Annotated in this window: 52 protein-coding genes (1 of these 52 cut by a window edge); 25 read left to right on the forward strand and 27 right to left on the reverse strand. The window is 35.1% G+C overall.

All coding sequences use genetic code 11. The features are described 5' to 3' along the window. Positions 1-79: 79 nt before the first annotated feature. On the reverse strand, positions 80-1093 hold the full coding sequence (glsA, locus tag SB679_RS10700; RefSeq protein WP_410702251.1) for a glutaminase A: 1014 nt from the start codon (positions 1091-1093) through the stop codon (positions 80-82). 173 nt (positions 1094-1266) lie between these two features. Between glsA and SB679_RS10705 the strand changes: the two genes are divergently transcribed. Both SB679_RS10705 and SB679_RS10710 read left to right on the forward strand, forming a co-directional pair. Next, entirely contained in the window at positions 1267-1428 is a 162-nt protein-coding gene (locus SB679_RS10705) for a hypothetical protein (protein WP_410702252.1), read from the forward strand. Between the two features lie 375 nt (positions 1429-1803). After that, positions 1804-2211 (forward strand): hypothetical protein, encoded by a 408-nt coding sequence (locus tag SB679_RS10710; protein ID WP_317741397.1) that lies wholly within the window; start codon positions 1804-1806, stop codon positions 2209-2211. A gap of 152 nt (positions 2212-2363) precedes the next feature. Here SB679_RS10710 and SB679_RS10715 read toward each other — a convergent pair whose 3' ends face one another. Next, entirely contained in the window at positions 2364-2723 is a 360-nt protein-coding gene (locus SB679_RS10715) for a winged helix-turn-helix transcriptional regulator (protein WP_410702254.1), read from the reverse strand. Positions 2724-2839: 116 nt separating this feature from the next. Here SB679_RS10715 and SB679_RS10720 point away from each other — a divergent pair, with 116 nt between their 5' ends. Then, entirely contained in the window at positions 2840-3991 is a 1152-nt protein-coding gene (locus tag SB679_RS10720; protein ID WP_410702255.1) for an MFS transporter, read from the forward strand. Positions 3992-4497: 506 nt separating this feature from the next. On the opposite strand, the gene SB679_RS10725 is transcribed toward SB679_RS10720, so the two are convergent. Next, on the reverse strand, positions 4498-5151 hold the full coding sequence (locus SB679_RS10725) for a response regulator (protein ID WP_410702256.1): 654 nt from the start codon (positions 5149-5151) through the stop codon (positions 4498-4500). After that, complete coding sequence (locus SB679_RS10730) at positions 5151-6866, reverse strand: ATP-binding protein (protein ID WP_410702257.1); 1716 nt, start codon at positions 6864-6866, stop codon at positions 5151-5153. Before SB679_RS10730 ends, SB679_RS10725 begins: the two co-directional genes overlap by 1 nt. A gap of 623 nt (positions 6867-7489) precedes the next feature. Here SB679_RS10730 and SB679_RS10735 point away from each other — a divergent pair. After that, positions 7490-8632: a vWA domain-containing protein gene (locus tag SB679_RS10735; RefSeq protein WP_410702258.1), complete on the forward strand. Its 1143-nt coding sequence runs from the start codon at positions 7490-7492 to the stop codon at positions 8630-8632. Positions 8633-8708: 76 nt separating this feature from the next. Continuing rightward, positions 8709-10163, forward strand: a complete 1455-nt coding sequence (locus SB679_RS10740) for a sigma 54-interacting transcriptional regulator (protein WP_410702259.1) — start codon at positions 8709-8711, stop codon at positions 10161-10163. Positions 10164-10272: 109 nt separating this feature from the next. On the opposite strand, the gene SB679_RS10745 is transcribed toward SB679_RS10740, so the two are convergent. From SB679_RS10745 to SB679_RS10755, 3 genes are all read right to left on the reverse strand, one after another. Further along, complete coding sequence (locus tag SB679_RS10745; RefSeq protein ID WP_410702261.1) at positions 10273-11331, reverse strand: serine hydrolase domain-containing protein; 1059 nt, start codon at positions 11329-11331, stop codon at positions 10273-10275. 153 nt (positions 11332-11484) lie between these two features. Beyond that, positions 11485-12456, reverse strand: a complete 972-nt coding sequence (locus SB679_RS10750) for a helix-turn-helix domain-containing protein (RefSeq protein WP_410702262.1) — start codon at positions 12454-12456, stop codon at positions 11485-11487. A gap of 402 nt (positions 12457-12858) precedes the next feature. Further along, the gene (locus tag SB679_RS10755) at positions 12859-13395 is read right to left on the reverse strand and encodes a hypothetical protein (protein ID WP_410702263.1); all 537 of its coding nucleotides are present in this window, start codon (positions 13393-13395) and stop codon (positions 12859-12861) included. Between the two features lie 270 nt (positions 13396-13665). Between SB679_RS10755 and SB679_RS10760 the strand changes: the two genes are divergently transcribed. Further along, a complete protein-coding gene (locus tag SB679_RS10760; protein ID WP_410702265.1) occupies positions 13666-14058 on the forward strand; it encodes a hypothetical protein in 393 nt (130 codons plus the stop codon). Between the two features lie 103 nt (positions 14059-14161). Here SB679_RS10760 and SB679_RS10765 read toward each other — a convergent pair whose 3' ends face one another. Continuing rightward, complete coding sequence (locus SB679_RS10765) at positions 14162-14602, reverse strand: hypothetical protein (RefSeq protein ID WP_410702266.1); 441 nt, start codon at positions 14600-14602, stop codon at positions 14162-14164. Positions 14603-14997: 395 nt separating this feature from the next. On the opposite strand from SB679_RS10765, the gene SB679_RS10770 reads away from it, so the two are divergent. Continuing rightward, positions 14998-15447: a MarR family winged helix-turn-helix transcriptional regulator gene (locus SB679_RS10770; protein WP_410702267.1), complete on the forward strand. Its 450-nt coding sequence runs from the start codon at positions 14998-15000 to the stop codon at positions 15445-15447. Between the two features lie 21 nt (positions 15448-15468). Then, positions 15469-16317 carry a universal stress protein gene (locus tag SB679_RS10775; RefSeq protein ID WP_410702269.1) on the forward strand — a complete coding sequence of 283 codons (849 nt, stop codon included), beginning with the start codon at positions 15469-15471 and terminating at the stop codon, positions 16315-16317. A gap of 48 nt (positions 16318-16365) precedes the next feature. Here the strand turns inward: SB679_RS10775 and SB679_RS10780 are convergent, their stop codons facing one another. Further along, on the reverse strand, positions 16366-16923 hold the full coding sequence (locus tag SB679_RS10780; protein WP_410702270.1) for an NADPH-dependent FMN reductase: 558 nt from the start codon (positions 16921-16923) through the stop codon (positions 16366-16368). 230 nt (positions 16924-17153) lie between these two features. Between SB679_RS10780 and SB679_RS10785 the strand changes: the two genes are divergently transcribed. Next, positions 17154-18410, forward strand: coding sequence for an NRAMP family divalent metal transporter (locus tag SB679_RS10785; protein WP_410702271.1), 1257 nt, complete (start codon positions 17154-17156; stop codon positions 18408-18410). A gap of 137 nt (positions 18411-18547) precedes the next feature. Here SB679_RS10785 and SB679_RS10790 read toward each other — a convergent pair whose 3' ends face one another. Beyond that, positions 18548-18766 carry a hypothetical protein gene (locus SB679_RS10790; protein WP_410702272.1) on the reverse strand — a complete coding sequence of 73 codons (219 nt, stop codon included), beginning with the start codon at positions 18764-18766 and terminating at the stop codon, positions 18548-18550. 125 nt (positions 18767-18891) lie between these two features. Between SB679_RS10790 and SB679_RS10795 the strand changes: the two genes are divergently transcribed. Beyond that, complete coding sequence (locus SB679_RS10795; RefSeq protein ID WP_410702273.1) at positions 18892-19248, forward strand: prevent-host-death protein; 357 nt, start codon at positions 18892-18894, stop codon at positions 19246-19248. Positions 19249-19586: 338 nt separating this feature from the next. Here SB679_RS10795 and SB679_RS10800 read toward each other — a convergent pair whose 3' ends face one another. From SB679_RS10800 to tssD, 5 genes are all read right to left on the reverse strand, one after another. After that, positions 19587-20414, reverse strand: a complete 828-nt coding sequence (locus SB679_RS10800) for a PoNe immunity protein domain-containing protein (protein WP_410702274.1) — start codon at positions 20412-20414, stop codon at positions 19587-19589. Positions 20415-20448: 34 nt separating this feature from the next. Then, positions 20449-21786 (reverse strand): PAAR-like protein, encoded by a 1338-nt coding sequence (locus SB679_RS10805; protein ID WP_410702275.1) that lies wholly within the window; start codon positions 21784-21786, stop codon positions 20449-20451. Positions 21787-21875: 89 nt separating this feature from the next. Next, positions 21876-22760 (reverse strand): hypothetical protein, encoded by an 885-nt coding sequence (locus tag SB679_RS10810; RefSeq protein WP_410702276.1) that lies wholly within the window; start codon positions 22758-22760, stop codon positions 21876-21878. A 5-nt stretch (positions 22761-22765) separates the two neighbouring features. Then, positions 22766-24940 (reverse strand): type VI secretion system Vgr family protein, encoded by a 2175-nt coding sequence (locus tag SB679_RS10815; RefSeq protein WP_410702277.1) that lies wholly within the window; start codon positions 24938-24940, stop codon positions 22766-22768. A gap of 211 nt (positions 24941-25151) precedes the next feature. Beyond that, entirely contained in the window at positions 25152-25556 is a 405-nt protein-coding gene (gene tssD, locus SB679_RS10820) for a type VI secretion system tube protein TssD (protein WP_410702278.1), read from the reverse strand. A 354-nt stretch (positions 25557-25910) separates the two neighbouring features. Here tssD and SB679_RS10825 point away from each other — a divergent pair, with 354 nt between their 5' ends. From SB679_RS10825 to SB679_RS10835, 3 genes are all read left to right on the forward strand, one after another. Further along, positions 25911-27632: a S41 family peptidase gene (locus tag SB679_RS10825; protein WP_410702279.1), complete on the forward strand. Its 1722-nt coding sequence runs from the start codon at positions 25911-25913 to the stop codon at positions 27630-27632. Between the two features lie 80 nt (positions 27633-27712). Further along, positions 27713-28807 (forward strand): hypothetical protein, encoded by a 1095-nt coding sequence (locus SB679_RS10830; RefSeq protein WP_410702280.1) that lies wholly within the window; start codon positions 27713-27715, stop codon positions 28805-28807. A 176-nt stretch (positions 28808-28983) separates the two neighbouring features. After that, positions 28984-29682 (forward strand): DUF1826 domain-containing protein, encoded by a 699-nt coding sequence (locus tag SB679_RS10835; RefSeq protein ID WP_410702281.1) that lies wholly within the window; start codon positions 28984-28986, stop codon positions 29680-29682. A gap of 63 nt (positions 29683-29745) precedes the next feature. On the opposite strand, the gene SB679_RS10840 is transcribed toward SB679_RS10835, so the two are convergent. Next, on the reverse strand, positions 29746-31554 hold the full coding sequence (locus SB679_RS10840; RefSeq protein WP_410702282.1) for an ATP-binding protein: 1809 nt from the start codon (positions 31552-31554) through the stop codon (positions 29746-29748). A gap of 242 nt (positions 31555-31796) precedes the next feature. Here SB679_RS10840 and SB679_RS10845 point away from each other — a divergent pair, with 242 nt between their 5' ends. The 4 genes from SB679_RS10845 (at position 31797) to SB679_RS10860 (ending at position 35437) form a co-directional block, all read left to right on the forward strand. Continuing rightward, entirely contained in the window at positions 31797-32420 is a 624-nt protein-coding gene (locus SB679_RS10845) for a response regulator (protein ID WP_410702283.1), read from the forward strand. Between the two features lie 194 nt (positions 32421-32614). After that, positions 32615-34495 carry a hypothetical protein gene (locus SB679_RS10850; RefSeq protein WP_410702284.1) on the forward strand — a complete coding sequence of 627 codons (1881 nt, stop codon included), beginning with the start codon at positions 32615-32617 and terminating at the stop codon, positions 34493-34495. Between the two features lie 85 nt (positions 34496-34580). Further along, entirely contained in the window at positions 34581-35009 is a 429-nt protein-coding gene (locus SB679_RS10855; protein ID WP_410702285.1) for a hypothetical protein, read from the forward strand. Next, a complete protein-coding gene (locus SB679_RS10860) occupies positions 35006-35437 on the forward strand; it encodes a transposase (protein WP_410702286.1) in 432 nt (143 codons plus the stop codon). The genes SB679_RS10855 and SB679_RS10860 overlap by 4 nt, the downstream gene beginning before the upstream one ends. Positions 35438-35837: 400 nt before the next feature. Here the strand turns inward: SB679_RS10860 and SB679_RS10865 are convergent, their stop codons facing one another. From SB679_RS10865 to SB679_RS10895, 7 genes are all read right to left on the reverse strand, one after another. Beyond that, on the reverse strand, positions 35838-36611 hold the full coding sequence (locus tag SB679_RS10865; RefSeq protein ID WP_410702287.1) for an SDR family oxidoreductase: 774 nt from the start codon (positions 36609-36611) through the stop codon (positions 35838-35840). Between the two features lie 67 nt (positions 36612-36678). After that, positions 36679-37560: a helix-turn-helix domain-containing protein gene (locus SB679_RS10870; protein ID WP_410702288.1), complete on the reverse strand. Its 882-nt coding sequence runs from the start codon at positions 37558-37560 to the stop codon at positions 36679-36681. A 115-nt stretch (positions 37561-37675) separates the two neighbouring features. Continuing rightward, positions 37676-37981, reverse strand: a complete 306-nt coding sequence (locus tag SB679_RS10875) for a hypothetical protein (protein WP_410702289.1) — start codon at positions 37979-37981, stop codon at positions 37676-37678. Positions 37982-38234: 253 nt separating this feature from the next. Further along, positions 38235-39650 (reverse strand): aldehyde dehydrogenase family protein, encoded by a 1416-nt coding sequence (locus SB679_RS10880; protein ID WP_410702291.1) that lies wholly within the window; start codon positions 39648-39650, stop codon positions 38235-38237. A gap of 99 nt (positions 39651-39749) precedes the next feature. Continuing rightward, positions 39750-40196, reverse strand: coding sequence for a nuclear transport factor 2 family protein (locus SB679_RS10885; protein WP_410702293.1), 447 nt, complete (start codon positions 40194-40196; stop codon positions 39750-39752). Positions 40197-40200: 4 nt separating this feature from the next. Next, positions 40201-41019, reverse strand: coding sequence for a helix-turn-helix domain-containing protein (locus SB679_RS10890; RefSeq protein WP_410702295.1), 819 nt, complete (start codon positions 41017-41019; stop codon positions 40201-40203). Further along, the gene (locus SB679_RS10895; protein ID WP_410702296.1) at positions 41016-41516 is read right to left on the reverse strand and encodes a hypothetical protein; all 501 of its coding nucleotides are present in this window, start codon (positions 41514-41516) and stop codon (positions 41016-41018) included. The genes SB679_RS10890 and SB679_RS10895 overlap by 4 nt, the downstream gene beginning before the upstream one ends. 407 nt (positions 41517-41923) lie before the next feature. Between SB679_RS10895 and SB679_RS10900 the strand changes: the two genes are divergently transcribed. Then, on the forward strand, positions 41924-42712 hold the full coding sequence (locus tag SB679_RS10900) for a T9SS type A sorting domain-containing protein (RefSeq protein WP_410702297.1): 789 nt from the start codon (positions 41924-41926) through the stop codon (positions 42710-42712). 274 nt (positions 42713-42986) lie between these two features. Here the strand turns inward: SB679_RS10900 and SB679_RS10905 are convergent, their stop codons facing one another. The 4 genes from SB679_RS10905 to SB679_RS10920 all read right to left on the reverse strand — a co-directional run bounded on the left by SB679_RS10905 (position 42987) and on the right by SB679_RS10920 (position 46863). Continuing rightward, on the reverse strand, positions 42987-43982 hold the full coding sequence (locus tag SB679_RS10905) for a phosphotransferase (RefSeq protein WP_410702298.1): 996 nt from the start codon (positions 43980-43982) through the stop codon (positions 42987-42989). Positions 43983-44200: 218 nt separating this feature from the next. After that, the gene (locus SB679_RS10910; RefSeq protein ID WP_410702299.1) at positions 44201-44749 is read right to left on the reverse strand and encodes a flavodoxin family protein; all 549 of its coding nucleotides are present in this window, start codon (positions 44747-44749) and stop codon (positions 44201-44203) included. 83 nt (positions 44750-44832) lie between these two features. Next, complete coding sequence (locus SB679_RS10915; RefSeq protein ID WP_410702300.1) at positions 44833-45993, reverse strand: aldo/keto reductase; 1161 nt, start codon at positions 45991-45993, stop codon at positions 44833-44835. Positions 45994-46011: 18 nt separating this feature from the next. Beyond that, entirely contained in the window at positions 46012-46863 is an 852-nt protein-coding gene (locus SB679_RS10920; protein ID WP_410702302.1) for an aldo/keto reductase, read from the reverse strand. Positions 46864-47036: 173 nt separating this feature from the next. On the opposite strand from SB679_RS10920, the gene SB679_RS10925 reads away from it, so the two are divergent. The 7 genes from SB679_RS10925 to SB679_RS10955 form a co-directional block, all read left to right on the forward strand. Then, complete coding sequence (locus SB679_RS10925) at positions 47037-47933, forward strand: helix-turn-helix domain-containing protein (protein WP_410702303.1); 897 nt, start codon at positions 47037-47039, stop codon at positions 47931-47933. Between the two features lie 359 nt (positions 47934-48292). Continuing rightward, a complete protein-coding gene (locus SB679_RS10930) occupies positions 48293-48484 on the forward strand; it encodes a cold-shock protein (RefSeq protein ID WP_410702304.1) in 192 nt (63 codons plus the stop codon). Positions 48485-48576: 92 nt separating this feature from the next. Continuing rightward, complete coding sequence (locus SB679_RS10935) at positions 48577-48768, forward strand: cold-shock protein (protein WP_410702305.1); 192 nt, start codon at positions 48577-48579, stop codon at positions 48766-48768. Between the two features lie 764 nt (positions 48769-49532). After that, positions 49533-52373 carry an SNF2-related protein gene (locus tag SB679_RS10940; RefSeq protein WP_410702306.1) on the forward strand — a complete coding sequence of 947 codons (2841 nt, stop codon included), beginning with the start codon at positions 49533-49535 and terminating at the stop codon, positions 52371-52373. 7 nt (positions 52374-52380) lie between these two features. Next, positions 52381-55167, forward strand: a complete 2787-nt coding sequence (locus SB679_RS10945; RefSeq protein ID WP_410702308.1) for a site-specific DNA-methyltransferase — start codon at positions 52381-52383, stop codon at positions 55165-55167. Position 55168: 1 nt separating this feature from the next. Beyond that, positions 55169-56533, forward strand: a complete 1365-nt coding sequence (locus SB679_RS10950) for a DUF262 domain-containing protein (protein ID WP_410702309.1) — start codon at positions 55169-55171, stop codon at positions 56531-56533. Further along, positions 56533-57671, forward strand: partial view of a DUF262 domain-containing protein gene (locus SB679_RS10955; protein ID WP_410702310.1) — the 5' portion only. The gene runs 823 nt beyond the window's last position; the window shows 1139 of its 1962 coding nt (coding positions 1-1139); its start codon is at positions 56533-56535; its stop codon lies beyond the right edge, outside the window. The genes SB679_RS10950 and SB679_RS10955 overlap by 1 nt, the downstream gene beginning before the upstream one ends.

Consider the following 57671-nt stretch of genomic DNA (forward strand, 5'->3'; position numbering starts at 1 on the left):
CACAATTGCAAGGCTTTTTATATTTAATAATTGTAAAGTTTCCGAAAAGGTTACTTAATAATCGTTTTTAAGAATATTTTTAAAACAGGCTTAGATTATATTGCTTCACAAGGTCTAAAATCATATGATATCCGGCTAAAGAGTTTCCATGTTGATCTAAAGAAGGACTGAAAACACCGATCCCCATTCTTCCGGGCACACTTACTGTAATTCCGCCCCCAACACCGGATTTACTTGGCAATCCAACCGTTCGGGCATACTCACCGCTGAATTCATACATCCCGCCAACTAACATTTGCGATTGCACTAATTTTGCCATTTCTGCATTTTTATAGGTCGCATCTCCATCATACCGAACACAATGATTGGCAAAGAAATATCCTATTTTAGCCAAATCTTCAGCGGTAAGCTCAATAGAACATTGTCTGAAATAATTATCCAACTGATCTTCATTCCCTGAAATGAGTCCATTATTTTTCATCAGATAAAACATTCCCCGGTTCCGGTGGCCTGTAGATTTTTCGGATTCATAAACGGATTTACTATAATCAATTGTCTTATTTTTTGTAATAAACCGAACCATCTCCAATATTTTCAGGAATGGTTTTTCTCCATCTCCCGAAATTAAAGAAGTGGTAAGAATTGCTCCCGCATTCATCATTGGATTAAGCGGTTTACCTGTTGTTTCAAGATTTGAAAAGTAATTGAAAGGTTTATCGGATCCGAAATATCCCATTTTATCAAAAACATTAGCCTCTCCTTTTTCGCTCACTGCAATCATCAATGCGATAATCTTCGAAATACTCTGCATGGTAAATTTTTGATGAACATCACCGGCATTAAGGATCTTTCCATCTTTCTCTACTACTGAAAAAGCGATTGCTTTGGCATCCATTTTCCCCAGTTCAGGAATATAATCAGCTACTTTACCCTGTGTATAATACGTTCTGTTCTTTTCCAGAATAGTGCTTAAGATTTTTTCTGAAAGAGTTGATATATCAGCGGTCTGCTGGGCATATACCACTGTATATAAAGAAAGGAAAGCTGCAATGCACATTGCTTTTGCAGAAAATGAGAAAATGTTTTTGTTCATAAAGTCTATTTTCGAATAAAATGTTTTGATAAACCCCGAAAAACAAAGATAAAGTATTTCATCTTCTGGCACCAATTCTATAAAAAATAGCACCTAGAAATATTTCAGCGTTTTTTCGCTTACATTCAATTGGCACGATCCTTTCTCGAACACCTCTAAAAAATACAATGAATATGTTAAAAATTATTGGAGTAACTTTTCTTATGGGACTATTTGTAGTTTCCTGTGCTCCCATAGCACAATCTAATGGCAATCATGGCCTTCCGCCAGGACAGGTAAAAAAAATGACAGGTGCAAAATCAGCAAGAGATTACACACCAGGACATAATAAATAACAACTTATAGCTTTCTGACCAGAAAGCTATTTTTTTACAATTAATTCTCTCCATTCGCCGGACCACTTCTTTAGATCTCGTATAGATTCACCATTACTTTTTCAGTTTAATATTTAAACTCACTCAAAAAGTGATTTCTTTTACCACTTCAGCTAAGCCAATACCATTGCATGAATTAGTTTAGTCACAAAATACCGGGTTTAAACCGACTTCAATACGATTAGGTATTTTTACTCAACCCGATAATTGGTTATTTGTACTCTAAAACAACCGCAATCTTCTTTGTTACTTTGACATACGAATTAAGCGTTACGGAGGGTTTATCCCAAAGTAACTTATTCGATTCAAAAAACTAACCAACCAAATACATTCAACATGGAAACAGCAAATGTAAATGCAAATTCAACCGGCCAGCTACAATTGGGCGGAGGAGCTCAATTCTGGGTTTATCTTTCACCTCAGAACAATACCGCCAAAATGATTTCAACATGGCGCGTAACATTTTCACAGGGGAACTGGAGTGATTCTATTTCCAGCGATGCTCCGACGAAACAAATTCAGACTCCTAATCTTTCGGGAATCTTTGATATTAAAGTAGAACTGTTAAGCGGTTCAACAGGTACGTGGCGACAAATTCCTCCTCAACAGGGAAGTCATAATGAAATAGGATGTAATTCCAACTGCGCTTCTATGGTAGGCATTGTTGCAGACAGCACCAATCCGGCCCCAGGTGCCGTTAATGCACACTTCTGGACAACTTGGGATGCTATGTGCAAAGCATAATTGATTGGAGAAGAAAATCTGATCAAAAAGTTTATCCTACATCAAAGACAAAACAAGACATACACCCAAACCATCTCATATCTTTCTATGAGATGGCTTTTATGTTGACAGACTACAAGTGAAGATTAATCATATAAGTTGATAGAAAAAAATTATTTATTTTCAGGTGGGTATTCAATTCCTTCTTCTTTAATCAGCTCAAAACCATATTTCATGATTGTTTCTATGATTGGAATCGCTTTTTCGCCTTTTTCAGTTAAGCTGTATTCTACTTTAGGGGGTACCACAGCATACACTACCCTTTTGATCATTCCTTTACTCTCCAATTCTCTCAGCTGGCTGGTCAGCATTTTATCCGTTATATGAGGAATATCTTTTTTGAGTTCGCTAAACCGCTGAACGTTACCCTGAAGACGCCAGAGAATCGGCATTTTCCAGGTTCCACCAATATGATTCAATGCAAATTCTATCGGTGTGTAATAGAGCTTTTTATCGTGAAAAAATTCAGGCATAGTATTATTTTAAATGATACATACTTTCCTAATTGATAGTATAGAACTTCAATGTAAGTATATACTTCCAGGATCGTTTATTCTGCAAATTTGCAAAATAAATTAAATAGAGCATCATGAAATTTAATACAATATTATTTGTACTGGCATTGGGTATTTTTGGAATTACGACAACAGAATTCGGAGTGATAGGGATTTTACCCGAAATAGCTTCTGTGTTCAAGATCTCCATTGACAAGGCCGGTTGGCTGCTGAGCTCCTTTGCCATCATTGTAGCTGTTTTCGGTCCCTTTGCCGTCATGGCATTATCTTCTTTCAACAGGAAAAAAGTACTGGCTTTTTCTCTGCTTGTTTTTGCGGCATGCAACGTACTGTCCGCCCTGGCAACTACTTTCAGTTTTTTATTAATTGTAAGAATGATCCCTGCCTTTTTTCATCCTGTTTATTGGTCGATTGCCCTGACCGTTGCCGTCGAAAATGTAGAACCTAATCAATCATCGAAAGCTGTAAGCACTCTATTTTCCGGATTAACGTTAGCAACAGTTTTTGGCGTTCCTTTAGCCACCTTACTAGTGGATATACTCAACTGGCAGTCTTCATTCTTAGTATTGGCAATGATTAATATTATTTCGTTTATAGGATTACTGGTATACTTGCCATCTGTACATAAACCGCACATCAAAACAAAGCATTCACCGATATCGATATTGCGAAAACCGGTTTTATGGATACATATTATATTGGTATTTTTTATGATTACTGCGATGTATTCAACATATGCTTATATGGCAGATTTTCTAAAGTCAGTTACCAACATGAACGGAAAGGAAATCAGTTGTATGCTTTTCCTGTTTGGAATAACGGGCGTTATTGGTAATCGTCTTGCCGGGAAATACATGAGCAGACATCCTTACCAGACCACCCTTGCATTTATTATTACTTTGATTGGCGTTCACCTATTGCTTTTTACTTTTGGAAGTTATTTTGTGCCCATGATAGTCATTGTTGGAATCTGGGGACTGGTACATACCGGAGGTTTTCTGATCAGTAATGTGAATATTGCTTCATCTGTTACCGGTGCCCAGGAGTTTGTCAACAGTATTTTTACATCCTGCGGAAATGCCGCTGTGACCGCCGGATCAATTGCAGGTGGTTACTGGATTGTTCACTTTGGGATTCAGAAGATAATTTGGCTAAGTATTTTGTGTCTAGTTCTTTCTTTATTCGTCGTTTTCATTAAAAAGGTCTTCTACTCACAACAACGGTAGAATATTCTTGAAACTGGTAGTAAGGAAACATACAGGATTGACAGCTATAAACATGAACACCTCGTTAATTCTGTTCGAACCTACTATCAGGAAATAATATGAATGAAAAAATATGGATTTGATACTTGGACTTAAAAATATTAAAATGTAATTACCTGTAGTAGGGCCAAATGAACAGACTTGAGGATAAAAAAAAGGAGGCTTCTGCCTCCCTTTTAATGTATCGGATAACCAAAGACCAATTTTACTTCTTTATATAATTTGTGTTTTTTTAATAAGCTCTTAACAAGCTTTCAAGAAGTCGGTTAAAGGTCATCCAGCTACTCTATAAAGATTTCATCACTTACGTTTTTAGCTATATAAATTCGTGTTTTTTCTAATTTTTCTTACTGCAAAGTAACAACATTGGAAAACAAGATTATCTATAAAACGCATCGATATATGTCGATTGAAATATCGATATTTATCGATAAGTGAGTTTCACCTCATAAACAGAGTGCAAAAGTCTATATCGTATGGTGAGTTTTGATGAGATCAATCAACTCAACCAGATTTTCTATTTTTAATTTATCAAAAATATTTTTTTTGATCGTACTTACTGTATTTTGCTTTATATCAAGCTTATTGGCAATTTCCAGGTTTCCATAGCCCTCTGCATAGAGTTCTGCAATCTGTAGTTCTCGTTTGGTTAAGTAACTCAATGGATTGATCACATTGGGGTCGTGAGCAAACTGCACCAATAAATTCTGAGAAACGGCAGAAATATACTCCCCTTTATTGACAATACTTGCAATAGCCTGTCTTATTTCCTCTTCTTCACTCAATTTACTCAGGTAGCCATTGGCACCGCCTTTAATAAATTTAAGGGCATGAAGTTCTTCTTCCAGGCCGGTAAATATTAAAATTTTGATATCAGGATTTACACTTCTGATTTGTGATAAAAAGTTCAGGCTATTCCCTTCAGGAAAATGGGCATCAATAATGGCTATTTCTATTCCTTTCGATTTTACGATCTCTACAATCTGCTGTAAAGATGAGGTTTGATAGATGACAGCATTTGGAACAATCTCATCGATGATGATTCCAATTCCCTGCCGCACAATACTGTGATCGTCGGCTAAAAGAAATATTATTTCTTTATCTTCAATTGGTAATTCCATTATTTATTATTGATATTTAAGTTGATTCTGAATGTTACTTTTGTCCCCTGGCCTAGTTTACTTGAAACCGATATCTCACCATTAAAAAGTTCTACAATTTCTTTACATAAATTCAAACCTAATCCTGCTCCTACATTATCGATTTCGTCAGATACCATTCCCTGATAATAAGGTTCAAAAATTTTGCCAACATCTGAATCCGATATCCCCACGCCTGTATCCGCTACTATTGTGGTTAGAGAAATTGTATTTTCGTTGATAGATTCAGTGGTAAGGGTAAGATCAATCTGCCCGTTTTCTGTAAACTTATTGGCATTTCCCAGGATATTCATCAACAGCTGGTTCACTTTTATATTGTCTGAATAAACAACCAAACCGACTGGTATCTGGTTGGTGACCACAAATTTATTGTCTCTGGTTTCTATATAAGGAGTGATTGCCGTAACAATATTATCAATCTCATCTTTAAGATTAAAGGTTGTGCTGGTCAGCTTTTTCCCAGCTTCCTGATTCTTTGTATATTCCAAGATCTGGTTGGACTGTATCAGCAAGGTACTATTGGTGAACTTCATCGATTTAAGATAATCTTTTACCGTTTCATCTTTTGTGGTTCTGTTGATTTTATCAATAAAAATATTAATAATTTTCAGAGGAGACCTTAATTCATGGCTCAGCATTCCAAGGATTCTGTTTTTGAAATTAAGGTTATTCTTAATCTCCTTGTTTGCTGCATTCAATTTCCGTTCGTATATAAATGCTATTCTTGTAAAATACATAATCAGAATGGACACAATGAACATTAAGCTCATTAATCCAAGCACCAGATACGTCCTGATTTTATTATTAATAGAATTTTGTTTGTTGTATTCTTTTTCTAAATCTGATTTAAATTCTTTAATCGCCTTTTCATAGACATTAATCAATCCGTTGCTGTATACCAGTAATTTATTGAAATTACTATAATACTGCATATTTTCACGCTGCTTTTTAACAGTAGATGACTTAATCTTTTTGACAGCATCTGAATAATGTTTATCCATAGATTGTATGGCATTACTCATTTCAGTTTTCAACTTGGAAAGATCCGCTGCCTTTTTATTGGATAAAGTAATTACAGTGCTTTCTTTCTGTACATCAACCTTATTTGATATGGCATCCTTCAAACGCCCCATCAGGCCTTTCTTCTTGATCGTATCAGAATAAGTCTGGGTCTGAATCTCTAAATCATCAAAATCATTCTTATATTTTTCCAGTTCATATTCTTTATCCTGTATTTTTGCAGGGGGATTTTGAGAAAATTCATAGGCTGAATCAAGTAATGTCTTTAGTCTTGCAGCCTTCAGGGTGTCCTTTTTCTGCAATTCTAATTTATTTTTCAGCTTTGGAGTTAAGTTTTCAAATTCTCCTAATTTGTCAAAATTTCCATTTAGTTTTCTAAGAGACTGGATGTATAATTTCAGATCTTTATCATCCTGGCTGATCATGTATTTCTGAAGATAGTTCTGGGCATCAATGAAATTCTTTCTCGAATCATCGGTTAATCCGCCCAATGCCTTGCTCTCTTCCAGTTGATTCTTAATAAAATTTAATTTTTTTCCATTAATAAACTCATTATAAAAAAATATGGCTATAATTACCTGTATCAATAAAATACACACGATTAAGGAATAGTGAACGATTTTCCTCAATTTAAAATTTAATAATTTATATTTCATATCTATTTATCAGCTAAATTAATTTTCTGATTACTGAAGTCTTTTTTGGTACTAGTTTAAATGATATTGTTTTATCGCCAAAAATTTAATAATCGGTGATAATCATTCATTTGCAAAGTTAAAGTAATTTTTGTCTTTTTCAGAATAGTAAAATATTTGATAGAATTTAAGGAAATTGATTAAATAATTCACCTATAAATCTTTTTTTTTGCACGGTATTGATTAAAACACAGTTTCTGGAAATAATTTTTAAAAATCAGGCTTCAGAAATGGCTGAAAAACTAATGATAAAAGCGTATTAATCACTAAATCGGCGTTATTAATAATTATTCTAATTTCCTGTTTTATGTTTTTTCAACAGGAAAAATGATATAGAAATTATTTAAAATAGCCTGCTGTTTTCTCACAAAACTTAAAAATTTCATATCGTCATCATTAGTATTTTCTATTTTTCATACAGTGTTACCGGTCTAATATTTTCATAACTTGTATCATTTAAACAAAGGAAAGAAATACGCATTGCTTACAATGTCTTCAGATAATATTACTATAGCAAAAATGTATATAATAAACATTATCAAAGCATTAAACACAAGCAACAGTATAAACAGCAGCAGCATCTTATGAAGAATAAAGATTTAAATTTTCAAAAAGGTTTTACGTTCAGCAAACATATTCCTGAAGAAACATCACCTTTTGATCGGGTGTTCGATGTTTTCAAAGACCTTCTTACCCATACCTCCGGTGATATTGAAGAGGCTTTTGAGTGGCTTGATATGCTGGATAAAGAATATGATATTTTCAATGATGAATATTCCCTTGAAGATTTTGAAGAAGATCTGAAGAAACGGGGATACATCAAAGAGGAAGATGATCCTAAAGATGGTAATTCCGGCACGGGTAAAGGCAAAAATGTATTGACAGCTAAACTAGAGGCTGCTTTGCGTGAATACGCCCTTGATCAGATATTCGGAAAACTGAAAAAAAGCGGGATTGGAAATCACCGAACCACGAAAACAGGAGTTGGGGATGAGCGCGATGGTGAAAACCGCTCCTTCCAATATGGAGACGACCTTTCCACCGTGAATATGACCGAAAGCTTAAAAAATGCACAGATCAATAATGGAATTTCAGACTTGCGATTAACAGAAGATGATCTTATCGTAGAGGAAACCAAACATAAAGCACAAATGAGTACCGTGCTGATGATCGATATCAGCCATTCTATGGTTTTATATGGTGAAGATCGGATCACGCCTGCTAAAAAAGTAGCGATGGCCCTGGTGGAACTCATTAACCGGAAATACCCCAAAGATTCGATTGATATTATTGTATTTGGAAATGAAGCCTGGCCGATTAAAATCAAAGACCTTCCTTATCTGAAAGTAGGTCCTTATCATACCAATACGGTTGCCGGCCTGGAACTGGCGATGGATATTCTCCGCCGAAAAAGAAATACCAACAAGCAGATTTTTATGATTACCGACGGAAAGCCAAGCTGTATCCAGCTGCCTACCGGAGAGTTTTATATGAACAGCAACGGATTGGATGAAATGATCATTTCCCAGTGCCTTAATAAAGCAGCACAAGCCAGAAAACTAAAAATTCCCATCACCACCTTTATGATTGCCCAGGATCCTTATCTGCGAAAATTTGTGGAAGCCTTTACAGCACAAAATAAAGGAAAAGCCTTCTTAACAGGGCTTTCAGGTTTGGGTCAAATGATTTTTGAAGATTACGAAAAAAACAGAATAAAGAGAATTTAATTAGACGGTCAGATTTCAGACTTACAGCCAGGCTGTTACAATTCTCATTACATAATTATTATTACTTAAAAAGAAAATGAAAAACGATAGTACATTCAAAGAATTAAAAAATTCAGGGTATATTGATAGAACGATTAGTGAAGAAATTCAAGCAAACTTAATTGCGAGAATTAAAGCTAAAGAACCTGTATTTGAAGGACTTTGGGGTTATGAAGATTCTGTGGTACCGCAGTTAAAAAAAGCTATTTTGGCGGGTCACCACATTAATTTATTGGGTCTACGCGGACAGGCAAAAACCAGGATTGCCAGAAGTATGGTGAACCTTCTGGACGAATATATGCCGATTGTGAAAGGATCTGAAATTAATGACAGTCCATTCCAGCCGATCTCAAAATATGCCAGAGATCTTATTGCGGAACATGGTGATGAAACCCCAATTTCATGGGTGCACCGCTCTGAACGTTTCTTTGAAAAACTGGCGACACCGGATGTAAATGTTGCCGACTTAATTGGAGACATAGATCCGATTAAAGCCGCCACTTTAAAGCTTCCTTATTCTGATGAGCGTGTTTTGCATTATGGAATGATTCCGCGTGCCAACCGTTCCATATTTGTACTGAATGAACTTCCGGATTTACAGGCAAGAATTCAGGTTTCTTTATTTAATATTTTACAGGAAGGTGATATTCAGATCCGCGGATTTCAGTTAAGAATGCCTCTTGACATTCAGTTTGTCTTTACGGCCAATCCGGAAGATTATACCAACAGAGGAAGTATTGTAACTCCCCTGAAAGACAGAATCGGATCACAAATTTTCACCCATTATCCTAAAACAATTGCTTTGGCCCGTCAGATTACTGAACAGGAAGCTCTGATTTCTGCTGAAGATAAATCACAGATCCAAATTCCTGATCTGGCAAAAGACCTGTTAGAGGAAGTGGCTTTTGCGGCGCGTGACAGCGAATATGTGGATGCAAAAAGTGGTGTCAGTGCCCGACTTACCATCAGCGCCATGGAAAATTTAGTGGCCGCAGCCAAATTACGTTTGATTGAATCTGATACTGAAAAAACGACTGTCCGTTTGCTTGATTTCATGTCGATTATTCCTTCTATCACCGGAAAAATTGAATTGGTGTATGAAGGTGAACAGGAAGGGGCGGATTATGTAGCGAAAATATTAATCGACAAAGCGGTAATGGTACAGTTTGAAACACTATTCCCACGCATCTCCAAACTGGAAAAAGAAGGCATAAAAACACCGTATACCGACCTGATCAAATGGTTTAATAAAAACCATCTTGAACTCAATTATACGGATACCGATGAAGAGTTTTACGCAAAACTTAACAGCATAACTCCTTTAGTAACTGTCGTAGAAGAAAATACTTCAGGATTAAGCAAGGAAGATCAGAATTTCTGTAAAGAATTGGTGTTATGGGCTTTAACGATCAGTAAAAAATTAGATAAATCTGAAAATCAAATGGCATTTACATTTGATTCTGCCGATATGAGTCAGTTTTTGCGTAATTAAGGCTAGAAGCTAAATTGCCACTAGAATTAAGAAGTAAAAATTCCCCGGATTATTCGGGGAATTTATGTGTATAGAATATACTATTTTATGAAAAATATTAGAGGCGTCTCTATTTTAATATCGTATCATAAATTTGGTTCAACAGATCTTGTCTCATTTTTGAATTCCTTTGATTAAGGAGAATAACGATTCCCCAGTTTTTAGCTCTGTTGTAACATATGATGGAAGACTGACCCATAGAATCTCCTGATTTTAAATAGATCGTATTTTTTTCATCCGTCATGATGTTAGTCCCTAATCCCATTTCCCTTTTTTCATCTTTATAGTATATTTTTTCTGTGATTATGGCCGCTTTCCCGATGGTCGTTTCATTGTTTAAAACCTCTTTTAAAAACGTAACTATATCAGAAGCATTGGACTTTACCAATCCGGCAGACGCTGTAATATTCCATTTGAAGAATTCCTGAATCCCTCCGTTCGGATTGTGACCCACCGTTCTGTTTTTCACATTGAAATTTTTGGTTAATGTATTCGTGATCTGTAAAGGCTCTATGAGTTTAGTTCTAATAATTTCATCGTAGCTTTTGCAATATACTTTTTCCAGTATCTGCCCGAGTAAAGTATATCCAATCGTGGAATAGCGGTATTTACCATAATCCTTCAGCTCAGTACAGCTATTGATGATGGAAGCCAATGTTTTTTCAGTAACACTGTTGATTGGCTGCTGTGGATCTATTTCGATTAGCTTGCCAAAATCTATATCGGGTAGCCCTGATTGGTGAGAGGCCAGATCCGAAATTTTAATTTTATTTTTAAGATTTGAGTGTAAAACATATGCTTTAGGAAGAAAATTATCTATATAATCATCTGTTTTTATTTTATGTTCCATAACTGCCTGAGCAATTAAATTGGATGTTAAAATTTTAGTAATTGAAGCAATTTCAAATACGGAATTTTTATTGATCTTAATCTGACTTTCTGCATTCAAATTACCATACGCCGTATAATATTCTTCGTTATTGTTGATAAAACCGACGCTGATGCCTACGTCAGGATTTTTACGGTAATTATCCTGTATGATGGAATCGATCTTTCTGGAAATGTTCTGTCCAAAAGAAAAGCTGCTTATTAATAACAGTACGGCTAAAAGTTGTAATGAAGTTTTCATGATATCGAATTGTATGGTTAAACATTATTTCGATACAAAGATGTGGGAGAAATTACAATCAGGCGACCGAGTAAAAGTAATCGGTCTCATTTGTTGAGAAAAATAAGTATGAATCTTTAGAAAAGGAAGTACGAGTAATTACAAAATACTGTTTTACAAGTTTTTACGATAAAAAGTAGGGGTGTTTCCAGTTTGCTTCTTAAAAGCGGTATTAAAAGAAGATTTTGAATTGAAGCCCACTTCATAAAGGATTTCCAGAATAGTGACCTTAGTTTTTGTTCCATCTTTTAAAATACCCATCGCTTCTTCTATTCGATAGGTATTCACAAAATCGTAAAAATGCTGTCCTACTCTATGATTAATCAAAACCGACAGTTCACGGGTAGGAATCCCGATACCTTCAGAAATATCCTGGATGGTTAGAGAAGGATTAAGGAACGGCTTTTCTTCCATCATATACTTCTTCAATTTCGTTAAATCTGCATTAAACTCATGATCGCTTACCGTTTGTGGCTCATTCTTTTTTTCTTCTAAAACAATATCGGATACCAATTGTAACCTTGAATCTATATTTCTAAACAAACCCGGATTGTTTAGGGCTTTGTATAAATACCAGCAAATAATAAACAACTCGAAAACCAGGATTCCAATTTTTATCCATTCAGAAATATAGGGATAATCAGAAAATTTAAAGATGTTTTTTAAAATGACAATCAAATAGAGAATGGTCAGCACACTCGTAAATTGAAACAACCAGTGGTAAGAATTGATACTGCTGCCTGCATTATTTTCCAGATACAGCTTTTTCGCCCTTCTCAACAGGATAAAAACGGCAATAAAGTAGATCACAACCTGAATATGAAAAAGAATATGATTGAATTGTACTTCTATCCTACTCTGACGGTGTTCAATAAAATTAATTTTAGACGTGAGATCTGCCATATAAAAATGAGGCAGTAAAATCAGATTCGCTATTAAAAATGGAAACAGATGAACTAGATATTTAGGAGTAAATTTAAAATCGGAATAACAAACCGACAATACATAAAGATAAAAAGAAGGAATCTGAAGGAAAGCCAATGTATTTCTCAACATTCCCAGATTGGAAGGCTGATGAAGAATCATACTAAATAAAGGTTCACTGATGTCTATTGCTGCAATAGTCAAGAAAAGAGCAAAGAGCCTATTGCTAGTTTTGTGTTTTGTCTTAACCGTTAATAAAAAAAATACCAGAAAAAACGAAATGAACAGTGAGATTACAGTGATAATAATTAATACATTCATCTTATTTATTCTTAATTCTTTTTATTCATCGTTGGTTCCCATTTCCTGCTTTTCGCAGGATCCTGATATTCAAAACTGAACCGTACAAATATAGAAATTAGATGGAAACTACCTGCATTTTTCGAAGGAAAAAACACGGCTTAAGGCCATTACTACCCCCTTGGGTAGTACATTGCTATGGTATACTCATAAAAAAAGAGCGACTAAAAGCCACTCTTTATTTCTATAAAATATTGATCTTTTTTAATTCGCAGCCGGATCTATAAGCTGAGTGGTAAGATATATCGATTTTAGAAGATTTTTACCGTCAAAAAGCAAGATCGTATAATATTTTCCCTTTTTGAAAGTAAGTTTTGTTCCTCCCGGAAATTCAGTACCCTCGCCAAGCTTTTCTGCGCTGGAAGCATATTTGCTGAATTTAGCCGCGCTTTCCTGAAGAGTTGTTTTGTTCATCACCAAGCCAAAAGGCAGCCCTTCAACGATCACAGACTTATCTTCCGGAATATCAAAAGACATTTCAGTAATGGTATTATTTTCCCCAAGGCTGGAGTAAAGCTCTAATCCTGATGGAGTGATCCATCTGGCATATTTTTCCTCATTGGCATCTTCATAAAAAATCGTTTTTGTTTTTAAAGCAGACGCTATTTTATCCGGGGTCTGAGGAAAAACAAATTCAGAATCTTTGTTGAGTAAGGAATGTAAACCTGCCGTTTTTTGTGAAAAAGCAGCTAAGCTTATCAGTTGAAAAAAGACAGTTAAAATTAAAGTTAATGGTTTCATCTGCATAAAGAATGTTTATTAATTTTTTAATGAATTTGGGGCTTAAAGATATTAAAATTAATTAAATCCATAAAAAAAACAGAATATGAAATACACTTCAACAGATCCTAAAATCACAGTCCAGCAAAGGCTTCGGGGCTGTATCATAGAATTTTCAGCAAGACAAACTTTATTTTGTAAATTGCTGCTGGATCATTTCATAGCAACACCTCGCTGAAAAAGCGAAAATGATCTCCATGTATTACAAAAACCAACATTAACAATCTCAATATGAAAAAATTCATTCTTACTTTTATGGTAACTGCATTTTCTTTACTGGCAGTCGCCCACGCACAAACGAATCTTCTGGCAAAAACAACCTGGGAACTTGAAAAGAGAAATGCTGACGGCAGTGTTGTTTTCAAAAAAGCAAAACCCATTAAGTTTCCTGATGAACAGGCCAAGTTTAATTTCCTTCAATTTGAAGCAGACAAAAACTACCATACTGGAAATTCATGCTTTCACATGATGGGAACGTATCATATTTACTCAGACGGCCAGGTAGAAATATCCGAAGGTATAGCTGATATGTCCAGTGGCTGTGATGAGCCAAAAGCCTTGTTGGGAACCTTTGATTTCAAAATAGATAAAGGTACTCTTACCCTGGTTCCTGTAAAAAATTAAAAAGTACCCTGCTTCAGCAGACCATTAATCTTATTAATAAAAGCAGCTGATTATAATGAATAATCAACTGCTTTTATTTTATTATTTTCCCTTGCTATACTCCTTAATTTCTAAGTCCTATTCCTGTATTTTTATGATGGGCAGAACCCATTCCGTGAAAGGTATTGTACGTATAATAAAGGTCTCTGAAATAAATATCCGTATCCACTTCATGTTTTTCAATGAATTCGTTTGTATTTTCTGTTTTCTCTGTCTTTTTCAATTCGTACATATACACTTTTTTTTCTGCTCTGGCTTTCTTTTCGCAATGACAGTATAGATGATCATTTTCCTTATGTTCCTCGAGGCTAAGGGTACGTACTTCCAGATTTTCAAAGTTTTTATGGCGGTCAAATGTATGATGATCCAGCGTAAACCAAGGTTCTCCGTGATATAAAAAATGGTCTATGATATCCGGATGATTATTGTTTTTTTTGTCAGCAGTTGTAGATGAATAGTATCCTTTGCATTTTGTACAAAATGCTATTTTGATTTGTATCGACATAATATATGATTTGCAGTGTAGCCTTGTTATATCAGAAGTTGTGCCATACATTCTGATTTAAAAACCAATTCAGCAGACAATTGTTTATGCACTGATTAACAGCAAAAAATATTTATCACATATTAAAAATAATCTATCACGCACTCAGTTTATTAAATCTTTTCCCAGGAATTCAACCCATATTCTATGGCAATTTCGCAGCAAATCTTTATTAGTGCATCAAAATTTTGGTTCAAGTTTAAATTCTGAAGTAAAATGTTATTTATTTAATGAGAAATTTCAGGATGAAAATTAGTTTTAATTCAAACTAATTTTTAGTATATTTGTTAGAGTAAGTGGTATCTGATACTTTCGGGTATACAGCTCCTGACTTGATCTCTCTTCACCATTATAGTATGCCTGCAAAACAAAATAATATATCAGAATTAGCCTTTGAATTAGGGCTTGCAATGGGCGAAATGAAAAACCGTTTGCGTCAGAAAATCCAGGCCAGAATTAATGAATATGATCCGGATCTTTCTTTTGAGCTTATAGAAATACTCGGTCTTCTTTGGCGAAATGACGGGATAAACCAACAGGAAATAAGCAATACAATAAGTAAAGACAAATCCAGTATTACGTATCTGATCAATAGTCTGGTGAAAAAAGGGCTGGTTGAACGGCTGGAAAATAAAAATGACAGAAGGCATAAACAGATTTTCCTGAGTATAAAAGGAAGAGAAATTGTAGAAACCGTTTATCCATGGGCATTGGAATTGTATAAAAAAGCAGCTGATCATATTACCGAAGATGAGATAAGGAAAGCGCTTTTATTAGTAAAAAAAATGACCACCAATCTTGAATAACCGTATTTTAAATTAATTAATATGAGAACAATACTTGTACCGGTTGATTTTACATCAACAACAGAGAATGCAGTACAACTTGCTGCTGAATGGGCAAAACAATTTGAATACACCCATATTATTCTTTTAAAAACGTCTAAGGAATCTGAATTCGATTATCTGCATATAGCGGAAGGCCATGCATTTGTTAATGAAGAAAATGTCAACAGCCTATTGGAACGAACCTCATCACTCCTGAATACATTAAGCAATATCATCCTTGAAAAGTCACCAGACCTGAAAGTTTCAACCGCGGTAAGTGAATGGACTCTTACCAAAAGTATCCACGATCTTTTAAAGGATCATCCGTCGGTAGAACTGATCGTTTTAGGAAGTGATGACCAATCTTCTTCAAGTGACAGCTTTGTTTCGGAAAACATCATCAGTATCGCCAGAACCAGCCCTGTTAAAACCTTAATTGTTCCTAATGGATATCGTTATAATACGGTTAAAAATATTCTTATTCCCTGCGATGTAAACGGGATCAAAAAGTTAGACAGACTTTTTCATCACAAATCTGTTATTCAGCAGCAGGATGTTCACCTTATGTTTTTAAATATCCACACAAAAGAAAGAAATGAAGGTAACGAGGACAAAAAGAAAGAACTACAGGAGTATATCCATGAGTATTTAACCGAAATCCCAAGCAGTATTCATTATTCTCATGATGAGAATATTATCAACGGAATTCTGAATTTTGCCTCTTTGAATGATACAGACCTGATTATTGCTCTACCGGGAAGACACAGTTTCCTATATTATATGGCAAGCAGAAGTATTTCTGAGGGAATTTATCAAAATGTCAATCAACCTGTTTTGATATTAAAATAATGTTCCGTTATCAAAGAGATCATTAGTTTATTTAATCCGGAAATAAGATCATTCCTTTAATCTGTTGAACCACTTTACATAGGCTGTCACAGCATTCTGAATAAAGTCCTTTTCCGAACTGTCATTAAAATCACCCTGATCATTAAAAATTTTAGATGCATTTGGAATATACACTTCAGGTTGCTGCATAGTCGGCATATTGAGAAAAACAAGACACTGGCGTAAATGATGATTGGCCCCAAATGCGGAAAGATTCCCAGGCGAATTGCTGAATACTGCAGCGGGTTTATCATTCCATACACTTTTTCCTGCAGGTCTTGAGCCAATATCAATTGCGTTCTTCAGTACTGCAGGCATGGATCTGTTATGCTCAGGCGTGATAAAAATAATCCCCTCCATCTCCTTTATTTTTTTCCTAAATTCAGTGTAAGAATCCGGTACGCTGTTATGATCATCAAAGTCCTGATTATATACTGGCAGATCATCCAGTGCAATCACTTCAAATGTAAAACCGGCTGGCTGCATTTTCAGAATTGCATTTGCTATTTTTTTAGAAAATGAGTCTTTTCTCAGACTTCCTGCTATAATGCCAATTGTATTTTCCATATTATCTCATAATTAGCTAAAATTATTTCAACAATTACGCCAATACACGATTATTTCTCTAATCAATTACTTTTAATATTAAAAGCATCACCCATTTCATCATCAAACTCAATTGAAATTGAATATTGATATTTCAACACTCTAATTACGTTATTATATCATTCAGTGAATCGTTAATTTTCCTACCTTTAACATTACCGGCAAAACAAAATGTTGCCGGTACAAGAGCCATGTCGAAAAAAACAAAAGATTCGAGGATCATAGATTTTTTTAAAAAATTAGGGCCAGGCTTAATAACCGGTGCCAGTGATGATGATCCGTCCGGTATTGCCACTTATTCTCAGGCCGGAGCGCAATTTGGTCTTTCTACTTTATGGACTGCGCTGCTCACTTTTCCACTCATGGCCGCCATACAAGGTATGTGTGCCAGAATAGGTCTGGTAACAGCACAAGGGCTAACTGTAACGCTTAAGCAACATTATTCTAAGCCTATTCTTTATGGCATGCTTCTTTTTAGTTTTCCGGCCATCACTTTAAATATCGGTGCTGATATTCAGGGTATGGGCGCCGTGGCACATATGATCTATCCTAAGATACCAGTAGCCATATTCTGCATTATGATAACTGCTTTGCTTCTTTTTATTATTATCAGGTTTTCTTATCAGAAAATTGCAATGATTTTAAAATGGTTATGTCTTAGCCTGCTTCTTTATATCATCGTACCGTTTATGGTAGGTCAGGATTGGCTGTTGGTAGCAAAAAAAACCTTTATACCAACCATGAAATTTGACAAGGAATTCCTGTCCATTATTGTTGCTATTCTTGGAACTACTATTTCGCCGTATCTTTTTTTCTGGCAGACTACTATGGAAGCAGAGGATCAGGCACATAAAGGAGTGGTATTGGTCGATAAAAAGATTTTAAGTGAAATGAAAACGGATGTAAATCTGGGGATGCTATTATCGAATCTGGTGATGTTTTTTATGATCCTTACCACAGGTACTGTGCTTTTTAACGGCGGAATACACCAGATAGATACTGTAGACCAGGCGGCCAAAGCCCTGGAACCATTGGCCGGGAAACTTACTTATTTCATTTTTGCTACGGGTGTTTTGGGAACAGGGCTGCTTGCCATTCCTGTTTTGGCCGGATCGCAATCTTATATGCTGGCAGAAACATTCGGCTGGGATGCAGGACTTGATAAAAAATTTGCGCAGGCTAAACCATTTTATGCCTCTATAATCATTTCATTGCTGGTGGGATTATCTTTGGATTTTTTCGAGGTCAGCCCAATCAAGGCATTGCTATATACAGCAATAGTATATGGATTAACGGCTCCGATAATGATTGCTGTTATCATGCATATCGGTAACAACAAAAAAATAATGAAAGAGCATACGAACTCAAAGTTATCCAATATTCTTGGTGCAATTACGCTAGTCATTATGACCGCGGCAGCAGTTGGTTTGATCTATTTTCTGGTGTAAAAAAAATTGAGTGGTTAATGTTATACAATCAAACATATGTTACAATCCTATTTCCTAATAGAGTGAAAAAAAATTTATTAGGATCAAAGTGTTAAAAAAAGAATAAATTATCGTTCAATAATATTTTTTTTGAATATTTAATTGGCATAAACTGCCTTATTTTGATAGACATTGATCCCTGAAATTCTATTATCCGGGATCGTATAAATGATCTCCACTGAAAAACAAGAAACGGTATACAGCACATATTTAAGGTTGCGAACAATGGTCTCACCCATCCTATTTCCTTGATTTACAACAAGATCACATTGAGCCTGATTCGGCAGATTTTTGAAATCGTAATAAGAAATATTCATAGTTGTGATGTTAGGATTAGTTTTTTTTCTTGCTAAAACCTATACAATTTCTTTACCAATTTAAAGTTGAATATTTTATTTTGATGTTTTTCAGCTTCTGCATAAATTTGTGCAAATTAAATTTCATGAACTATACACTTGAACTCAACACCCAGAACCCTGACTCGAACATTGTTTTTAATACAATCATGTTTGATTCGTTCAAGGTTAATATAGTTGAAAGATACATTGGGCGTATGAATTCCAGTCAAAATTTGCGTGACGTTCTGTTTAAAGTCAGAACATTGGATGATAAGATCATTAATAGAAGGGACGGTAATGTAAGGGTAAAGATTAAAGGTGATCATTTTGAAACCTATCAGAAATTATCCGGAATATTAAATTCATATGATTATAAAAATAAACTCCTCAACAGAAAAGATGCGGAGCAGGATTATATTCATTTTATTTTGAGTTTAGTGATTTCCAATTATCAACTTTAATTATAATGTCAGCGTCCGGAAAATGATGAAACGGAATTGAACGCTTTCTTTGTCGGGAAAGAATTCGGATTTCGGCGCAAGCATTACATTTGATAATGCTTTATTTCGAAGTGAATGATGCTTTTAGTTATATGCTATGAACTACTAAACCAGGTCTAACCTCTGATGCTATAAAGTATCAGAGGTTTTCTATTCTTAAGTTTCCATGGTATTTCCAACAATAAAAAAGCCCGTACATTATTTTGTACGAGCAAAGTTTTTTTATATTTTATTCTTGTCTTTTCTTTGGAATTCAAGTTAACAACGGTTCATTCCGTCTTCCATTAAAAATCTTCTGATTAATTAGCAGCCGTCCAGTGAACCATATCATAAGGATAATAAGGATTGTCTTTAAAGCTGCTGTCATCAAGACCCATTACCTTTACTAAAGCCGCTAATTCCCAAGCCCAATAGCCGGCATAGAATTCCGTTTTATGACTTTCATAGGCAGTTTGAAGAGTTTCTCTGGTGTAAAAATGGTTTTCTAAAGTATCTTTTACAATCGCTTCTGCTTCCTGTTTTGAAGTTGATTTTAATATTGCTGATAATTTCTGAATATATATTTCATTGGGAAACTGCAGCGTATCCGATATGGGGTGTGGGTGATATTTTAAATGCACCAAACCGTCTAAAACAAAATCTTCATAACCTTCTTCAACATAACGTTCTGATATTTTTTTAAACTCTTCCCGATCAATATCTAATAAAATTCCTATGGCTAATATCTTTGAGCTGTGCGTATATAAGCCATTTAAGAGAATCTGTTTATTAATAGCAAGGAGATAAAATTTTAAATTTGTTAAATAAAATTTTTGCCAATTTTCATTTATAGCCTGCCCCATCGAATACCAGTAGGATATATAGGTGTAGATATCTGACGAAATATTATTGCCAAAATTTTTCAATGCTACCAAGTTGTTTTCCTGAATATATTGGTCTCTTAATTTGTATACAACACTTTCCCGATTCTTAATAATCTTATTTAATGTTTTATAAAAAAATATGCTATCCTTATTTCCATCTCTGCTTTTTAATCTTTTCACCTCATCAGGAACCTCTTCTTCCCTATTTTCATTTTCTAATTGCGGCTGTTTTTTTGAACCAAATAAATTATTAAATATTCCCATGATATTATATTTTTTTCTAATATAAAGTTTTTAATTAAAATAAAAAATCCATTACTTTGGCACCAATGCCACTTCCTATTACTCCCCCAATAATTCCTCCTACTACCCCACCAACAATAACGCCCACCGGACCACCGACAACTCCTATGGCAGCTCCCAATTCTGCTCCGGCCCAGGCTCCTGCTGCTCCACCTATAGCAGAACCTGTTGCCTGCTGGGTTTTATTTCCAAATTCTCCTTCTTCCGCATATGCGCTTCCTATGCTGTAAGCATCCATGATTATGCCAACCACAATAGCTCCTTTTCCTACTACTTTCCCCACTTTAGCTACATTATCTGCATTCGCCACCAAAAACTTGTTGGCTGCCGCAATATTTTTTTGACTCTGAATACTTTCAGACACTGAATTAATAAGATTAGCCGCTTTGCTGTTGCCTGCTACTACATTAGCAGGCGGAAGCTCTATTCTGTTTCCCACATTCCCATTTGCATCTACTTCGTAATGAGTAATACTTCCTGTATTTCCATCTACTTTAGTCGCAATTTTAGTTACTCCATCACCGCCATTATTCATTTTATTCAATACTCTTATTGCATCTTCGGCAGGCATTGCATTTTCAACTCTGGACATGCCGTTTGCGGTTGGCTGGGTAAGATATGGATCAGACATTTGTGTTGGCAGCCCGGTTGCAGGATTTGCAGGATTCATTCTGGGCGGTATATTTCCTGCATTATTTGCCATAGACGTTTTCACTTCGCCTAAAATATCTATATTGGCTTTTGGGTCATAAGCAGGTAAATCCAATCCCTGATGTCCGTTTCCTAAGACTGATGGTATCTGCTGAGTGGGCGGCATTTTATATCCTAACCGTTTTAAATCCTGGGCCACTGCAATTTCGCCCCAGTTTCCCAGCTGTGTCGTATTAGTCAAACCACTGGTAGGATTTGCCCGGAGATCTGCCGCAAAAGTACCAAATGTATTCCCGAGACTTGAATATCCGTTAAATAATCCATATCCCGCCCCAACTAATGAATTCCCGATTAACGCACTGGCAGGCACGTTGAAATCTATTTTTATTTTTCCTGTTTGCTTACACAGTAAATGAGCATCTTCAAATACAAGCTTAAAACCATTGACCTTTACTCCTTCATTACATTTATCCCAATAAATAGGGTTATAAGTACAAGGGCCGCCAGTTATTGAACAAGTGCCGAAAGGTTTTATATTTTCACCGGGTATTGTGTCTGCTTCGCTTACTAGTTTCTCACCATATATGCTGCTATTGTTGTCGTGTGTTACAGCAATTTGAGTAGGGATTTGCCCTTTGTCACAACTTAACCATGCATTATTAGGTATGTATTTTTTTGCCATGATAATTATTGTCTAAAACGTTCATCATTACTACGCCTTTTGGTCTTTAAGAAATTATTTTGTGAATGAATCAAAAAGTCATTTTCATTTTAACTCACAGTGGATTCCTTATTCGTATATTGGCCTAATTCCTTTTTTTCTTCTTCAGAAAGTCTTTTAATTTGATGCGCTGAACTGATGGAATACCAATTAGAAACTGCAGTTTGCAAAAACATTTCTGCTTCGTTGAGCCAGCCGTCTTCCGCAAATTCATAGCTTTCCTCCATATCCACCTCAAGACTTGCATCAATATTATATACATTCGTAAGGTCTTTTAACATCCGTGCAAATGTTTTTCTGTCAAATTTTTCCTTATCCAGAACAGCTGTATTTTTTATGACCACCGGAGATCCTTTCTCTGTTTCTTTCTCAGTTACAGAGTGTATGTTGAGAGGTAGATCCATTTTTCCAAAATATTGTGTCAGATTCAGGGGCTTATCTTCTTCCGCTGAATGTGTTCTGTACCAATCCTGAAAAAAGAAACGCCACGTACTGTATCCTACAAATGTTTTTAAAAACTGTTCTTTATTTTTCAATACTTTTGATGTTTCTTCCGCCATCACTGCCAGTATCTCTTTATGATTGGAGTATTTAGGACTGATTTCATCCAGAAATTCCCCTTCCCATTTTTGGGATAGCTTTTCAAAATGAGCTATATCTTTAAAATTTCCATTGATATCGGTGATGATCACCAGATCAGACTGTAATTCTTCCATATCGGCAGCCCAGGTATGGATCATTGCAGAGCCTTCCATCTCCTGATGATGAAGTTTGTATCTGAACATTAAAGTAGATTCTGTTGTCTCTAGTAAAGATAATTCTACTAGTTTTTTCTGAACAAATTCAGACAATTTACTGCCAACAGCAGTTCTGTTTACACTGGTTATAAAAAAAAGCTGAGACTTTTCTTTTTCTGGTATACGAATCTGATTCATACGATTTAAGATTGATTAATTTCTACTTCACCTCCGGTTACAAATGTTGTCGTTCCACCTCCTATTTTGGTGTCTGTTGAACCACTGAACGAAGCATCAGCAGACGTACTTTTGATCGTTACCGGTCCTGCAGTTGCGGTAGATTCTATTTTACCTTCTCCCACAGAGGTTACAATACCATCTTTTGAAATAGTAATACTGTTGCCTCCGACCTTAAACGTAATGCTTGTTTTTCCATCGAGTATAATATTTCCGGATGCATCCATATGAAGAAGAGATTGTGGCGGTGAATCTTTTTTCCCGCCTACGCCGGTGGTATGAGTGCTCCCAGCACTAATACTGTGGGCAGCATTGGCTACTGTTGAAGCATTTCCTGAACCGTCAAATTTCATATTAGCACCGCCTTTATCTGTTAAAAATACAGATCCGGCTCCATCATCCAGTTCAAGCTTATTTCCGCTTCGGCTGCTTAAACTTTTAACATTATTATTTTGACCTCCGCCACCGCCAACACCTCCATGAAACATCCCTCCCATTACAAAAGGACGATCCGGATGTTGATGAACAAAATTCACCACAACCTGATCGCCTACTTCCGGAATAGCCATAAAACCACGGTTTTTACTTACTTTATCGCTTCCTCCTGCATCAGGGGTCATCACCCGGATAAATTCTGTAGTATCAGTTCCGGTCTGCCAGTCAAACTGAACCCGCACACGGCCCTGATTCAAAGGATCTGTATTGGAAATTACTTTTGCAAACTGCGCTTCGGCTTTTGGAAAATGAAATTCAGGACGGGGGATATATCCGGTATCTGATGCAATGGCTTCAAAATTTCCCGTATAATATCCTCTGGCATCCACTTCGTGGCTGACTTCCGTAATCATCAGTTTGGTAAAGTAGGAAGTCTGATTGGTATCCAGTTTACGCATTTCAACATCGGCTGTACAGCCCGGATATAAAAAGGGAACGGTAGTACTTCCGGAAGTGATAAAGACGTCTACAGCTTTGCTTCCCGAAGCTCCTTTCTGTGAAGCATCAATATCCATAATGGAAGAAGCTTTAATAGGAGCTATCCTTAAAGAGGGGGTTGTAAATGTTTTTTCTGAAATTTCGTATGCTCTTTTGGCAATATCAGAGATATGATTGACCTTTGAGCTTGCTGTGGTCAGCTTTTCATTTTTACTGCTGTTATAGCCATAGAAAGTGGGATTTACGTGCTGGGCTTTCATTTTGATCTTTACATCATTTACACTGCTTCCATAGGTGAGTTTAACAGACTGTTCCGATGGCGGAAGTTTTCCGAAGTGAAGCACCTCACCATCATAGAAAAACTGTTCACCATAGGCTTCAGCCATCCTTGCGAGATAATTGTAATGCGTTTCTTCATATTGTGAACTGTAGGATACATTTCCATGTCTTGAATCTACCCTGAAATCAAATTTACTCTGTCCCAACCCCTCCCTGATCACCTGATCAGCAATACTGTTTAAGCTAATTTCCTGAGCACCTCCAAAACTTTGAATATGTGGTGCTGCATCTAAAAGAACAGTCGGACTGTAACCGGTAAGAATAATATTACCCAGACTTCCTTTTTCCTGGCTGAAACCGACTTCTGTGATAACGCCTACAAAATTTCTTTCCGGACTCTCTTCAACATCTTTATATTTGAAAATTACTGTAATTCTTTTTCCTAAAAAATTCTGAGCTTCCTCCAAATTATGATTTTCCGGACTTCCTAAGGTATCATGGGCAAGTGTGAGGCTGAAACTGTGATGTTTTACAGCACTTTGACTAAGGGTGAAATGTTTAAAATACTGAATGATTTTACCATCTACAACGATCTCAAGTTTCACCACTCTGTTGATTCCTGAAATCTGGCTTGTTGGAATGGATGTCGCATTGTGAATTTTTGAAGTAGGCTGATTGGTCCACAATCTATCATCTGTTGTTAAGGCATTATTGCCCTGCATGCTTTGGTTCATGAACATCACTGAAGGATTCTGAATAGCTCCTGCATAGCCCTGAATCTGGCTTATCTTCTGATCAGCAGCTGCAATTTTCTCCCCTGCTATCCCGGTTCCTTTCGTTACAGCTGTTTCTTTTAAATTCTTTACAGGCGCAGACATTTTTAAGTCTTTTGGAGCCTGTTTTTTTGAAGATTTATTATCCTGAAACATAAGATTTTTTAATATTTGTGAATTTGGTTTTTCTCTTTAACGGAGTAAGGTAATACTCAAATTTTCACTTACAGAAAAATGAAAATCTACTGTGCCGCAATTGCTTGCATATCAAGAACAATACAACACATGAAATACAAGCAAACGCCAAAACAGAACAGTATACTGATAAGCTTACTGTTCCGTATAAAATTTCATTATCAGAAATAAATTAGCCCTTAGGCCAGATTCCATCATAAGCGGAATTGCCATAGTTGATATTTTCTGCACTCACAACAAAACTGATGAGCATAGAATTTTCGTCTACCGCATCAAAATCAACTTCATGCTGAATAACATATCCGTTTTCCCAGGTTAAAGTAATCAGTGTTCCTTCTTCATGGGATTTGTTGAACGTTATCTCCCCGCTTGTAGGTTTATATTTACCGTTCAGTAAGCTTTCCAGAATGTCAGATTTTTCTGTAGCTTCTATTGTTAATTTAATCAGTGCATTAGATGGATCTGATGCAACACGTCCTGAAACATCTGTAGATCTTGATACACTATAGTTCAGTTTAAGAAGTTTCTGACCATCACTTCCGTTGAATTTTAAAATTCCTCTTGAATTTGCTGCCATGATTCGTAAATTTTAATTGTTATTAATATGATTTGTGATTGATTGTTTACCAAAATTATGAGCTTCTATTGTATCAACAAAACATTTATATTGATTTTTCAATTTTTGTAGTAGTTCTACGATATTGGATTTAATATCAACACAATTAATTGTAAGTCAAATAATTAAATTAACAATTACAACCCTCATCATTTAGCCTATATCACTTTAAAACAGCTCTCTTAAAAAGAATTTACGAGCCAAAATCATCCATTTTGCACTGATTTTATTTTCAACAATAATTTATTACATTTACGATTAATACAAAATTATTGTAAACTCTATTATAACAATACATTATAAACTGAACTAACCATGAAATACATTGTCATTTTCTCATTGTTCATGACTTCTATCCTCTCTGCTCAAATTACGAAGCTTTCTGATCAGGATTTATATACTTTGGGTAAAACGTGGGGACTTATGAAATATTATCATCCTGCAGTTTCTCAGGGAAAAGTGGATTGGGATGCTGTTTTACTGAAAACTTTTGATAACCAATCCAAAGCAGATCCGAACGATATTATTATGCAGTGGTTTAGCATTGCAGATCAAAGTACATTTGATGAAATGCCTAAAAAAGAGAATGAATGTGACAGCATTACCCTTCGTAATTTTAATCCGTCATGGATCGAAAAACTGAAGAAAATTCGTCCTGAAAACAGAACTCGTTTATCCAATCTGGTAAACCATCCGAAAAACGTAGGCTCATTTTATTCTAATCCTGTCGAGAACAGTATCCGTTTTAGCAATACGAATGAAAAGGTATATCCCAATTTTTCTCCGCAGATAAAACTTTTAGAACTATTCAGAATATGGAATGCTGTCGAATATTTTTATCCCTACAAATATCTGCTCGATCACGAATGGGATTATGTATTGAAAAAGTATATTCCAATTTTCAAAAACGTAAAGAATGAACAGGAATATAAGGCTGCCATTATGCAATTATCTGCCGAACTGGAGGATAGCCATACTGAATTAAAAAATACATATCAATATGATGTTCTCGGAAAATTGTCAGCACCATTTATTTTTCAGATCGCAGATAAGGCAGTGGTGATTACAGGAGTAAAGGATGAAGCCAAAATGAAAAAATCCGGTTTGGAGATGGGAGATCTTATTACGGAAATTAACGGTAAATCTATTCTGAAAATAATTGCTGAACAGTCAAAGTATTTTTCTGTTTCCAACGAGTCTGTCAGAATGCGTGAAGCATATAATTATCTGTTTAGCGGAGATAGTCCCACTGTAGAAATATCGGGTGTTAAAAATAACGGAAAAGCTTTCAAAACCACACTAGAAAGAATGCCGCGTACCTATAGCAAAGAATGGGATAAAGACGGAATTCCCAATTACCGTTTAACATACAAAGGGAAAACGTATGAATATCTGACTTGGAACGAGAAAGAAAGCAGACTTAATCCAAGTTTCAGATTAGAGGATAAGGTATATTTTGAATTTTCATCATTGAAAGGAGATGAAATTCCCGCTCTTATGGAAGCTCATAAAAAGACCAAAGGAATGGTCTTCGATCTTCGAGGTTATAATAATAATGCTTCTTTACTCAAAGTTTTTGATTATTTATTTACTAAACCACAACATTTCGGGATCAAAACTCAGGCTGACTTTAGCCAACCTGGTAAATTCTGCTTCGTGGATAATATCATCAATAAAGATTATAAATATGCTGGTAAGGAAAATCCTGATGCATACAAAGGACAGGTGATTATTCTCATCAATGAATATACCCAAAGCGCTGCAGAAATGTGGGCCATGATTTTCAAGAAAGTTCCCGGCGTTATATTTGTGGGAAGCCAGACTGCAGGAGCTGACGGAAACAAAACCTTCATTAAGCTGACAGACGGAAATGAACTTGTATTTTCCGGATTGGGTATTTATTATCCTGATGGAACAGAAACCCAGCGCATTGGAATAAAACCGGATATCATTGTGCGTCCGAACGTTGAAAGTATCAGAAGCAAAAATGATCTTTTGTTACTAAAAGCTTTTGAACTGATTGATGCAAAGAAATAAATGAAAACAGAGGGTTCACAACAATTTATTTTTCATATCAATTATCTTTGCAAAAATAACCTTGAAATAAAATCTTTTATATGAAGAGGAACCTATTATTCTTTTTTATCATATCCTTTAGCACTTTATTATCCGCACAGGAATTATTAACAAAATCAACTTTTGACAACATAGAATATGTGGAAGCTATTGAATGGTCTTCCGATGATATTTATTGTGCCGGATTTAGTTTTAAAACAGCAATCAATGATGGTAATGCTTCGGATGCCTATCTGGTTAATTATGACACAAAATTAAAACCCAAATGGTCTCTTAAAATAAGTGACAAGCACTCTAATAAAATTAATTCTATCATAAGATATAAAGATAAAATATATGCTTTAGTAACTCAGGGTAAGATTTCTCCTCAGACCGAAGATGTTTTCATCAGTTTATTTACCATAAATTTAGAAGGTGCCATAGAAAATAAAATCAGTATTGGCCGTGCTTTTTCAAGTCCGTCAAATATAGTGATCAACGGATCGAATTTAATCTTTGGATACAAAGTGCCTGATGGCATTACCTATTCAGCCGATTCTAAATCTGAAATAATAAATTACAATCTTGCTACCAAAAAATTGGTAAGACACAAAAGCAGTCAGTATCAGGCCACGCCCAAAAAGATACTCGCTGAAAAATCTGATATTTTTCTGTTTGGAAACTATATACATCCCAATCAACCCAATATCATGGCTTACAGAAATGGTAAATATTCCGAGATTTCTCTAAAATCGAGTAAAACAGAATATTTCCTTGACAGTTACATCAATAAAAATATAGTAACTGTTGTATGCGCCTTTCCGGGTGTTTATGGAGATATGAAGAAATATTTAAAATTTTATTATATCAATCTGAATAACAATACTGTTAACTCCAAATCTATCCCTTATGAAAAACTGGGTTGGAGCGATCAACATTTTGACACGTATTCAACAGGATCTTCATCATGGCTCATTATTGAAAACCATCAAACAAAAGCATTACAATATGTATTGATTGATAACACAGGAAAAATAAGCAAGACTTTAAATTTTGACAGAGATAATGGCAATGGATCCTGGGAAAGATATATGATAAAAGAAGGAATGTTATTAAATGCTAATTCCAGTGGTATTAAAATGTATAAAACCGACTAAAAACAGGATTAAAACTTCATCTTCTATTGAAAAACGAAAAAAATATAACCACTAAACCACTGCGAATGCAGTGGTTTAGTTTTATCAGCTCAAAATCAAATTTAATCTTAGCGTAATCTTCTCACCGATTCCTTATTTTTGCAGAGAATTAAGGGCTTAATTGTTTATTCTTAACTATGCACAAAAAATTTTCTGACCACAGCCAAATTGGAGTAGTTTCTACCTTTCCTAAACTTGTAAACACCCCTTTTCAGGGAGCTGTGAATGCCATATGCTGGCACAGAAATTTAGTAGGAGATTTTAACGAAATTGTCTCTAAACTTCAATTAAAAGAAAACGTTACAGAAGTTTCTACAGAGGATCTCTTAGCGCTGCAACTATCAGAAAAAGGGCATATGGCAAGAGAGATTATCTTAAATGATTTCCAGTTATTAACTGATTTCGGAGCACTTCCTTCTCTCAATTTACTTAAAAACTATGAGCGGGATGATGAGTTCGATTTTATTTCCACAGATGTGTATTCTTATCATGTAGATCGTTCGCCTATTGGTACCGATACTTTTTTATGTACTTATTATGGTGCAGCAAGTGACATTTTACCCAATGACCAGGCTATCCAGAAAATCCTGATTCCGGAAATCCGGGAAAAACTTAAAGAATTGCATAACGGTCCGGAAACAGAATTTGAAGCCTTTCTGCAGGAGAATTTCTTCGATCTGCATTATCAGCCTACACCTAATGCTGAACCTATCAATTTAGAATCGGGACATCTTTGGCGTCTGGCGGTAGATCATCCGTCACAACAAGTCTTACCATCTGTGCACAGAGCTCCTGTTGAGAATGATGGTGAATATCGGCTGCTTCTGATCTGTTGAGATATGCTAAACTACACAAATCCAGATTAACCCCCTATTTATTAACTCAAAAATATTCAAATTTTAATCTAAAAGAGGTAAATAAATAACAACCAAAGTTCCTTTCCCTATTGAAGTATCAAAGTCTATGGTCCCGTTTAGAAATTCAATTTTCGAAATCAAGTTTTGGATCCCAATTCCGTTTTGATTATTAATTGCTGCCTTATCAAAGCCGATGCCGTTATCTTCAATCATAATGTGTAAACCTTCAGAATCTTTTATCAGTTCAATCTTAAGTTTACTTGCATTGGCATGCTTAATTACATTGGTGACTATTTCCTGAATAGCCCTGTAGACTATAAGTTCAACAGATTCATTGAATCTTTCTTCTAAGCCATGGATATATAAACTCACCTCCAGTTTATTATTATCAACACTGTTAACAAATTCTTTTAAAGCACTTGGCAGGCCTGCTTTTATTAATGAATTCGGCATCATTTGATGACTGATCGTGCGGAGATCATCGTAAACCGTTCTGAGTTGGTTTAAAATTTTATTGTTTTTGATATGAAGTTCCTGAGGATCAATTTCCGGAATATCATTAAGAACGCTCACATTTAAAATGGCAGCAGAAATGCCGGCACCCACACCGTCATGAAGATGTTCTGCGATCCTTCTTCTTTCCAGTTCTTCGGCTTTAATAACTTCTGCAATATTGATCTCCTGCTGTTTCCTTATTTCTTCGTCCAGCTTAGATTTGGCTTTAAGCTTTCTGCGGTTTAGCAGTATTATCGTAATGATAATTATAAAAACAAGCAGTATCCCAGCAATAATGAGCAATAAACTTTGTATGGTGTTCTTTTGCTTAAGGCTATGAATATCCCTGACGGACTGATCGTGCTCATATTTATTCTTTAAATTTTGAATACGGTCTAAATTTGCTTTATTATTAACAATCGAGTTATATCGATCTGACAGGCTGAACATTTCATAAGCCTTATCATTCATATTGTGCCGATGATAGATGGTTGCAAGAGAAAGATAAATATTTTTTCTGTTAACATCGTCTGATTCTTCCGTATATTCCAGAGCCTTCCGGCCGTTCTTTTCAGCCAGCTCTACATTATCCGTAGACGAATAAAAAATGCATTTAGCAAGATAAATTTCTTTTTTATTAAGTACTTCAGGGTCATTCTCTAATTTCGAGCAGGCATCAATGTTTTTTACAGCATTTTTAAAATCATTTTTAAGACAATAATAAACAGCAAGCCGGCAGTAAGCTACCACAAGGTTAGATTTATTTTTACTTTTTATTGAAAAGGACATTGCTTTATTATAATTGTAAATAATACTGTCCGGATTACTGCCGGAGTTTTCCAACAATGCGGCATAGCCAAGATAATACTGCCCGATTTCGAGATAAGAATTAGTCTGTAATATGTTTTCCTTATATATGTTGTAATATTTCTTAGCACTGTCATAGTCTTCAATTATCCTATAATTCTGTGCTAAAACCAGAATTGTGAAATAGTATTTCTTTTGATCTTCCTTTTCGTAAAATTTTGCGGCAAGCAGGCAGTATTTAATGCTGTTATAATACTCTTTTAAATTACTGTAGATTATTCCAAGATTAAGCTGGGCTAGTGCTATTCCTTCCTTGCTATTCGCTTCCTTGAAGAGTTCAATAGATTTAAAATATTCTTTTTCAGCTTTTTTATATTCACCCTGCTTGGTATACCGCCCTGCAAAATTTATAAAACAACGTCCCTGAAGTGCCTTATTTTTTGTTTTTTCAGCGATTGCGTAAGCCTTGTCTGTATAGTAGAGAATGCTGTCATTATTTTTTACTTCATTCGTACTGGTATTTATAAAAATCTTTGCTTTCTCAATCAACCTTTCAGCTTCCTTATTTTGAGCTTCTTTTTCATTTGTTCGGCACGAGGTTATTAGAAGTAGAAGACATAATAATGATATATTTTGCCCTATGATCCTTGTATGTGAAAATATAACAGTTAAAGATTTAAAGAACTCTCTTTTAATGAATAACATACAACACATGTAAATATTTTGTGCTAAAATAACTATTATTGCAGTACCATTTCATAATAGTTCATTTTAATAAAATAATTTCACAAATGAAGATTCTTTTAATTGATGATCATTCTATTATCAATGACGGCCTAACAGCACTGCTGGAAATGAAGCCTGATTTTAAGGTTACAGCACAATTAAATAACGGCCCTGAAGCTCTTGAGTATTTAGAAAAAAATCCGGTTGATCTTATTATAAGTGATTATAATATGAGCGGCATACATGGCAGTGATCTTATTCTCGGAATAAAAAAATTACAGCCTTCTGCAAAAATTATCATCCTGAGTATGCATGATGAAGCTGAAATTATTAGAGAAGTTATGAATGCCGGAGCTGATGCGTATGTACTAAAAAAATATGCAAAAGAAGAATTATTTACAGCGATAGAAAAAGTTCGCAACAATGATACTCATTTTAGCAGCGATATAAGCAAAATCCTTTTAACGGTAATCGACCAGCAGGAAAATAAAGCTAATCAGTTTACGACAAGAGAGCTTGAAGTTCTGCGGTTATTAGTAAAAGAACACACCAATAAAGAAATTGCACAGCTCCTTTTTATAAGTGAACGTACTGTAGAAGCGCATCGTAAAAGTATGATGATTAAAACTAAAACATCCAATGCATTTGGGTTGTTGCAGTATGTATATTCAAATAAAATTCTTAAATAGCTTTTCAGTAAGCTTTAAGGCTGTACCTGATATTTTCCTGTAGATTAATTGAATTATAGCACTTTTTCACGATTGGTCCTCCACTCCCTAATGATATCTAATTAAGGGTTTTCCACAATATAAAATCAGGGGTTTTCCCGAATACTGTGGCTTTTCGATAAACCCTTACTTTGCAGCAATAAATATACATTAAGATGAAAAAGCAAATACTTATTGCCGCATTATTATTTAGTTCTTATATTTTCAAGGCACAGGTTGGGATCAATACAACTACTCCAAACCTGAGTTCCGATCTTACCTTAGGGTCTTCAGATAAAGGATTACTCTTAAACAGGGTTTCTTTAGTGTCTACAAGTTCCTCCACTCCCCTTTCTGCACATGTAGCCGGAATGACGGTCTATAATAATGCTACAGCAGGAGATGTTACTCCAGGGATATACTATAATGACGGTACAAAGTGGATTAAAACTTCTGCCGGTACAGCAGCAACTCCCTGGAACATACAGGGCAGTACAACTCCGGCAACATCCAATACACAGGCTATCTATCAAAACAAAAATGTTGCGGTTGGTGATTTTACAGGAACCGTATCCACTAAACAGTTTGAAGTAGCCGGTGACATTAAAACATCCATAACAAATGGTACGATCACCCATGCTTTGGAAACAAACAGACTCATTGGATTAACAGGGGCAGGAGTAAAACCATGGAATTTATTATCTGCTGCAGGCCCCAATGAAACCTCGTTTACTGGAGTAAGTCAAAGCGAAGCTATTGTTGGTATTGGAAATAATGATGGCAGTTTTTCTACTCTTATTGCTCAAAAAGACAACATAAGAACAGTGGTTGGAAATTTTAATACTGCTTATTCTCAAATTGCTTCCAACTCAAGTGGTATTTCATTATCCGCTTTTTCTAATGGTGCGCTCAGTAATAATGCCGCTGTCAATGTAAATGCAGTCGAGGGAGTAAAATATACTTATCAAACCAGCACCGGTGCAGCTGAAGGCAGCTACATATTCCCTCGTGTCAATGGTACTCCGGGTCAGGTACTGACTACGGACGGTAATGCAGCCACAGCTGTACTAGCCTGGAAAGATCCGGCAACAGGCACAGAACCCTGGAATATACAAGGCAGTACAACTCCGGCAACATCCAATACACAGGCTATCTATCAAAACAAAAATGTAGCGGTTGGTAATTTTACAGGTGCCACATCTACCAAACAGTTTGAAGTAGCTGGTGATCTGAAGGTAAGCATTACAAACGGGACAACTATTTCTACTATGGAAACTAATAATCCGTCTTTAGGCAACCTGTCTTCAGTTTCAGACAATGTTGATCCTACTGCCGCTGCTGCAACTGGTTCATTTCTGGTTCAAAAAATTGATAATACGAGTTGGGGAACCAAAACACCATTGGTAACATCTGGTTTGGCTGCAGTGCCATCCCGTCTGGATCTCTTTAATGGAAACCAAGCTGCTGGAAATTTCTCTACTGCTACCTTCAGCCAAAACTTTGTAACAATCAGAACCCGTAATACTACAGATGGTTTTTTTGGAGCAGCAGGTGTAAATGATAAAGATGTTTTTTTAGAATCTGATAATTTAACCAATAATCAAAAGGCAGCTGTTAATGTAAACTCAGCTGAAGGCGTAAAATATACTTACCAGACCAGCACTGGTGCAGCTGAAGGAAGCTATATATTACCTCGTGTGAATGGTAATCCCGGTCAGGTACTGACTACAGACGGTAACGCAGCGACAGCTGTATTAGCCTGGAAAGATCCGGCAGCAACAACAAACATTATTAAAGTATCAACTGATTATACAGCTTCAGCCTCAGATCATACCATTTTAGCGAATGCAACCAATGGAGGATTTACATTAACCTTACCTAATGCTGCTGCTAATAAAGGGAGAATATTAATTATTCGTAAAACCGATGAAACAAACAATATCCTGACCTTCAGTCAGAATATTAAATTTACTGAAAACACAAATATTACTTCCGTTAACTCTATTTCTACCGTCATGATACAAAGTGACGGCACTAATTGGTATCAGATAAATTAAGCAGATTATGTGCATTTCTATTCTGTAAAATCATACAACGATTGTGAAAGGATTGATCAAAATTGATAATACAAAAAAAATAAAAATGACTTCTACCATAATTAGCATGGGCCTGTTTATGTGTATTTTGAGTGCTTTGTTTTCGTACTTATTTCAGGAACTTATTCCTGCCGGAACCGTAATATTGGCTGTGTTATCTCTGGTTATTTTCATTCTTCTATTTGTATTATTTAATTTAAAATGTTTCATCTATGAATTTTCAGGTGAAGTAATAACCATAAAAATCTTTCATCCTTTTAAAAAAGCACATGTATACCCTTGTATGGAATTCCCCAAAAGCAGTCTGAAAGATTACAGTATCAATAAATCTATATATGGACATCAGCTTAAATTATATTTAAAGTCAGAAAGAAAAAAGGAAATCCGGGTGAAATGTAAATTCAGTATTGACAGGGATCAGCTTATCAATTTAAGCAATTCTCTTCGTGGAATAAAAAAATCAATCTATAAATGAGTGGGCTAAACTTTCAAAATATTCATATTGGTTTTTTCCTTGAACAGCGGGTCAACGAATGTCAAATAGAAATAACAAGGATCTGTAAGTTTTTAGACTGTGATGACCGGGATGTGAAAAAGATGTTTCAGTCTAAAAATCTGGATTGCGAATTATTGTTGAAATGGAGCCGGCTGTTGAAATATGATTTCTTTAGAATATACAGCCAGCATCTAATCTTATATTCTCCGCCCTCTTCAAAGATTTTTGACCAAGCATCAAAAACAACCAACATCCCACAATTCCGCAAAAACATATATACAAAAGAGATTATAGAATTTATGCTGGAATCAATCAGCAACGGAAATAAAACAAAACAGCAGATCATAGAAGAATATAATATCCCAAAAACAACCCTGTATAAATGGATCAAGAAATATAAAAGATGAAGCAACCTGATTATAAAAGAATTTATTCAGACATTTTGAATACAAAACACTCAGAAAAATTATCTTCCTGCCAGCCTATTTTGAACAAAAAAACATTATCATCAACAGATGTAATAAAGCTTAATAACATTATTTTTGGCACAAAAGAAAATCTCTATAACCAAAGGCATAAATCTTATAACAGACCCGCTATTTTTGAAATACTTGCTTATCAAAAAACACACAAATGTAACAATAGCCAACTGGCAAAACAATTTAACTTAAGCAGAAATACCATTACAAAATGGAAAAAAGTATTTTTGATCTGAAACGATCATGTAAATTTTAGAATGTAAACATCAAGAGCAGGTTATCCTGCTCTTGTTTATTTTTACCTCAAATGATTGAATTTGTTTCACTGTTACCAAGGTGTCTCCCCTTCTTCGCTGAAAAATTTTCCGGTCGCGCCGTCTTTGTCAAGCGTTGCATATTTTACGATAACACCTGCACCTTGCTCAACTGTTCTTGTTCCCTGGTGATTATTAAAGTCAGTAGCAGTAAACCCAGGACAGACACAATTCACTTTGAAGTTTGTGTCTTTGAGCTCAACCGCTAACATTACAGTGTATGCATTCAAAGCCGTTTTTGATGGACCATAAGCAGCTGGTTTGAATTGTGCAAATGTCCAACTCGGATCGCTGTGATTTGTTAATGAAGATAACTCCGTGGTTACATTTACAATTCTTGGTTGATCTGATTTTTTTAGAAGATTCATGAATTCTTGTGTTGTTTGAATTGCTCCAAAAAAATTAGTCTCAAATACAAGCCGCAACGTGTCGTAAGAAACTTTTGTCGCTGGTTGTGGAAAACCGCCACTAATACCTGCGTTGTTAATTAAGACATCCAGCTTTTTAGCTTTCATTTCCAATTCCTGACTTGCCGATTTAATAGAATTAATGTCCGTTACATCTAGTTCGATACAGTCTACATTGGCATAACCTAGTGATTTTAATTTCCCGATGGCTTCAAGTCCTTTAAAATTATCCCGGCTTCCGATGTAAACGAAATATCCAAGTTCTGCCAATTGTTTAGCGGTTTCAAAACCGATTCCTTTGTTTGCTCCTGTTACTAATGCTGATTTAAAAACTTCTTTATTATTGTTTTCTTCAGCGTTTGTGATTACTTCGTAATTCATTTTTTTTCTGTATTTTATGAACTGTAAAAGTCGGCAGGATATATTTGATACGGCAGGACTAATCACTTTAATTGCCTGACAAATCCTGAATGTCTGTTAAATATGTACTGATGCTTTTTCCTATACTTTTTTTGAAGAGCCTTGAAAAATAGTCCGGGTCATTAAAACCAAGCTCGTAAGCCAATTCTTTGATCGTCGGTTTGGAATAATGCAGCTTTCTTTGTGCTTCCAATATCAGCCGGTTTGTGATAAATTCTTTTGGCGAAACACCCGAAAATTCTTTTACAATATTGTAAAGATGGTTGGTAGTTACAGAAAGATTATCGGCAATTGTATTGATAGAATATTGTTCGGTCAAATGAGCTTCAACTGCAATTCTAAACTCAATATATTTTTGAATTTTGTTTGGTTCAGCTTTTCCTTTTGCAGCATTTTTAAAATATGCATTATTCAGTTCGGTTAAAAGTGAATTAAGATGAGCCAAAATAATTTCAGCATCTTTTTGGTCATCATCTGAATTTAAAATTTTATTGAGAATTTCAAAAAGCATTTTTACTCTTTGTCTTGCATCATTTTCAAACGAAATAATTTGCGAATTTAATGGATTGATTAAAAAAGAAAATTGTTTCGGAAGTAAAGACAGACAGTTTTCGTCAAAACTCATTTTGAAACATTCAATGTCATCTTTCTTCTGTGCAGGTACAGAATGAATTTGATTAGGCAAAACAAAAAACAATTGCCCATTTGTAATTCTCAGATCGTTTAAATCAGCCTTATGTGTCAGTGAACCATTTTCCATGAAAACAAAAAAATAATTAGCTTTTCTGTGAGGTTGAATAAGCATTTTCATAACGTCTTCAGGCAAATTATTATTTGAATTAGAACTCACTCTAATCGCAATCTTGTTGTGCTGTTTTATGTCGTTAAGAAGTCCTTTTGTTTCTTGCATTTTGTGTGTTCAAAGTTTATAAGTATCACTTTCATCATCACTACTGACAATTATGTATCGTTGAGTGGAGAATATTATGTAAGCGCTAATCCATGTTACACCGTTGAGTATTCCTCTACAAAAGATTATTTATACTATCCATCATCAATTTTAATTTAGCCAGACTAAATTCATCGTTATTTCCAAATGGAAGCAACTCAAAAGAATAGGATACATCACCATCATAAAAATTTTCAAAATAAATTTTCACCTCATCTTTTGTAAATGTGAAACTTTCTGTCCAACTTGTTATTTCTATTCTTGATTTGTAATCCGGCTTTATTATCCTATCAATAATTTCTGAAAATTCTTCAAATGTCTTCAGACATTCTCTAAATACAAATACAGTGCGAGCATTCCAATTTTCTACTTCGTATTTCATATACCTTCTAAAAATATAAAACTTTGACAACGTAATTCACTTTCAAGCTTTCAATTTCGTCCCACCTTTACAAAAAGAACAGCTGCTAACATCTTTTTTCAAAACATATACAATGTACATTTTGAATATTTTAGACAATATTAATGAATTTGAAAATACCGGACAAAATCTAATTTTCAGTAATTAAGGATTGGTATTGCTAATTGGACAGATCATTTCAACGTTAGCTTTTATAAATATTCTCACCGGTAAGTTATTCTAAAATAGCTTTAGGTTCCAGGTATTCTTCCAACCCAAATACTCCGTATTCCCGCCCGATTCCTGATTGTTTAAAGCCGCCAAAAGGAGTTTTGGAATCATGTGATATTCCATTAATACAAATTCGTCCTGCATCAATTTGAGATGCCACACGATACGCTCTCTCTTTATTGCCAGAGGATACGTAGGCGGCCAATCCATAGTCGGTATCATTGGCGATGGCGACAGCATGCTTCTCATCGTTATATGGAATAATGCACAATACGGGACCAAATATTTCTTCCCTGGCAATACGCATGTTATTGTTCACATTGGTAAAAATAGTTGCTTTTACAAAGTTGCCCTCTTCCAGCCCTTCAGGTTTATCCGTACCGCCCGTTAATAATACTGCACCTTCTTTTTGACCGATTCTAATATAATCCAGAACCCTTTCATACTGTTTTTTACTCACCATAGGTCCCACAACGGTATCTGCATCTTTTGGATTCCCAACCTTCATGTTTTGCACGGTAGCTTTTGCTATTGCATTGACTTCATCCAATTTACTTACGGGAACAAGCAAACGAGTGGCAGCAGCACAGGCCTGCCCGCTGTTTAGGTAAGCAGCAAAAATTGCGGTTGGAACAGCTTCTTCCAAATTTGCATCATCCAAAATAATATTAGGTGATTTTCCTCCCAGTTCCAGTGTTACTCTTTTCATGGTATCAACAGCTCCTTTAGCGATCATTTTACCCACGACGGTAGAGCCTGTAAAAGCTATTTTTGAAACGTCCGGGTTACGGGTAATTTCTGCACCCACTATATCACCTAAACCATTTACGAAATTTATAACTCCTTTTGGCAGACCGGCTTCATGGAAACATTCAGCCATTATCTGCGTCTGCTGTGTGCTCATTTCGCTAGGTTTTACCACTGATGTACAACCCGCTGCAATAGCGGTAGAAAGCTTTGTAACAATAAATCCGTTACTCATATTCCACGGGATAATGATCCCTACAACGCCTACCGACTGTAAAAAAACTTTTGAATTCCCGGTAGTCTGTTCAAAATCAAAATCTTTCAGGGTATCAATCATCGCATTGATATCATTAATCATATTCTGCGTGACCATTGAACAGAACTGGAATGTTCCGCCGTACTCTTCCACCATTATATCAGTTAAATCCTTTTCACGTTTGCTGATAACGACGAGCAGCTTTTCCAGGTAAGTAATCCGTTCTTGCTTAGTTGTTTTTGAAAATGTTTTAAAAGCTTCTTTTGCAGCAGTAATGGCATTCTGTGTATCTATTTCGTCGCCCAGAACAGCTTCACCTGTTTTCTGATTGTTCACAGGATTTATAAGGTCAAAAGTTGTGGTACCGTGTGGCGTTACAAATTCACCATTGATGTACATTGTATTAATCGATTTCATTATGAATATTTTTATTAGGTAAAAGTCCTAAATCATATTCTTATATCGTTTTCTGTACAGCTCAAATACAATTTGCTGAAAAGCTCACAAAAAAAGATTTTATCGGTTTTCGATCCAGTCTACCAGCAATTTGCGTTCTGCAAAAAGCCATTGGTCATTTTGCTTTACAAAAGTATCATGGTAACGAATGGCAGCGATCATCAGCTTTTGCTTATCATCTTCCATGGTTAGATGGTGTGCCATACAATAAGTGACACCTGTAGCTTTATCCCCGAAAAGTTTTACCGTACTCTGTCCGTTAAAATGCATGGTAGATTTGTAAGTATTCAGATTATCGAATACGGGTAACAAATCTTTATTGTTAGTAATCACCTGACTTGGTGTTTCCGATTTCGGGTCATAATATACTTCAAAATTAGTATCTTCTGTGAACAATGCCATTTGTCCTTTTGCATCACGGGAGTCGGCACAGTAAGCGTAACTGTCTATTAATTCACGAATTGCTAAGCGGTCTTCCGCTTCCTGAATTTTTTGTTCGTAGTTCATTTTTTTATTTATTGATTGTTAAACTTTCAGTTGGGGTAACGCCATACTTCTGTTTGAATGATGTATAAAAATGCGGCAGGTTCTCAAATCCTAAATCCAGATAGATATCTGAAGGTTTTTTATTTTTCTGATGGATAAGATAATAGGCTTCTTCAAGGCGTTTTTCTTTAAGCCATTTTGCAGGGGGAACCTGAAATGATTTTGAAAAATCTCTTTTAAATCCGGCAAGACTCCTCCCTGTAAGCTTGGCAAAATTTTCAATCGGTGCATTGTATTGAAAATTTTTCAGCATAAACTCTTCAAGATTGATTTTATGCAGTTCATTAAAATCAAACAAAAAATTCTGAAATTCCGGACGTATGTGCAGTAATAGTTCTATGGCTTCTGTAACTTTGGAAAAAACCATTTTTTTATTACTCCCATGAGGCTGTTCCAGATAAGGAACTAATGATTGAAAATAGCTTTTTAGATAAGGATCAGGTTTTAAAACGACATTGTATTTTCCTGAATACGGCTTATCACACATGATATTATTTTCGGCTGCAAATTTTTTCAGATCTTCCGATTTCAAAATAATAGAAACCGCTTTATACTCCTGATCTGACGCAGGCATTTTTAAACTCTTGGCAAACTGATTTCTGTGGGCCAGAAGTAGCTGGTTTTTCTTTAAAACAAAGGTTCCCTGTTGATGAAAAACATGTGTTTCTCCTGATACCTGATAAGCTAAAATATGCTCCGGAATGAACTGTTCATAGCCCCACTGGTCTTCTGAACTACAAGAATACACAAAAAAATCGTCAACTTCTGGTGTCATCATTTTCATAGGGTCGCAGTTTTTAAAAGTTGTCTGTGGTAAGCAGCGTTGCGCGCTGAAGTGTTGCTGTCTATCAGCATCAGTACAGTCATTAATGCAATGGCAGTACTACCAATAGCTCTCCAAATGGGAATATCTACAAACATAATCAGCAATGCTGCTGCAATGATAATGAGTGGAAGGACCTTAAAAACTATGATAAAATCATTTTGGGATTTTGAGGTACGATCTGCTTCCATTTGAATAAATGCTGTTACATTGGTTTTATAAGCTGCTTCAAATTGTGTAATTCTTGGTTTGTTGGAGAAATATAAACCCGCCGAAACTACCATAATTAATATTCCCGCCACCAATACCGGCCATACGAAAGCTTTTGCCATAGCAGTTTTGCCTAATTGCCAAAAGCCTATTGCTGCTATGAAAAACAGCATGCCTATCAGTAAGGTTATTTTAGCGGAAAATACTTCTGCTTTTGCCCAATCTATACTTAATTTTAAAATATCCATTTTAATAATTTGTATTACAAAGATGACTAATTTCTAAGAGAATCTATTTCCTGTAAAGTTCAAAATTCACTTGCTGTTCGGCTCATTTAAAATCTTAAATAATATTTTTACAATATCATTGATTAATAAAGTTTACATCTAAACTATTAATTCAATTGCTCGCTATTAAGATAATATTATAACATTTTACGGTTATAAAAAAAATAGAGACAGATATCAGTCATTCTTTGACACTTGTTAATTTCCTTTTTGACAAACCGTTAATAAGTTACAATTTTAAGTAGTTAAAAACATATCCTACAATTATTTATGATACAATTCAATTGCTTATTACTTAATTCTTGTAAATAAAATCGAATTGTCCATCATATTTATAACCTGACTCAACAATTTAAAATAATATTACAATGAAAAAAATTTTCTTACTACTGTATTTAATGCTTATTTGTCCTAATCAACTAAGCGCACAGTTTGGAGGGGGAAACCCATTAACTTACGACATTACCTTTGACAGGGATGATGATTATAATTCTGCTGATCAACCCTATGTCAGTGCAAATCTTACATTAAGTGTAAAGATCGGGACTACTGAAATATCGAAGACTTATCTTCCTATTCATACACCTAACAATCCCGGACCAATCACGCAGAATTACACATTCCCGGTTACTGTTGGAACCCAGCCCGTTAGGTATGCTAAAGTAACTTTCACACAACCCTCCAACTTATATAGTGGATATTATCCTCTTCCCACAACTATTGGAGATCATGTAACGCTCTCAGATCCCTGTCTGATAGATTATGACTGGCAGTATGGATATGGAGTGGGTATTACCTGCACTGGTGTGAACAAATACAGAATCACTCCTACTAAGTTTACTTGTAATCTCTGTATTCGCCCTGTTGGAGGCTGCGGATCAGTTGCAAAAAATATCACCCCGCAGCAACAAGTATCTTTAGCTCCAAATCCAACCATGGGCTTCAGTGAAGTTCATTATACCGCAACGAAAAAAGAAACAGTTTCAATAAGTGTGAGTGATTTTAATGGTAAAATAATTACCACCTATACAACAGATCTTAAAGAAGGTTTGAACAAACTGCCAATCGATCTCCAAACCTCTATAGAAGGAACCTATATCGTTCATTGGAAATCCAGCAACGGAGCAGGCGGAAATTTAAAAATAATTAAAAATTAATTGAATTTACAATCCTATTAACTCCTGTTTTTTACAGGAGTTTTTTATGTTTTATTAATTAACATATAATTGGTTCTATAAATGTACTTTGGTCCGAAAAAATACGGATAACAGTTTGGATTTTTGTATCCTAACGGGAAATAGAACTATAAAAGCCGATATTATGACTAAAATTCAAGGGAAAAACTACGACTGATTTTTAACACTTCAGCCTGCCTATTGTTAGTCATTCGTTGTTTTCTCACTTGTCCTTCCATTTTAGGTTGTTATAAGTTTATGATTCAAACTCAATTTTATTGTAAGCAATCCAACGTTTCAAATTATTAACCATTCTTGTTAAATGGTCTTCATTCAAGAAAATATTTGTCCAGTATTCAAATCTATCACACTGAATACTTATATAATATGTCATAATTGCTAAACAAGCAAAAGGCAAAAGCTTTTTTTCTTCGCTGCTAATTTCAGTTACAGTTTCATACCCTTTTAAGAAGCTGTCTGCTTTTACTTGATAATCCTCTTCGTTCAAATTAGTTGCCAGTAACTGAAATAGGAAATAAGAAATGTCGAAACATAAATAACCATTGCCACAAAAATCAAAGTCAAAAAATGTAATTTCCTTTTCATCATCAATGTGCAAGTTATCAAACCAAACGTCAAGATGAACACTTCCATATCTCACTTTTTGGTTGTCAATCTTGTCAATTTTTAGAGTTAAAAAAGCAGATAGTTTTTCCAAAAACTCAACTTCACTGTTGTTTTTATTAAAGAATTTTTTTATTCTTACAATAGAGTTGTTTAGTAAGTTTTGAGAGTTGTAAGATATTCTTTTCAGTTCAAAATTTTCTGTCGACTGATGAACTTTCGCTAATGCTTCTCCAATTAGAAAGCTTGTTTGGGCTGAAAATTTTGCGGTCTTTGTACCATTGGCATATGAAAATAAAACACCAAATCTTTTTCCTTCTGGCGCTTCAATCTCTTGAATTAATGTGTTCGATTTGTCTTCTATTGGATAAGCAGCGGGTCGGTTGTTTTCTTTTAAATGAAGTAAAAGTCTTAATTCTTCTTCAATTTCTAATTTTGTCCGCCAATTACAAGTATAAACCCTAAAAACGTATTTCTTTTCGTCGTCGTGAACTATGTATAAATGGTTCATTGCAAGTCGAAATATACTACATTCCGTTTTGTCGTTTAGTCCGTATTTTTGTTGAATAAATTGGCCAAGTTCACTTGGTGAAAGTGTGCTATTTATTGTTGAAAATTTCTCTGTCATCAATTTTTAGTTTGTCTTTCATTACGGCCGATCTTACAATGGCCGCTAAATCTCAAATATACGCATGTTTTTAAATTACATTCAATATCTGGATTCTTCTACTATTGAATTGTTAACTTTTTGCAGGTCACAAATTCCTTCTAAAAAAAAGAGACTAGCTATCAAATGTGATTAATCTTCTTTAAAAAAATGGTCACTTAATCAGGTTATTTTATTCTTTATTTTGACATTCCTATTTTGGTCAGCCATTCTTGTATTTTCTTTTCAGCTTCTATTTTCTTATTGCCTTCCATCACAAATAGAATTCCGTCTCTTTCAATACCTCCTTTTATTGTAAAACCTTCTAAAATTTTACTGTCGGGACATCGCTGTTTCACTGTTTCAAAGCTGCTGCCTACACCATAACCTGCATTAGTATTGAAAGGGATTATCGTTTTTCCTTTAAAATTATTCTGACTTAAAAAACTTTTCATCGGTGGCGGTAGCTGCATTCCCCACGTTGGAAAACCTATAAATACAACATCATATTTTTCTATGTCATCAATCTTTGTTTTAAGAGGGGGTAAAAAACCAGTTTCATTTTCTTTTGCCACTTGGTCAACAATTGCCTTATAATTTTCCGGATAAGGATTTTGTAATTCCAACTCAATTAAAGTTCCGCCTACATTTTGATGAATGATTTCTGCAATTGTTTTGGTATTCTTTGTTCGGGATACATAAACAATCAATACTTTTTTCTCTTTTGGTATTTCTTTTTCTTCAGACATTGATATCTGAGCTTTTGAACACGACGACAATAACAGAAGTATCATATAAAACCATAGACTGCATTTTTTCAACTTTTTCATAATTAATGTACTATTTCTTTTGTAAAAGGAGCTTCTACATCTGAAAACTGCTGTACCAATACCGGTAATCTTTCTCCTACAATTGTAACAGCGTCTAGCTCTCTGCTTAATTCCTGAAATTCGCTGGTTGAAAATTTCACATGATCTGCAGCACTGTTTTCTAACATATGTGCCATTTGTGTAGTCCCCGGAATCGGTACAATCCAGGGTTTCTGATATAATAACCAAGCTAATGATATCTGTCCTGGTGTGGCATTTTTCTTGTCAGCCCATTTTTTCAAAATCTCTACTATTACCAAATTTTTAGGTAAATTTTCCGGGGAAAAGCGACTCTCTCCACCGCGGATATCACCTTGAGCAAATTTTGTATTAGCATCAATAGCTCCTGTTGTAAAACCAACTCCAAGGGGGCTCCAAGCTACAAAACCGATACCCAGTTTTTCACAAAGTGGTAAAATTGTCTTTTCAGGTCCCCGCCATAAAAGGGAATATTCATTCTGAATTGCGGTTACCGGATGAATTTCATGAGCTCGTCTTACTGTTTGTACACCGGGTTCTGAAAGTCCGTAATGCAAAACTTTTCCTTCTCTGATTAAATCTTTTATGACACCTACAACATCTTCAATCGGAACTTCGGGGTCTACACGATGTTGATATAATAAATCAATACGGTCTGTACGAAGGCGTTTCAGCATCCCTTCCACTACTATTTTTATATGTTCAGGTTTGCTGTTCAATCCCGGTAAGCGTGTCCCGGTTTGCTGATCAATGTTCCAACCGAATTTAGTTTCAATAACTATTTTATCACGAAAAGAAGAAACCGCTTCGCCCAAAATCTTCTCACATTCAAAAGGTCCATAAGCTTCAGCGGTATCAAATAAAGTAACCCCGTTATCAAAAGCTTTCCGAATGATGTTGTGCATCTCTTTGCGTGACGGAATTGTAGTCTGATATGTTCGGCTCATATTCTGAACACCTAAACCTACAGCAGAAACCTCCAGCGATTTCCCCAATTTTCTACGACCTGCTGCAAGACCAGTCTGGTTATTGCTTTCACCTATTCTATGATCAGTTGAAGCTGCTTTTAATAATGAATCAAATGGTAACAATGCAGCTCCAACAGCTGCAAGACCTGCTGTTTTTAAAATATCTCTTCTGTTCATTCTGCTATATTTTATCAATTATAAATCAAGTTTTCTTCCGCTCAGCCATTTTACCATATCGGGATCTCTATGATCAAAAAATAAACTGGAAGCGGTATCTAAAGCTGCAATAGCCTGCATATCTTCGGAAGAAAGTTCAAAATCGAAGATGTTGAAGTTTTCAGCCATTCTTTCTCTACGGACAGATTTTGGAATTACAATCACATTCCTTTGGGTAAGCCAGTTTAAGATGACCTGTGCTACAGATTTATTGTATTTTCCTGCGATGGCTTTAAGGATTTCATTGTTGAAAATATCATTTTTGCCCTCTGCAAAAGGTCCCCAGGATTCAATCTGTACATTATTTTCCGCCAGAAATTTCTGTGTTTCCGACTGTTGGTGAAACGGATGTGTCTCAATCTGGTTTACTGCCGGTGTAAATCCACTGTTCACAATCAAATCTGCAATTCTATTCGGATGAAAGTTTGAAACACCAATGGCTCTTATTTTTCCTTGAAAATACAATTCCTGCATTGCTTTCCACGATCCGAAAACATCACCATATGGCTGATGAATAAGATATAAATCCAGATAATCCAGCTGAAGTTTATGCAATGACTTTTCAAATGCTTTCAGTGTATTTTCATATCCAGCATCCTGCACCCAAAGTTTTGTGGTGATAAATAATTCTTCTCTTGCAATTCCACTTTTTTTGATTGCATTTCCTACGGCTTCTTCATTCCCGTACGATGCTGCTGTGTCAATCAACCGATATCCTGTTTCAATAGCATCTGCAACCGCTTGTTCACATTCTGCCAGGTCCGGCACCTGAAATACTCCGAACCCTAAGATTGGCATTTCTACTCCATTGTTTAATGTTATATTTTTCATTTTAAATTATTTTTAAATTCAAATTTTAAGTTTCTTATGCAAAGTTCTCAATTGATAATGGAGGGATTGGTATATGGATTACGGCTTTTATAACCAATATTACTGATAATCCTATAAGGGCTTTAATACAAGACTTTTAATCTGTAGTTTTGTTTCATCAAAAGAATAAAGTGATGAGTATGGCTATTAATTTTGAAACCGTTGATGATTATAATACATTCAATAATCATGAGACTTTACATCCGTTGGTAAGTGTTATAGACTTTTCCAAAGCTCACAGGAGAACAGGCTCTAAAATGAATTTTAACCTTTACTGTATTTTTTTAAAAGATGTGAAATGCGGGGATTTAAAATACGGCCGTGCAACCTATGATTACCAAAAAGGAACGTTGGTTTTTGTTTCACCGGGACAGGTTCTGGATGTTGAAAATAAAACAGACCTTTATCAGCCAATGGGACACGGGCTTGTTTTCCATCCTGATCTAATAAAAGGAACGTTGTTGGCTAAAACCATTTCGGATCATAGTTTTTTCAGCTATCATACGAATGAAGCGCTGCATCTTTCTGCAAAGGAACAGCAATTGGTACTGGATCTTTTTGCAATCATTGATACAGAACTGCAACAATCGGTTGATAAACATAGTAAAAAGCTTATTGCCTCAAATATTGAATTATTTTTTAATTACTGTGACCGTTTTTACGACCGTCAGTTTATTACCCGTGAGAATGTGAACAAAGGAATTTTAGAAAGATTTGAGGATCTGTTAAAGACTTATTTCTCTTCTGAAAAACCTTATTCTATTGGTTTGCCATCCGTTGCTTATTGTGCAGATGAATTGCATTTATCAGCCAACTATTTCGGTGATTTAATTAAAAAAGAAACGGGTAAGACTGCTCAAGAGTACATTCAAAACAAAATAATTGATGTCGCCAAAGAACGGGTTTTTAATTCTGATAAATCCATTTCCCAGATTGCCTACGAACTTGGGTTCAAGTATCCCCAACATTTTATCCGACTGTTTAAACAAAAAACGGGCGTACCCCCCAATGAATACAGAAGTTTGAATTAATTCTCATTGCGGATTTATTATATTTATATAAAATAATATCATAAAAAACAGAAAATTGCTTGTTTTCAATAAATTATGCGTACATTTGTAAAATAATCAGGCTTCTGCCGACGCTTCTTCTGAAATTTTTGAACTTACAATTCCCTATCAGTCTTCGCTTTTTCAGTCGCTAATTTTTGTCATCAATTTACAGGTGCAGTACCTTTTTTCAGCTTGAATATTTCAAGATTCTAAAAATACCCACATCATTTCTTGCTTACAAATCGATTTATTACCGTGTTGACGTAATCATCAATACTGTGATGGCAATAGCCAAAATAATTTATCAGTAAATACAACAATTTTTATAATACAATACAATGCAACAAGGAACAGTAAAATTCTTTAACGATACCAAAGGATTTGGTTTTATTACCCCTTCAACTGGTGGTCCAGACGTTTTCGTACATACTTCAGGTTTAGTAGATACTATTCGTGAAAACGATGTCGTAACATTCGACTTACAAAATGGTAATAAGGGTGTTAACGCCGTTAATGTACGCATAGCGTAAATTAAAAAACTGTTTTGATATCATCATTACAGTTATGGCGGAAGCCAAAAACAATTTATTCAGTAAATACAACAATTTTATAATACAATACAATGCAACAAGGAACAGTAAAATTCTTTAATGATGCCAAAGGATTTGGTTTTATTACCCCTTCAAATGGTGGTCCGGACGTTTTCGTACATACTTCAGGTTTAGTAGATACTATTCGTGAAAATGATGTCGTAACATTCGATGTACAAAATGGTAATAAAGGCGTTAACGCAGTTAACGTGAAAATAGCATAAATTAAGACGGAAGTTTAAAAACTTCTTTCTCAATATACTAATTAGCAGAGGACCTATGTTCTCTGCTATTTTTTTGCAATAACGGATATTACAACCTGTTATATTCTTTTAATTTATTGAGTTTTGCTTAATTATTTTCCGATACAGTATCTAAATAAGTCTTTATTAATGATGGTTTAAACAAGTCGCGGTGTACAAAAGTGGTACAGAATTAAGATGCTGCAACATCTTTTTTTTTACATTTTCGCACGAATTTCGTCATATTAAACACCTGCAAACCAATGTTTTATATTTTTTACCGATAAATTTAAAAACACATTTATACTACTTCTGCACACCTCCAATCTCATAAATTACTGTAAATTAAACAATTAACAATTCCCGACTGCCACAGTGATAATTGATACATTTCGCCAGTACACCTCAATTTTTCCTCTATTTTAGGGTGAAATTAATTTACGACTCCTACAGGTATAGCTCAAATTTTATATTAAAATGTTTTAATTAATCTACTTATTAATTCTCTGTTGGATTTACTAACTCCAAAATCTTTTGATAGATTTGACCATTTACTAAGTGCGGAACTTGTTTGCTCAATAACATTCTCTATGAATTCTTTTGATAGTTAGGCTTCCCTTCCTAATTTAGTCAGATGTTTGAAGGTTATATTTCGTCTTCCTCCTATTAATTGTCCAAACTAGTTTAAAAACTTACAATCATAACATTGTGAATTATAGGTATATTTGGAATTAAAAATAATAATTGTGATAATAAACCCATATCAAGCAAAATACTACGCTTATGAGCTTTCCAAAAAGGCAACATCTGATTCTGCTGAAAAATTTGGAGCAACTTTAATGGATGCAAAAGTGGAGCTTAATCCACATCAAATAGAGGCTGCTTTATTTGCATTTAAATCTCCTTATTCGAAAGGTGCAATTTTGGCAGACGAAGTTGGATTAGGTAAAACAATAGAAGCAGGTATTCTTTTAAGCCAGAAATGGGCTGAAGGAAAAAGAAAAATACTGATTATCTGCCCATCTTCTTTGAGAAAGCAATGGGTTAACGAATTAGAGGATAAGTTTTACTTAAAATCAGAAGTTTTAGATAATATCAGTTACAATAAAAAAGTAAAATCTGGTGTAAGAAATCCTTTTGATACCGATGCAACGATTAAGATTTGTAGTTATCAATTTGCGCGTAAAAGAGCTGAAGAAATTCAGTTAACTTCTTGGGATTTGATGGTTCTTGATGAGGCACATTATCTTCGAAATGCCTATAAATATGGTAATGTAACTGCCCAAACCATTCAAAATGCGATTCGTGATTACAAGAAGGTGTTACTTACCGCTACTCCCTTGCAAAACAGGTTGGACGAATTATTTGGATTGGTTTCTTTTATTGATCCAGAGATATTTGGCGACATCAAATCATTTAGAAAAAATTATATTCTTGAATCAGAACAAAGAGATATTGAAGGCTTGAAAGAGCGTCTCAACAGTATTGTACACAGAACACTACGCAAAGATGTAAAAGAGTTTATCAATTACATAGAACGGATTCCAATTACACAACAATTTACACCCACACCTGCTGAACAGGAGCTTTATGAGAAGGTTTTAGATTATCTAAGACAAGAAAAAGCGTATGCTTTTCCGCCGGCACAAAAGCATTTGATGCAGTCGGTTATTTTCAAATTGCTGGGTTCTTCTTCTTTTGCCATTACTCGTACGCTTGAAGCGTTGCTTAAAAGATTAAAACTTCTTTTAGAAAATTCAAAAATAGTAGAAGATGATTTGTTTGAAATGTTCTTAGAAGAATATGAGCATTTAGATGATGACTTAGACGAATTGGAAGAGGAAGTAGATAATGATTTTACCGAAATAACGCTAGATGATAAAATCGCCATAGAGGCGGAAATCAAACAACTGGAGAAATTTCTTTCTTTATCAAATAGCATTCAGCACAATGAAAAAGGAGAAAAATTAATCATTGCCCTTGAACGCGGTTTTGAAAAGCTTAAAGAATTGGGAGCTTCAGAAAAAGCTTTGATTTTTACGGAATCTACCCGTACCCAGCATTATTTATATGACCGCTTATCTAAAGAAAAATACAACGGAAAAATTGTACTATTTAATGGTAACAACAGTGATGAAACTTCTAAACAGATTTATCGTGATTGGTTAGCAGACGAAAACAATGCAGGAAAGATATCTGGTTCAAGAGCTGTAGATATTCGCCAGGCGTTGATAGATGCATTCAGAAGTGACAAATACGATGTTATGATTGCGACAGAAGCCGGAGCGGAAGGTATCAATTTACAGTTTTGCAGTATGATTGTCAATTATGATTTGCCCTGGAATCCGCAACGTGTAGAACAGCGCATTGGTCGTTGTCACCGATATGGGCAGGAGCACGATGTTGTAGTCGCCAATTTCTTAAATGCATCTAATGCCGTTGAAGCAAGGGTCTTCGAACTTTTAGACAAAAAATTCAAATTGTTTGATGGCGTTTTTGGTTCTTCGGATGAGGTTTTGGGAACTATAGAAAGCGGTATTGATTTCGAGAAAAGAATCATTGAAGTTTACAAACTATGCAGAACAAAAGATGAAATAGAAAATTACTTCAATCAACTTCAAAAAGAATTTGAAGACCAGATTGATAGTAAGGTAAAGGCGACACAGTCAAAATTATTTGACCATTTTGAAGCCAGCGTAATAGAGAAATTGAAAATAACATTGTCTGAGACAAAAGTATTTATCGAGAAATTTGAAAAATGGCTTTGGGAACTTACCCGATTCTATATGCGAAACCGAGCACAATTCATTTATGATGATTTTACTTTTATTTTAGAAAACGGAGATAAATACACGCTCAATAAATCAAGGGAAGATGCCAAACGTTTTTTGGTAAATGGCGATATTGCCAAAAAAATAATTCAGCAGGGCAAAAAAGAAAAAACACCATTTGCTCATTTAGAGTTTGATTTCAATTCATCCCGAGCAACTTATACAGATATTCAAAAATTAAAATCTAAAAAAGGGATTATAAAAATTACGAATCTTGAAGTCTCATCTGAAATTGAAAGCCATAGTGTGTTGCTTTTTTCAGGAAAAACTGATGCCTATGAGCGCTTAAATGACGATATTTGCCGATTCATTTTGGGCTTATCATCAACGGTTATTGAAAATAAATTGGGTAATGAATCAACGATTGCTGAAGTGCATCTAAAAGTAAAAGAAGAACGTCTGAAACATCTGGAAGATACCGATGCATTTTTAATGCAACGTGAATTCAAAAAATTCCATAATTGGGCAGATGACCGAATAGTTGTATTGGAAAGCGAGCTTCGAGAGGCGAAAAAAGAAGAAAAAGAGATTGACAAAAATGCTATGCAGGCAGGTCTTTCTACCAGTGAAGCTTTACAATTTCAGGAATCTTTGGCAAAAGCAAAAAAGAAAGTGAGCAGGCTGAAACGTGAAATGTTTGAAAGGGAAGACGAAATAAATGAAGAACGCGACCAAATGATTGCGGAAGCAAGACAAAAATTAAACAGAGCAATAACAGAAGAAGAAGTGTTCACCATTTCTTTTGAATTGATATAATTATTTTATGAGCAACTACGAAAACCTTCAAAAAGTTTTAAGAGAAATATTTGAGATGGATAAGGCGGATTTAGATTTTGGAATCTACCGCATTATGAATCAGAAACGTGACCAGGTAAACGAATTCATTGATAAAAAACTACCCAAAGATATTAAAGATACTTTGGGACAGATACAGTCTAAAGATTCTATCACGCTACAGGCAGAGCTCGATAAAATGGGAAAAGGGCTTGATGATGCCGGTGTGGTGCGTGAAGATTCTCCAAAATATATGGCATTGCAACAGCAAATTACCAGCGCTATCGATACCAATGCATTGGAGCAGGAAGTGTTTTCGCATTTAGCCAATTTCTTTAAACGTTATTACAAAGACGGTGATTTTATTTCGCTTCGCCGTTACAAAAAAGATGTCTATGCCATTCCTTACGAGGGCGAAGAAGTAAAACTGCATTGGGCAAATGCTGACCAATATTACATCAAAACATCTGAACACTTAAAAAATTATGCCTTCAAACTTAACGATGGCAAAAAAGTATATTTCCAATTGAAGGAAGCCAGTACAGAGCAAAACAACAACAAAACGCAAGGTGATGTAGAACGTCGTTTCGCAATTTTTGAAGAACTGCCTGTGGAAGTAATTGAGGATGAACTATACATCAACTTCACTTACGAAACGCACAAGAAAACGGTAAAGCAGGATGAGCTGAGCAAACAGGCATTTGAAGTGATACAGGAAAATATTCCAAGTTCTTTTACTTTGGCTTTTGACAAAGCACCTACCGAGAAAAACAAAAACAGAACGTTGCTGGAAAAGCATCTGAACGACTTTATTTCCCGCAACAGTTTTGATTATTTCATCCACAAAGATTTGGGTAGATTTTTAAAGCGGGAACTAGATTTTTACATCAAAAACGAAGTGTTGTTTATTGATGATATAAATACCGAAAACCCGATTTATTTTACGGCGCAACTATCTAAAATAAAGGCACTGAAAACCGTTGCCAGCAAGATTATTGCATTTTTGGCGCAGATAGAAGATTTTCAAAAGAAGCTTTGGCTCAAAAAGAAATTTGTTATCAGTACCAATTACTGCATTACGCTAGACCGTATTCCAGAAAAATATTACGAAGAGATTTCTGCCAATGAAGCACAATTGGCAGAATGGGGAACGCTTTATGATGTTACGCTGAGCGGTGTGAATACGCTGTCGCAAGAAAAATTCTTAGTACTGGACACCAAGTTTTTCTCTGAAGAATTTAAAGACAAATTACTGGCAGAGTTTGATAATCTGGATGAAGAAACCGATGGGTTGCTCATTAATTCTGAAAATTTTCAGGCGTTGAATGCTATACAGGAAAAGTTCAAGGAAAAAGTTCAGACAATCTATATTGATCCTCCTTTTAATACTGGACATGATTTCCTTTATAAAGATGTTTTCAGAGATAGTTCTTGGATGTCACTTATTTACGATCGAGTTCTATTATCTCATTCTTTCTTGAAAAATGATGGCTCATTTTACCTTCATTTAGATAACAATGCAAATTACTTTGGTAGATTTATTTTGGATAATATTTTTGAAGAATCCAGATTTCTAAATGAAATTACTTGGCAAAGAACGACATCTGTTGGTAGTAGTAAAGCAATTGCAAATCGGTTTCCAACGGTTTCTGATACAATATTTCTATATGTAAAAAATAAAAACACATACAAATTCAACAAATTCTATACTCCTCCAAGCGAAGATTATAAAGCAAGGTTTAAAGAGGAAGATAAAAATGGTAAGTATTATTGGAATACGCTTGCTGCTTTTTCAAAGGAAACCTATTCTCGCTTAGAAAAAGAAGATAAGGTTAGGTGGACAGAGGGAGCAAAATACCCTCAATATAAAACATATTTACACGAACTAAAAGGAAATGTCATTCCTGATGTGTGGACAGATATTAATATGTTAAATCCTATGGCTGCAGAACGAGCTCTCGTAGACTTTCCAACCCAAAAGCCAGAATTATTAATTAACCGTGTTTTAGAATCTACATCAGACAAATCTGATTTAATTTTGGATTATTTCAATGGCAGTGGTACAACATCCGCAACTGCTTTGAAGATGAAAAGAAAATTTATTGGTGTTGAAATGGGTTCCTATTTCAATAGCAAGCTTCTGCCAAGAATTAAAAAAGTATTGCATGGAGATAAAAATGGAGTTTCAAAAGAAAATAATTGGAATGGCGGCGGGCTTGTTAAATACCAGGTTTTAGAAAGCTACGAAGATGCTTTAAATAATCTTCAATTGGGCAAAAGCAGTCAAGATGGTTTGTTTCAGTTTAGCGAAACAGCGCAGGAAGACTATTTGCTCCATTATATGCTCGATGTAGAAACACAAGACCATTTGTTCAACATCGAGATGTTCCGCAATCCGTTCAATTACCAATTAAAAGTTACCGAAAACAATGAGTTGGTGCCTACCAAAGTAGATTTGGTAGAAACCTTTAATTACCTCATCGGGATGTATGTGAGCCGTGTGCAACGCATCAAAGACATCAAACTGATAGAAGGCAAAACCCGCGAAGGCATCAAAACCCTCATCATCTGGCGCAATCTGGAAAACACCACACACGATGAGGTGGCCAAGGTGTTCCGCAAATTGTATGATGGTGTTCGTTCGTCAGAATTTGACCAGATTTACATTAACGGCGACCATCATTTCGATAACATCCGCACCGGTGGCGATAACTTCAAAGTGAAAATGATAGAAGAAACTTTTTTCAAGAAGATGTTTAATATTTCTGAATTGTAATATGTCGCACACTACTATAGAAACCGATGGGAATCTTCGTATTCAAACATTGAAGATTAGCGACCTCTTGCAATTGCAGGATTTAACAATACCTGTTTATCAACGTCCGTATAAATGGCAGGAGAAGCATATTTCGCAACTTATTGAAGATATTAATTTCTTTAAAGGGAAGTCTGCCTACAGACTTGGAACCTTGGTTGTACATAAAGATGAAAATAGTGATGAATTGAATATTGTTGATGGACAACAAAGAACGATTAGCTGTATATTATTATTTAAAGCTATTCTTGAAACCATTAAGATAGAAGACCCACATTTAAAGAAAGAAGTAGATGCAATCAGTAAAAATCTAATTGATTTTTACTTTAGCAATGAAACAACTGCCTACAATATTCAAAACAATTATGCGGTTGCAAGAAGAGCTATTGCTAAATGTGATGAAGATTTTGTAAGATTTTTTCTTAATCACTGTGAACTGATTTACTTTGAGATTGGACACATCAGTGAGGCATTTCAGTTTTTTGATTCTCAGAATGCAAGAGGGAAAGACTTAGACCCGCACGATTTGCTTAAAGCATACCACTTGAGGGAATATGCCGAAAAAGATGAAATGCTAAAACTGGATAATGTGACTGTGTGGGAAAAACATCAATCGAGCGACTTGGCAAGACTGTTTTCAGAATACTTATTTAGAATTCGCTCCTGGTCACGTGGTGATTCTGCACAAGTATTTGATAAGAATAAAATATATCTTTTCAAAGGGGTCACTATAGAAAAGATAGGTGATTTTAAATATGCTGATTCTCTGAGAATATTGCATCACTTTACCGATGAGTACAATAAATGTTATCATCGGCAGATAGATTTGGGCAACAAACCCTATCCATTTCAATTAGATGCTCCCATTATTAACGGAAGGCGTTTTTTTGAAATGATAAGCTATTATAAAGATGTTTTTGATATGTGTGTTGAAAATATTCAGAGCAACCAAAAGCTAACTGAGAACTCAAAAAATATTTTTAGCACTATCAAAAGTTACGATGGTTGGGAACGTACAGGTGATACCTATGTAAGAACTCTTTTTGAATGTACTTTGGTTTTTTATGTCGATAAATTCGGTTTTAACCACATCAACGAGGCTATAGAAAAGATATTTGCCTGGGCGTACCGATTGCGTTTAGAATATTATGCGATTCAGTTTGTCAGTGTTGATAATTATGTTTTAGGTAATAATCTCTTTGCAGATTTTAAAAACAATTATTCTCCACAGGAAGCTTTGTCAAGACCGGTTGACTATAATTTTAGTAAAGGAAGGACTATTGAGAAACTTGAGGAAATTTTAAAATCACTTTATTACATCAGTTAATGGCACATCAGGTAGAAACATATAATATTAAAGAATTATTTGAGTCTGGTAATTACAGAATACCTATATATCAACGTAATTATGCGTGGGGGAAAAGTGAGATAATACAACTCATTCAAGATATCATCGATTATATTCCTGAGCAAAGAAATTACTATATCGGAACACTTGTAGTTTATCCACAGAAAATAAATGAAGAAACTGTTTATGATGCAATAGACGGTCAACAGAGGCTTACGACTTTATCGATAATTTTGTCAGTTTTAAAAAATAAGTTTGGCGAAGTTAACTGGTATACAAAACAGATACTAAATTTTGAAAGTCGACCATTATCTCAAAATGCAATGAGTTTTGCTAAGACTGGTTATTTCGACGGTCACAAAGAATATCATTCTACAATTAAGGAGGCATACGACAGTATAGAAATAGAATTGATTACTAGGGAAAATAATAAAACTATAAATATCAGTGAATTTGCTACTTTTCTCACGGATTTTGTAACTATTCTCCGTGTAGAGGTTCCTCACGATACCGATTTGAACCACTATTTTGAAATAATGAATAACAGAGGCGAGCAACTTGAAAAACACGAGGTTGTAAAATCTATTTTGCTCGATTCACTGTATGATGAGACAGATGAAAATAACGAACAAATTCAGGAATTGTTTCATACCATTTGGGATACGGTTCAGAATATGGAACGCTATGTTCAGTTTGGTTTTGAACCTGATTTGCGTAAGATTTTGTTTGGTAAAGATTGGTCAAACCTTGCAGTTGAAAACACTAACCAATTATTAAATACTTATCAGGATTTTAAACAAAATGCTAAAAGTCGAGGTGATTTTAAAATGAATATTGATAAGATATTATCAAGCGAAAAATCATTTCAAAATACCGAAAATCGGTTAGAAAATTCAGACCGATTCACTTCACCTATCAACTTTCAAAATTTCCTTCTGCATATACTGAAAATTCAAACTGAAAGTGGCGACGTTTCATTAGATGACAAAAAGTTAATTGACTTCTTTAAGCAAACAATTAAAAGCAAAACCAAAGAAGAAGCAAAACAATTTGGATTGGACTTTATGTTTAATTTGCTTCGTGGAAAATGGTTGATGGATGCTTATGTAATCAAAAG

It is taken from the genome of Chryseobacterium sp. SIMBA_029, assembly GCF_046535275.1.
GTDB lineage: Bacteria > Bacteroidota > Bacteroidia > Flavobacteriales > Weeksellaceae > Chryseobacterium.

What these genes read in the sequence shown, in the direction of transcription:
- glsA (WP_410702251.1), bottom strand. Translation starts at nt 1,093, where the DNA reads ATGAACAAAAACATTTTCTCATTTTCTGCAAAAGCAATGTGCATTGCA.
- SB679_RS10705 (WP_410702252.1), top strand. Translation starts at nt 1,267, where the DNA reads ATGTTAAAAATTATTGGAGTAACTTTTCTTATGGGACTATTTGTAGTT.
- SB679_RS10710 (WP_317741397.1), top strand. Translation starts at nt 1,804, where the DNA reads ATGGAAACAGCAAATGTAAATGCAAATTCAACCGGCCAGCTACAATTG.
- SB679_RS10715 (WP_410702254.1), bottom strand. Translation starts at nt 2,723, where the DNA reads ATGCCTGAATTTTTTCACGATAAAAAGCTCTATTACACACCGATAGAA.
- SB679_RS10720 (WP_410702255.1), top strand. Translation starts at nt 2,840, where the DNA reads ATGAAATTTAATACAATATTATTTGTACTGGCATTGGGTATTTTTGGA.
- SB679_RS10725 (WP_410702256.1), bottom strand. Translation starts at nt 5,151, where the DNA reads ATGGAATTACCAATTGAAGATAAAGAAATAATATTTCTTTTAGCCGAC.
- SB679_RS10730 (WP_410702257.1), bottom strand. Translation starts at nt 6,866, where the DNA reads ATGAAATATAAATTATTAAATTTTAAATTGAGGAAAATCGTTCACTAT.
- SB679_RS10735 (WP_410702258.1), top strand. Translation starts at nt 7,490, where the DNA reads ATGAAGAATAAAGATTTAAATTTTCAAAAAGGTTTTACGTTCAGCAAA.
- SB679_RS10740 (WP_410702259.1), top strand. Translation starts at nt 8,709, where the DNA reads ATGAAAAACGATAGTACATTCAAAGAATTAAAAAATTCAGGGTATATT.
- SB679_RS10745 (WP_410702261.1), bottom strand. Translation starts at nt 11,331, where the DNA reads ATGAAAACTTCATTACAACTTTTAGCCGTACTGTTATTAATAAGCAGC.
- SB679_RS10750 (WP_410702262.1), bottom strand. Translation starts at nt 12,456, where the DNA reads ATGATTCTTCATCAGCCTTCCAATCTGGGAATGTTGAGAAATACATTG.
- SB679_RS10755 (WP_410702263.1), bottom strand. Translation starts at nt 13,395, where the DNA reads ATGAAACCATTAACTTTAATTTTAACTGTCTTTTTTCAACTGATAAGC.
- SB679_RS10760 (WP_410702265.1), top strand. Translation starts at nt 13,666, where the DNA reads ATGAAAAAATTCATTCTTACTTTTATGGTAACTGCATTTTCTTTACTG.
- SB679_RS10765 (WP_410702266.1), bottom strand. Translation starts at nt 14,602, where the DNA reads ATGTCGATACAAATCAAAATAGCATTTTGTACAAAATGCAAAGGATAC.
- SB679_RS10770 (WP_410702267.1), top strand. Translation starts at nt 14,998, where the DNA reads ATGCCTGCAAAACAAAATAATATATCAGAATTAGCCTTTGAATTAGGG.
- SB679_RS10775 (WP_410702269.1), top strand. Translation starts at nt 15,469, where the DNA reads ATGAGAACAATACTTGTACCGGTTGATTTTACATCAACAACAGAGAAT.
- SB679_RS10780 (WP_410702270.1), bottom strand. Translation starts at nt 16,923, where the DNA reads ATGGAAAATACAATTGGCATTATAGCAGGAAGTCTGAGAAAAGACTCA.
- SB679_RS10785 (WP_410702271.1), top strand. Translation starts at nt 17,154, where the DNA reads ATGTCGAAAAAAACAAAAGATTCGAGGATCATAGATTTTTTTAAAAAA.
- SB679_RS10790 (WP_410702272.1), bottom strand. Translation starts at nt 18,766, where the DNA reads ATGAATATTTCTTATTACGATTTCAAAAATCTGCCGAATCAGGCTCAA.
- SB679_RS10795 (WP_410702273.1), top strand. Translation starts at nt 18,892, where the DNA reads ATGAACTATACACTTGAACTCAACACCCAGAACCCTGACTCGAACATT.
- SB679_RS10800 (WP_410702274.1), bottom strand. Translation starts at nt 20,414, where the DNA reads ATGGGAATATTTAATAATTTATTTGGTTCAAAAAAACAGCCGCAATTA.
- SB679_RS10805 (WP_410702275.1), bottom strand. Translation starts at nt 21,786, where the DNA reads ATGGCAAAAAAATACATACCTAATAATGCATGGTTAAGTTGTGACAAA.
- SB679_RS10810 (WP_410702276.1), bottom strand. Translation starts at nt 22,760, where the DNA reads ATGAATCAGATTCGTATACCAGAAAAAGAAAAGTCTCAGCTTTTTTTT.
- SB679_RS10815 (WP_410702277.1), bottom strand. Translation starts at nt 24,940, where the DNA reads ATGTTTCAGGATAATAAATCTTCAAAAAAACAGGCTCCAAAAGACTTA.
- tssD (WP_410702278.1), bottom strand. Translation starts at nt 25,556, where the DNA reads ATGGCAGCAAATTCAAGAGGAATTTTAAAATTCAACGGAAGTGATGGT.
- SB679_RS10825 (WP_410702279.1), top strand. Translation starts at nt 25,911, where the DNA reads ATGAAATACATTGTCATTTTCTCATTGTTCATGACTTCTATCCTCTCT.
- SB679_RS10830 (WP_410702280.1), top strand. Translation starts at nt 27,713, where the DNA reads ATGAAGAGGAACCTATTATTCTTTTTTATCATATCCTTTAGCACTTTA.
- SB679_RS10835 (WP_410702281.1), top strand. Translation starts at nt 28,984, where the DNA reads ATGCACAAAAAATTTTCTGACCACAGCCAAATTGGAGTAGTTTCTACC.
- SB679_RS10845 (WP_410702283.1), top strand. Translation starts at nt 31,797, where the DNA reads ATGAAGATTCTTTTAATTGATGATCATTCTATTATCAATGACGGCCTA.
- SB679_RS10850 (WP_410702284.1), top strand. Translation starts at nt 32,615, where the DNA reads ATGAAAAAGCAAATACTTATTGCCGCATTATTATTTAGTTCTTATATT.
- SB679_RS10855 (WP_410702285.1), top strand. Translation starts at nt 34,581, where the DNA reads ATGACTTCTACCATAATTAGCATGGGCCTGTTTATGTGTATTTTGAGT.
- SB679_RS10860 (WP_410702286.1), top strand. Translation starts at nt 35,006, where the DNA reads ATGAGTGGGCTAAACTTTCAAAATATTCATATTGGTTTTTTCCTTGAA.
- SB679_RS10865 (WP_410702287.1), bottom strand. Translation starts at nt 36,611, where the DNA reads ATGAATTACGAAGTAATCACAAACGCTGAAGAAAACAATAATAAAGAA.
- SB679_RS10870 (WP_410702288.1), bottom strand. Translation starts at nt 37,560, where the DNA reads ATGCAAGAAACAAAAGGACTTCTTAACGACATAAAACAGCACAACAAG.
- SB679_RS10875 (WP_410702289.1), bottom strand. Translation starts at nt 37,981, where the DNA reads ATGAAATACGAAGTAGAAAATTGGAATGCTCGCACTGTATTTGTATTT.
- SB679_RS10880 (WP_410702291.1), bottom strand. Translation starts at nt 39,650, where the DNA reads ATGAAATCGATTAATACAATGTACATCAATGGTGAATTTGTAACGCCA.
- SB679_RS10885 (WP_410702293.1), bottom strand. Translation starts at nt 40,196, where the DNA reads ATGAACTACGAACAAAAAATTCAGGAAGCGGAAGACCGCTTAGCAATT.
- SB679_RS10890 (WP_410702295.1), bottom strand. Translation starts at nt 41,019, where the DNA reads ATGAAAATGATGACACCAGAAGTTGACGATTTTTTTGTGTATTCTTGT.
- SB679_RS10895 (WP_410702296.1), bottom strand. Translation starts at nt 41,516, where the DNA reads ATGGATATTTTAAAATTAAGTATAGATTGGGCAAAAGCAGAAGTATTT.
- SB679_RS10900 (WP_410702297.1), top strand. Translation starts at nt 41,924, where the DNA reads ATGAAAAAAATTTTCTTACTACTGTATTTAATGCTTATTTGTCCTAAT.
- SB679_RS10905 (WP_410702298.1), bottom strand. Translation starts at nt 43,982, where the DNA reads ATGACAGAGAAATTTTCAACAATAAATAGCACACTTTCACCAAGTGAA.
- SB679_RS10910 (WP_410702299.1), bottom strand. Translation starts at nt 44,749, where the DNA reads ATGTCTGAAGAAAAAGAAATACCAAAAGAGAAAAAAGTATTGATTGTT.
- SB679_RS10915 (WP_410702300.1), bottom strand. Translation starts at nt 45,993, where the DNA reads ATGAACAGAAGAGATATTTTAAAAACAGCAGGTCTTGCAGCTGTTGGA.
- SB679_RS10920 (WP_410702302.1), bottom strand. Translation starts at nt 46,863, where the DNA reads ATGAAAAATATAACATTAAACAATGGAGTAGAAATGCCAATCTTAGGG.
- SB679_RS10925 (WP_410702303.1), top strand. Translation starts at nt 47,037, where the DNA reads ATGAGTATGGCTATTAATTTTGAAACCGTTGATGATTATAATACATTC.
- SB679_RS10930 (WP_410702304.1), top strand. Translation starts at nt 48,293, where the DNA reads ATGCAACAAGGAACAGTAAAATTCTTTAACGATACCAAAGGATTTGGT.
- SB679_RS10935 (WP_410702305.1), top strand. Translation starts at nt 48,577, where the DNA reads ATGCAACAAGGAACAGTAAAATTCTTTAATGATGCCAAAGGATTTGGT.
- SB679_RS10945 (WP_410702308.1), top strand. Translation starts at nt 52,381, where the DNA reads ATGAGCAACTACGAAAACCTTCAAAAAGTTTTAAGAGAAATATTTGAG.
- SB679_RS10950 (WP_410702309.1), top strand. Translation starts at nt 55,169, where the DNA reads ATGTCGCACACTACTATAGAAACCGATGGGAATCTTCGTATTCAAACA.